The organism is Microtetraspora fusca (genome assembly GCF_001570365.1).
GTDB lineage: Bacteria > Actinomycetota > Actinomycetes > Streptosporangiales > Streptosporangiaceae > Microtetraspora > Microtetraspora fusca.
The window spans coordinates 16,051-61,253 of the sequence record NZ_BBYK01000080.1; the positions used below are offsets into that span (position 1 = coordinate 16,051).

Below are 45,203 nucleotides of genomic sequence, written 5' to 3' on the forward strand. Positions count from 1 at the left end.
CGCCCGCCGGTCACTGCCCCCTTTTCGGTTCCCGACCGAGGCCCCCGGGCACCAGCCCTTCGGCGATTCTTCCTACGGGCGCCCCAGGTAGGCGGAGAGCTTCCGCTCCAGGGCGTGCTTGGGCGCGGCGCCGACCCACGACCCCTTGGGCTCGCCGTCGGCGTAGACGACGAAGGCGGGGACGGCGTTGATCCCGTGCCGAGCCGCCAGCTCGGGCTCCTCTTCGATGTCGACCTTGACCACGTCCAGTGCGTCCGCGTGCTCGGCGGCCAGCTCCTCCACGATCGGGGTGACCATGCGGCACGGCTGGCACCACAGGGCCCAGAACTGGATCAGGACGGGCCGCTTCGCCTGGAGCACGCGGGCGGGGAACGTCTGCTCGGTGACGCTGTCTACGGGGGTTGCGGACATGCTGTAGACCTCCTTGTTGAGTGTGCGGGGCTGCGTTCTCGCCGTCATGGCGTGGTGGGGGGGCGGGGCTCAGGCCCGGTGTCCGTCGAGGGAGACGGCGTGGGCGATCGGTCGCAAGGAGGCCGGGGACTCGGCCTCCGCTGTGCGGTAGTCCTCGACGTCCCGCGTGACCTCCTCGTCGACGAGATCGTGATCGATGGCGATCGCGGCCACCGATCCCATGCCCGCCGCGGTGATCACCTGGGCCCGCGGATCGGCGACGTTGCCCACCGCCCACAGCCCGGGGACGCTGGTCCGGCCCGAGGGGTCGGTGGTCACCCAGCCGTTCTCGTCCCGCGCGCAGCCCAGGTCGGTCAGCAGGGCGTCTTGGGGCCGCATGTGGGGGAAGACGAACACCGCGCTGCGGGGTACGACGCTGCCCTGGGCCAGCTCGACTCCGCGCAGCCGGTCCTCGTCCACCACCAGCTGCTTGATCACACCGTCGATGACGCGGACTCCGCGGGCGGCCAGTTGCTCGCGCTCGCCGTCGGTCAGTTCCATGGTGTGCGGGAAGAAGACGATGTCGGCCGACCACTTCTGCAGCAGCAGCGCCTGGGACACCGCGCGCGGGTGGGTGCCCAGAACTCCGATCGGCTCGCCGCGGACCTCGTAGCCGTGGCAGTACGGGCAGTGCAGCAGGTCCCTGCCCCACCGCTCGCGCACCCCGGGGATCTCGGGGAGTTCGTCGCGCAGCCCGGTGGCCACCACGACCCGCCGTGCCGGGAGCGCCGGGCCGCCGGCCAGGTGCACGAGGAAGCCTGGCTCGATGTGGTCGACCCGGCCCTCGATCACGTCTACGCCGTACCCGGCCACTTCGGCCCGGCCCACCTCCAGCAGGGCCGCCGGAGGCATGCCGTCCCGGGACAGGAAACCGTGCATGTGCGCGGCCGGGGCGTTGCGTGGGGTGCCTGCGTCCACCACCGCCACCCGGCGGCGGGCCCGGCCCAGCACCAGGGCGGCGCTCAAGCCGGCCGCGCCGGCACCGACCACCACCACGTCGTACACCGAATCGTTCATTGCCGCGTTCTTCGCATCGCTCATCGCGACCACCTCCGCCCGCAGCCTGCAATCACCACCCCACGAAGGGCAACTTTTGTTGCTGTTTCCGGGAAGCATGCGGTGGAATGAGGGGATGGAGCGCCCATCCGCGATCGCCGCCGCCCTCGCCGAGGTCGGCCCCCGCCTCAAACGCCTGCGCAACGAGCGCGGCGTCACCCTGGCCGCGCTGTCCGAGGCCACGGGCATCTCCAAGAGCACCCTGTCCCGGCTGGAGACCGGCGAGCGCCGCCCCAGTCTGGAACTCCTGCTCCCGATCTCCCAGGCTCACCAGGTGCCGCTGGACGAACTGGTCGGTGCGCCCGAAGTCGGCGATCCCCGGGTCCGCCTCACGCCCAAGCACGTGAACGGCAACGTGATTCTGCCTCTGACCCGGCAGCCCGGCCCGCTGCAGGCCTTCAAAATGGTCCTTCCAGCGACCAGGGCCACGCCGGAGCCGTGTACACACGAGGGCTACGAGTGGATGTACGTCCTGTCCGGACGCCTGCGGCTGGTTCTGGCCGATCACGACCTGGTTCTGGATCCGGGCGAGGTCGCCGAGTTCGACACCCGGCTGCCGCACTGGTTCGGCAGCACCGGTCAGGGGCCTGTCGAGATCCTCAGCCTCTTGGGGCGCCAGGGCGAGCGCATGCACGTACGCGCCCGGCCCGGTCCTCGTGACAAGCCCGCCCACTGACGGTACGACCGCGTCAAGGTCATGTCTGTGACGCCGCCGGGGGCGTCACAGACTCGATCTGGAAGCGCTTATATCGAGACCATGCTCACCGGTATCCGGATGCCGCGGATGAACGTGATCATGGAGGCGTGGGTGCAGTCGTGCCGCCGCGAGCTTCTCGACCGCTGCCTGCTCTGGAGCGAACGGGTGCCTGACCGGCCACTCAACCTGAGGATCCCGGCCGCGTGTCCCACTCGAGCGCTTCACGCCTGAGCCGATGAGCCAGGTTCTCCGTCCCTGAGGCGGAGCCGTAGCCAGGTGATGAGGCGGGTGCCGGGGTCGGTGAGGTCGAGCCCGTTGCCGGCGAGCCTGCGGATCCGGTAGCGGAGCGTGTTGGGGTGCACGCGGAGCCGCTGGGCGGCGGCGCGGACGTCTCCATGACATTCGATCCACGCCAGCGCGGACTCCTCAGCGTCCCGCAGCGCCGGATCCACCTCGTGCAGGAGCAGGTCGGGATGATCGTCGAGCAGCGAGCGCAGCTCGATGAGTGCCGCCGCCGCGCGGACCTCGTCGATCGTGGCGACGGCCGTACCCGAAGCCCTGAGCACGGCCAGGGCCAGATCGGCCTGACGGCGGGAACGCGGTAGATCGTCCGCGCCCACCCGGCCGCCGACGCTCGCCACCAGGCGGCGCCGCAGGCCGAGCCGCCGGGTGAGGTCGGATGCGACCTCCCGCAGCGCCGCGAGGTCCTGCGCGGGCATCAGGCAGTAGACGGTGTCGCCGCGCAGCACGCACGCGGTCGACCGCCGGTAGGCGTCGAGGTAGGTGGCGACGGCGTCGAGGAGGTGCTCACCGAGCGGGACGTCTCCGGCGACCAGCTCGGCCACGGCCAGGACCGCGATCCCCGCGCCCGGATCGAGACCGAGGCGATGGCAGGCCGTACGCGGATCCCTGCCGTCCAGCGCCTGTCCGACCAGCTCGCCGCGGCGCTCGCGATCGACGGTCCGAGCCCTCCGCGCCCGCAGCAGATGCGCGGCCGCCAGCCGGGCGAACTCCTCCACGAGCACCAGCTTGTCCTCGGAAAGCCGCTCGTCCCCCTCCAGGACCCACAGCATGCCGAGGGGCTCGGGTCCGCCGCGGATGCCCGCGCCGATCCGCCAGATCCGGTGCCCGTCATCGTCGTACGGCGGGCCGGTGTGGAAGCGCAGCGCGCGGTGGCTGGTCAGCAGCAGTCGCCGTGTCTCCTGGGGCGCGTTCCTCGCGGGCACGGTCCTGCTCAGGATGACGTCCCGCTGCAGATCGTCGTTGGTCTGGCCGGGTATGGCGGAGTAGGCGAGCAGCCGCCACTGCGTGTCCACTATCCCCGCCGGCCGGTCGAGCGTCTCGGCGATCGCGTTCACCAGTGCGTTCAGGTCACCGGCCGGGACGCTGCCGAGGTCGCGGCTCGCCGCCGCGACCAGGCTGTCGCCCGGCAGGACCGCGTCCTCCAGCAGCGTGTGCAGATGGCTCCAGGACATCGCGACCCGCAGCGCGATCAGGGCCACACCCGCCTCGGCCGCCGCCTCCACCAGCGACGCGGCACCCACCGCGTCGGATCTCAGGACGGCCGCCGCCGCGCCGGCCAGCCGGCGGATCGTCTGAGCCGCGCCGGGTGTCTCGGGAGTCAGGCCGACGAGCAGCACCATGGCGCCCGGCTTGGGCGGCGCGGCGCTCAGCGGATCGTGGATCGCGGGCCCGGAGATCGGAACATCTACTCCGTGTGGTGCGGCGACGACCGTCACATAGTCGGCTCCGATCCGCTCGATCACCTGCGCGAGCGACGGCTCGAGGTATTCGACCTGGTTCATCCGTGCAGTATCGGCCAAGGGCACCGGTGATTCTTCGTCCGATCAGCCAAGGAATCGCGTCCGCTCTTCACCCAGGGTTGGCGCATGAAGAATTCCTGGGGCTCGGTCCGACTCCACCGCGACGCGTACGGCGTGCCGCTGGTCGACGGGACCTCCGAGCCCGCCGCCTATTTCGGGCTCGGATACGCACAGGCGCAGGACGACCTGCACGGTCTGCTCAGGCAGTACCTGCTGGTGCGCGGCGAGTTCGGCGACGCGGCGCGGGACGCCAACCAGCGGCGCTGGCAGGTGCTGGAGGAAGCCCGCCGCGGCTTCGACTCCCTCCCGGAGGACCTGCGCGCCTGCTATGAGGCGTTCGTCGCCGGGATCGGCGCGTGGATGGACGAGCATCCCGAGGATGTCCCCGCGTGGGCGCCGCCCCTGGAGCCCGCCCTGCCGATCGGCGTCAACCGCACGGTCATGCTGTACTGGATCATCACCGACGCGGTCGAGGCGCTGCGCGCGTCCGGTGTCACCCCAACCGGTGTGACCTCCGAGCTGGAAGGCGGCCTGGTCCCTCCAGGCTCGAACGCCTGGGTGATCCGGCCGTGGCGCACGGCGACCGGCGAGACGTTCCTGGTCAGCGACCCGCACCTCCCGTTCGGCGGGACCTTCGGCATGTATGAGGCGGTCATCAGGGCAGGGGACCTGCACTACTCCGGGTTCGGCTTCATCGGCGCCATGCTGCCCCCGCTGGCCCACAACCGCACCTGCGCGTGGGGTCTGACCACCGGCGGACCGCGCGTCTCCGACGCCTACCGGATCGCCGTGGACGGAGACGTCTATCTGTACGACGGCGAGACCAGGAAGGTCCTTGAGCACGACGGCCACGAATACGTCGTCCACAACGGCGTGATCGCGCCCGTGCTGGCGAGGGACGACGACGTGATCTATGTGGTGTGCACGCCGTACATGGGCCTGGCGGGGGAGACCGAGCGGCAGATCATGGCCATGGTGCGCGCCCGCGACGTCACCGAGCTGCGCGCGGCCTTCGAGGCCCGCGCGTTCCCACCGCAGAACGTGCTGGCCGCCGACTCCTCCGGCGACTGCTTCTACCTACGCACCGGGCGGGTCCCGATCAGGCCGGCCTGCGACGGGGGAGTGCTCGACGGGAACACCTCCGCCACCGCGTGGCTCGGCATCCGCCCGGCCGGCGACCTGGTGGGGACCACCAATCCGGCGTCCGGATATCTCCAGAACTGCAACACCGCCCCCGACACCGTCGCCCCCGATCCGGCGCTCGCGGCCGACCGCTGGCATCCGGACGCGTTCAACGACGAGCCGGGCCGCACCACCAGCCGGGGACGGCGCAGCGTGGAGCTGCTGTCCCGGGCCTTCTCCGTCGATGTCACGGAGGTGACCGCGTGGGCGGTCGAGGACCTCTGGCCGGACACCCCCATGTGGCAGGCGAAGCTCCTGAGCGCCTCATCCAGGGAGCCGGACCGGATCCACGGCTGGCCTGAGGGGCATCGGCGGCTCCTGCACCGGTTGCTCGCCTTCGACGGCCATGCCTCACCTGAGTCGGCGGACGCGACGGCCTGGCTCTCCTGGCGCGCGCAGATCTCCTCGGACGACCTCCTGGACGCCGTGGAACGGGCCGCGGAGGCCGCCCCCCGTGGGACGTATGGGGAGGAGCATCAACTCCTTCCCGGTGTGCCGGGCCGCGCCGGCGCGCTGGAGCTCGAGGTGCCCCTGCGGGCGACGTACTACGCGCAGGGCATGGCCTTCGCCGGAGGTCCCTGCCTGCGGATCGTCGCGCTGGGCGGGAACGGCATGCGGTCGTGGAGCGTGTCGATGCCCGGCCAGGCCGCGCTGTACAGCCGGGGCGAGGTCAAGCCGATCACCTTCGACCCGTCATGAGGCTGTATCCCGTCATCGCGATCGGCATGCTGGCGATCACCGACGCGTTCGTGAACCAGGCCCTCGGCGTGCTCGCGCCGGACATCACCGGGTCGCTCGGCGTCTCCACCGGCGCGCTCACCTCCTTGCTCGCGATCCAGCTCATCGCCGTCGGCGTCGCTCCTTTCGCCATGTCGGCGCTGGTCAGAGGGCGTCCGATCCGGGCCGCGGTCTCCATCGGCACCGGGTTCGTGTGGAGCATCGCGACCTTCGCGATCGCGTTCGTCCACGACATCTGGACACTGGGCGCCCTGCTCCTGGTCAGCGGCCTGGCGAACGGCAGCCAGATCGCGCTGCACTCGCCGTTGCTCGCCGACATCTATCCGCCCGCCGTGCGCGGCCGGGTTCTTGCCCTGTACGGCACGGCGATGCCCGCCGGCGCGATCCTGAGCCCGCTTACGGTGTCGGCGCTGGCCGGGTGGCTCGACCTGGACTGGCGGGCGGTCTACGCCGTGCTCGGGGTCCTGTCCCTGCTCGGCTGCCTGTCGGCCTCGCGGCTGAGAGACCCCGGGATCGGGCGATACGACGACGTGGCTAGCGCTCGGGGCCTGTTGCGTTCGAGGACGCTGCGCCGCGTCTTCGCCGCCTTCGTCGCGTACGGCATGCTTCTCGTCCCGGCCGCGACGTTCCTGTCGGTGCACCTCAAGGAACGCTGGGGTCTGGACACCGACGCGCGCGGCCTGTTCTCGGCGTGCTGCTCCGCGATGGCCATCGTCGTGCTGACCACGCTCGGGCGACGGCTGGACTCGGTCTTCCAGTCCGATCCGAGGAGGGTGCCAGCCGTCGTCGCCTGGGTCTTGGCCGGCTCGGCCGTGGCCTTCGCCGCGGGCGCGACGGCGCCGGCCCTGCCGCTGTCGCTGACCGCGTTCCTTGTCGGCCTGACGCTGACCCCCTTGATCGTTCCGATGATCACGCTGATCATGATCTCGGTGACCGCCCCGAGCGGGCGGAGCTACACGGCCAGCCTGTTCGGCATCGGCCTGGCGGTCGGCGGGCTGCTCGGAGCCGGGCTCCTCAGCACCGTGGAGAAGGCGTACGGCACGGCGGGAGCGGTCGCCGCGGTCGCCCTGCCCGGTCTGGTCGCCGGGCTCATCATCGCGTCGACCGCCCGTACCATCCAAACCGACCTGATTCCCGTCCGGGAGGAGATCCTCAATGTCTAGCGTCTTCGGCGATCCGGGATACGCGCGCCTGCCGGACGGGCGACGTCTGCACTACGTCAGCCAGGGGGAGGGGCGGCCCGCCGTCGTCCTGGAGTCGGGGCTTGGGGCGACCCGCACCGAGTGGGGTCTCGTCATGCCCGCGATCGCCGAGCGCACCCGGGTCGTCGCCTACGACCGGGCCGGGCTCGGCCGCAGCGACCACGATCCGCACCGGCGCCACCTGGACCGCATGGTGGAGGACCTGGGACACCTTCTCGATCACCTGGGCGAGGACCGGTACATCCTGGCCGGGCACAGCCTGGGCGGGCCGATCATCCGTGCGTACGCGTCCGCGCATCCGGAACGGGTGGCCGGGCTCGTCCTGATCGACCAGGCCGCGGAGGACCTGGACTTCTATTACAAGCGGAGCATGCGCGCCGTGGCGATGGGCACCCAGTCCGTCATGGCCGGGCTCGCCACGCTCGGCGTCAAGGTCGTCCCGGCCGAGGTCCGCCGCATCCTCGCGCTGTTTCCGCCGGACATGCGCGCCGAGGCACTGGCCGAGATGACCCGCCCGTCCGAGATCCGCGCCACCCGGGCCGAGTACGCCGCTCTCGCCGAGGGCTTCGCCCGCCTGCGATCCTCGACGGTCGCGCTGCCGCCGGTGCCCATCACGGCCATCAGCGGCGCGCTCACCCCCAGCAAGGTGGAGAAGCAGGTTCGCCCCCAGCTCATCGCCAGCCACCGGCGGCTCGTCGAAGCGCAGCCCCATGGCCGTCACGTCCTGGCCGAGCGGTCCGGGCACATGGTCCCCCAGGACGAGCCCGACCTGGTCATCGCCGAGATCCTCCGGCTCATCACCCGACCTGCCAGCTGATGTCCGGGCCGGTGTTGGCGGTGTCGGCTCTGCCCCTGCCGAAAATTCCATCCATACAGTTCAAGCGGCATGTAAGTACTCGTGGAGGACTCCGCGGAGCCGGTCTCGTCGGCGTATGTGGCGTATGTTCAGATCGGCGATTCGCTCTGGATCGATGATCGGATCAGGGACGGTACGCAGCGGGGCGGCTTGGGCCAGTGCTTGACGGGCGCGGTGCCGGTTGTGGAACCGTTCGCACTCGCGCAGGGCGTGCCGCAGGTGGCGTCAGCGCAAGCGAATCCCTTTGATCTCAACTCCGTACAGGCCCTCTAGCGGTGTCCAAGAAGCGGGCGCCTGGTCCGGGAGCGCGGTAGACGGCTTCCGGTGGTAGATGGGTGTGCCCCGCGGCGCATTCGAGAACGACTTTCACCGGCTCCTCGCAGGTGGTGTCATCGTCGGCGGGTCGGTGCCGGACGATGACCGACGGCCCCTGCGGGTCCGCGAGGTACTTGTCGCCCCATTCCAGCAGGGCAACCAGCGTGGGCCGCAGGTCCTGGCCCTGCTCGGTGAGGTGGTATTCGAAGCGCTGCCGGTCGCCGGGTTCCTGGTAGGGGACACGTCGCATCACTCCGGCTGCCACGAGGGTGTCGAGCCGGGTGGCCAGAAGGTTGCTCGCCATGCCGAGGCGGGCCCGGAACTCCCCGAATCGGCGTGCGCCGTCCAGCGCCTCGCGCACGATCAGCAGCGACCAGCGTTCACCTACCACCGCGAGGGCGCGGGCCACCGAACAGTTCACCGGGTCGATCCGCTGTGTCTCCACGGGCCGATCGTACCCGCCTGGATTGACAATCTCCACTCAGCCTCCGTAGGCTCCCAGATACTGAGTTGAGAAAATAAACCCAGGAGGCGCCATGCCCATGCTCGACGTGTACATCCCCGACGGTGCGCTCCAGCCCGACGCTGAGGCAGCGCTGCTGAACCGAATCACCGAGATCCTGATCCGCTACGAGGGATTCGACCCCGCCGACCCGGTGACCCGCTCCGTCTCCTGGGTCTTCCTACACCGGCCGGCCGCCGTCTACGTCGGTGGATCGCCCGCGGACGCGCCGCGCTACAAGGTCGTCCCGTCTGTCCCAGAGGGGCAGCTCGACGAGAAGACGCGGGCGGGCGTCATCGCCGACGTCACCGAGGCGATCCTGGACGCCGAGAACGGTGCCTGGCCGCGCGATGCTGGCCGGATCTGGGTGTTCCCCACCGAGATCCCTGAGGGCCACTGGGGCGGGTACGGGCAGGTCAGGCCGCTCGCGACGATCCTCGGCCGACTCACCGACCACGACACCGAGCGGGCCCGCGCGCTCGCCGCCCAGCGCATCGCTGCCAGCCGAGCCGAACACACCCGCCTGCCGTAGTCAGTGTCCTCATGGGCACTCAGAGATGGCACGGCTCCCGACACTGCCGGCTTGTATGGACGTGCGAGCCGGCGCAGGAAGCGGAGGCCGGTGCGTCATTCCTTGGTCGTGCTGCCGGCCGTCACGATGCTGTCCGGCGCGGCTGCGCGAGAGCATCTCGGGGATCCGCTCTTCGCGGGCATGTCCCGGCCTGCCTGCCCGCAGGGGGGTGGGCGGCTCGCGCTAGCGCTTCAGCTTATCGATTTCCGCCATTACAGGTATTGGAGTTCTTGATGCGTGCGCTCCACACTGGAACCATGCCTCCCTTGATCAGCGCATAACCCCGCATCGAGTCTCTGGCATCCGAAGCCGATGCCGAGGCGTTCCGGCGGATCAACGAGGAGTGGATCAGCCGGCTCTTCACTCTCACGGACGACGATCGCAAGGTGCTGAAGGATCCCTTCGGGCAGATCGTCGCCCCGGGCGGCGATGTCCTCGTGGCCCGCATCGGGGGCGGAGTGGTTGTGGGATGCGTCGCGCTCGTCCCCTACCCGAACGAGGTCGTCGAACTGGCCAAGATGGGTGTGACCCCGCAGGCACAAGGGCAGGGCGTCGGGCGGAAGCTCGTTGCGGCAGCGGTGGCCCGGGCAACTGAGCTGGGCGCCCGGCGCGTCTTCCTCGGCACCAACTCACGACTCGCTCCGGCGATCCACCTGTACGAGGGGGCCGGATTCACCCGCATCACCCGCGAGCAACTGCCCGTGGCGGACTACTACGCGCGTGCCGACATCCTGATGGAGCTGCCCCTCCAGTGATTCTGCTGACAACTCTCTCGGGTGGATGGGATTCGTCGCCTCCCCACTTGGGCTTTGTGGCCAGCCGCACCTGTTGACCGTCTTCGCCCGCCCGTGGCGGATGCGGTGCGCGCGGTACTCCTCGCGGCCTGAGCGTTCAGACGGCCTGGCCGTAGCCGTCGGCTCCGGGCGGGTCTGGGTTGAGTGGAGGCAAGAAGTCGAACATCGGCTCGCCCCAGTTCTTGCCGTCTTCACACAGGGCGTGGTCTTCGACGAGCGGGACGGTGTCCGGCCCGAGGCCCTCCATGGGGTTGTAGGCGATCGCACGGTGCCCCGGCTGAGCCTGTTCCCTCCCCAGTGCCATGGCGGACCAAGGTACTGAGGGAGCGGCAGCCGGAGAGCTGACCCGTCTCATCGGCGGGGGCTGTCAGATCGAGGACGGTTCTTCCGTCGCCATTGGACGAGGCTCTCCCAGGCGGGTCTCGCTGTGGTGCAGCGGGGTGCCGTCAGGGCGCATGTAAGTCACCCGAGGCAGCGGTGCGCCGGTGCGAATGTCGAGCAGGGGGCGATAGACAGTGCCGTCGTCGATCAGGTGACGCTCGCCCCACTGGCGCAGGGCGACGATCAGATCGAAGAGTTCGATGCCCTTGTGGGTGAGCGCGTAGGCGCTGTAGCTCGTGCCGTCGGCGCCGGGTTCGGTGTGCAGGATGCCTGCCGCTACGAGGGAGGAAAGCCGGGCGCTGAGGATGTTCCTGGCGATACCCAGGCTGCGCTGGAACTGGCTGAATCGTCGGATCCCGTTGAAGGCGTCGCGGAGGATCAGTAGTGTCCAGCGGTCGCCGACCAGGTCGGCCGCACTCATCACCGGGCAGGTCGGCGGCACCGGCGCGCCCGCGTGCTGCTCCCGCCTGTCGTCCGGGTCGGGCATCGGTGCCTCCGCTCACATGCTGCCGGGTCTGGTTTCGGCAAGACTACATCGGTCGCACAACGAAACCTGTTCGGTAGCAAAACAAGACCACTTTGGTTGCTTATTGAAACTGATGCTGTCTATTCTCTCCACAACGGTCCGCCGTGACCGTCCAGCCACAGCTGGGCCGCACCATGCAGGGGCGTGCCCTGTCTGGGCTGACCAGACCTGCGGCATGCCCTGCCGCCCCTCGCCACCTCTCGACCCTCCGAGGAGACCCGCATCCGATGATCGCGGCGCACGAGACATTCGACGGCACCTTCCCCTACGCCCCGCACTTCAGCTCCGCCCCCGGCTTCCGCATGCACTACGCCGACGAGGGCGCTGGGCCGGTTCTGCTGTGCCTGCACGGTGAGCCCACCTGGGGTTACCTCTTCCGGCGACTCGTCGCCGGGCTTTCCGGCTCCTACCGGCTGGTGGTCCCGGACCACATGGGCTTCGGGAAGAGCGAAACCCCGCGCGACCGGACGTACTGGCTCCAGGACCACATCGACAACCTGGAGGCATTCGTCCTGGACCTGGGGCTACGCGAGATCACCCTGGTCATGCACGACTTCGGAGGGCCGGTCGGCATGGGCCTGCTGGCCCGGCGCCCCGAACTGGTCAGCCGCGTCGTCGCCCTCAACGCCCCCACCCCCTTCGGGCAGTCCGCACTGCCGCAGGTGCTGGCCGCGAACGCCGCGGCTTCCCCCTGGTTCACCTGGATTGCCCGCGCGCAGGCCGACGGCACCCTGGACGACGTACTCGGCGCGCTCGGCTACAACGTACTGAGCACCCTGAAGCTCAACGGCTTCCAGGACAACACCGTGATCACCCCGGCCTGGATCCGGGCATACGCGACCGCCTTCCCAACCCGGGAAGAATCCCTCGGTGCGCTCGGCTGGGCCAAGGGCTTCGCGCTCGGCGCGCACCGCTTCGAATCGCCGTCACCCCACGCCAAGGAGGCGGCGACACGGCTTCCCGCCCTGGCTGTCTGGGGCATGCAGGACCGGACCCTGCGCGCCGAACACTTCCTGCCGCTCTTCCACGCCGCGTTCCCCAACGGCCTGGTCAGCGAACTCCCGGCCGCCGGCCACTACAGCCCGGAAGACGCTCCCGAGGCCGTGCTCGCGCTGGTGCGGCTGTTCTTGGACGCGACGGCGTCAGAGAGCCGGCGCACGGGAACGAGTGACATCACGGCCTGAGAAGCCATTGCTTTTTCGATCTTGAGCGGTGTCCGCCGAACGGGAGTCCCGATCGGGTGATCGCGGCCAGTGCCCGGCATGAGAACAGGGCCTCCTGGTAGCTCGAGGGTGGCTATGCCGACTCGCGCCAGGAGGCCCTGTTGTCGCAGTTGTAGGCCACCCCGGAGGTGGAGTCCGCTTCGGCCGCTCTCGCGTGTGACTGTCTGTCTCACCGGTTCGGAAACGCCGCCGACGATGGGGTGCGTGAGCGCCGGTATCCGTCGGGCATGATGGACCGGGAATGGGCCGCGGCCCGGCCACTGCTGCCGGTGCCGGGCTGACTGCGCGGCCGGGGCGGGCAGCCACAGGCGTACTGCCACCGGCAGATGCTTGGTCGACACGCTCGGCCTGCTGCTGGGCGTGACGATCATGAGCGCGGATGTCGGCGACCGCACCGCCGCCCAGGTCTTGCTGACGCGAGTGGCTGGCGCGCCCACCGCCTCGCCCTCATCTAGGCTGACGGCGGCTACACGGGCAATCTCGTCGAGTACTTCCTGGTCGCTCTCGCGCTGGTCCTGGCGATCGTCAAGCGCAGCGACGACACGCGGCTTCGTGGTGCTGCCCAAACGGTGGATCGTCGAGCGCTTCTTCGCCCACCTGATGAGCACCCGCCGCCTGGCACGCGACTGCGAGCGGCGCACCACCAGCGCCGAGGCGATGGCCTACTGGTCGATGACGCTGCTCATGACCCGCCGCCTGGCCGGACACGCCCTTCGCGAGCGTGAACCGGCCCGGCGCCACCTCGGCCATCCAGCCGCGGGCCACCAGGCATTTGGCCTTCGACCGCAGTGCCTCCACCTGCGCCGGCACCACCTCCATGCCGAACGCTGCGGCCATCTCCTGGCAGGTCAGCGGCTCCTGGCCCGGCCGGGACCGGTCCGCCAGGACCTGCAGGCTGGTAGTCCACCGACAGCGCCGACCAGGCCGGCCCTTCACGCTACACCGGCACCTGCGACTTCGGCTTCGCCGCATCCCCAGGCGCCGAGCGCGTTCGCATCTCACGGCTCCGGGTGACCTCTATGTCGTCGGTGGTGCCTCCGTCCGGAGCCGGCACCGTATCGACCCGCCTGCGGGCGATCGCCCACTCCTGCCATTTCTGCTCGGCCTCGGCCAGCTCGGCCTGGATGCGGTCGGCCTCCTCTCGCAGCCCGCCGACTCCGCGACGAGCGGCGAGCTCGTGCTGTTCCAGCAGGTCGGCAACCGATGGCATTCGCGACCTGCCGGGGAGCGACGACACGGCAGGCCACCATTCCCGCGGAACCACCGCTCCTATCCCCGACCAGCGGAAGCGCGTCGATCACATCCGGAAAGACGACGGCTTCCTTTGGGCGCCGTCGATGCCTGAATTGAAGCGGTACCGGCCCCCAGATGGCCCCCTCGATCTCCTGCGGAGAGGGCGCCGCCAAGTCCGGGGCGGTGGGTGTAGCCGTCATCGCGTGCCGGCGAGCAGGCCGAGTTCCCTGAACCGGCGATAGCGGTCGACCCATTGGCCGGTGCAGGCGCGGGAGATGCCCATCTCGGCGGCAGCATGGGAGATCGGGCGGTTCCGGCAGCGCTCAGGGAGTCGGCGCCTCCCTCGACCGACAACGGGGCATTGGGGGAGCGGCACTGTCTTGCGGGAATCGGTGCGGGCGGCAGAGTGAGTCATGGTCGTTGGTGTGGGCGTTCATGCGGTCGGGTGCGCTCGCCTTGAGGTGAAGCCGTGCCTGCGGGCAATGATCACTACGAGCAACACCGGTGCGAGGAGCACGAGGACGGACCAGGGAAAGGATGCGGGGCCATGGGTGTCGAGGAGGATCGCGCCAACAACGCCGCCTGCGGCAATCGCTATGTTCCACAGGGTGACGAGCATGGCTTGGGCGGTGTCCGCGGCGGTGCCGGCCGCGTCGGCCAGAGCTGTTTGCAGGAGTGTGGGGGCACCGCCGAATCCCAGTCCCCATAGTGTCGCCGCGGCGTAGACCGCGGCAGCGTTGTAGGCCAGCACCGCCAGGACGGTGGCTGACACGGCGAACAAGAGGGTGCTGGCGATGGTGAGGGTGCGCAGCCGCCGGTCGATGTGGGCGCCCACCACCCAGATGCCCACCACCGATGCCAGGCCGAAGACGAGCAGCAGCAGGTCGACGGAATTGGCCATGCCGAGCCGGTCGAGGAATGTGGCGATGTAGGTGTAGAGGATGTTGTGGGCCAGGACGAAGACCAGGGTGACGAACAGGACCGGTGCCACCCCGGGAAGGCGGAGGGTCTGCATGATCGGGGCCCGGCCGCCGCGAGGCTGCCCGGGATAGTCCGGGACCGTCAGACTGATCCACGCGATCAGGACAAGGGCCAGCACAGTCATCGACCAGAATGTGACTCGCCAGCCAAGTGCTTGACCAAGGAGAGTACCTGCGGGCACTCCGAGCGAGAGTGCGATCGGCGAGCCCGCCATCGCGATCGCCGTCGCCTTGCCTTGGAGTGGGTCGGCCACCATGCGCCGGGCGTAGCCGGTCAGCATCGCCCAGACCAGACCGGCGGCCACCCCGGCGACGAATCGAGCGGCCATCGTCAGCGGATAGTGCACCGAGACAGCTGTGACGGTGTTGGCGAGGGCGAACCCCGCCATGGCGGTCAGCAGGAGCCGCTTACGCCGCCATCCGGAGGTGGCCGCGGACAAGGGGACCGCCGCGACTGCGGAACCGATCGCGTAGATCGTCACCGACTGTCCCATCGCGGATTCGCTGACCCGCAGGTCGGTGCTCATCGCAGGCAGTACTCCAGCAGGCAGCGCCTCGGTCAAGATGGTGATGAATGCGGCGGCGGCCAGTGCACCCAGGGGCAGCAGCGGAATCCCCTGGTCCTTGGTTCTGGCCGGGGAGTCGGGCAGCCGCATGGTGTTGATTCGCATGGTGGGTATGCTCAGACCTTCACATTAATGTGAAGGTCAAGCGGGCGCGAGGTGCTGTCCGGGCAGTGGGACCAGACGCTGGGGGAACGGCTGCTGGCTCCACTCGGGCTGGAGCACACGATGCGACTGCGGTCCTTTCCGTCGGCGCCGAGACAGCACGAACTCGCCCACTCCAAATGAAGGCGGAAATGCCCACCGGTCCATTCCGGTCCGGGGTGGCCGCCCCTCTGCCGACGGCCCCGTTCAGTGCCTCATTAGCTGACTGCGCTCATGTTCAATGGACCGAGAGTTCGTGCCAAGATCGAGCCCTGAGCATCGAAGCGAACACACACGGTCACCGACACCGCTTCGAAAACTCGCGACAGGGGCCTTAAGGACACCAGGGGGGGATCGTAAGGGACGCCCGGCAGTGTGGGTCTCGTCGTAAGCGATCCACGAACCCCTGTGAGAGAAGCCATGACGAAGACCGCCGAGTTCGAGATCTTCCGTGAATTCGCCGCCGGCGCGAGCAGGTGTACGCCGTCTGGACCCGGCCGGAGCGCTTCGCCCGCTGGTTCGGCCCCGCTTCTTCACCACCGCGGCCCCTCTGCGGAAGGACCAGGGCACACCCGCTACCCGACCCAGGTGATGTCCGCCACCCTCACCACGTACGCGGAGTCCACCGGCACGTAGGTGATGAAGCCTCGCCTCTGCCCGAAGTCCGCCCGCCGTACCGGCGGGTCGTCGGCAGCCAGTCATGGATCAGCTCCTCCACGCGCAGGCAGGCCACCTGAGCATAGAGGAGGGTGGTATGAGGAAGACATGCCAGGGCCGCAGCGGGCACGGCCTCGCGAGAGGGGGCGTGGCCGCGATCCTGCTGCTCGGCTCTTGGGCAATGAGCGGCCTGGGCGCCACGGCCACCGCCGACAGCGCCCAGGCCCTGGCTCCGGAGACCGGACGGAATGATGCTTCCGACCTGCGGAAACGTTTGGTGCGTGCCGGTGTCTGTACGTCTCTCGTACGTGATCAAGCCGCGGAGTCAGGCCGTCCGGCGCGGTAACCCCTACAGGTGCCGCCCCCACCAGTCGAGGATGGCGTCGAAGCGGGCCACCCGATGGCTGGGAAGCCCTGAGCGGGACAACTCATGCCCCTCCCCCGGGAACAGCAGCAGCTCCGTCTCCACCCCCCGCAACCGAAGCTTGACGAACAACCGCTGCGCCTGCTCCACCGGGCACCGCCAGTCGTGCTCCGAGTGGATGATCATAAAGGGATTGTCGATCTTGTCAGCGTGCGTGAGAGGGCTCTGCTCCACCCAGCGCGCCGGGTCTTCGCCGTACAGGTCGCGCGCGAACGACCACCCGATGTCACTACTCCCGTGGAAACTGTCGATCGCGTTGACCGCGCGCTCGCTGATCGCCGCCTTGAACCGGTCGCCGTGGTGAGCAGCCATCCACGTGGTCATGAAGCCGCCGTGCGAGCCGCCGAGCACTCCGGCGCGGGAGGCGTCCAGGCCGCCGGTGGCCAGGGCGGCGTCGAACAGCGCCAGCAGGTCGAGGGCCGACAGGCGGCCGACGTCGCCGAAGATGTGCCGGCCGTGCGCCTGGCCGTAGCCGGAGGAGCCGCGAGGGTTGCCCATGACGACCGCGTAACCGGCCGAGGCGTAGATCTGGGCCTCGTCGAAGACGTGCCAGCCGTACTGCGCGAAGGGGCCACCGTGGATCATGAGGAGCACGGGGTGCGGCCCCTCGCCGGCAGGACGGACGATCCAGCCGTGCACGGGGTAGCCGTCCGGGGCCGTGCCGGTGACCTCCTCGACGGGGAGTACGTCGAGGCCGGGGCCGAAGGAGGTGAGGGTGATCTCCTTGTCCTGGCGGAGGGCAACCAGCTCGCCGGGAGTACGGGCGTCGGCGACGGCCACGACGGTGACGTCGGCGGCGTGGGCGACGGCGTCGACCTCGCGGGGACCGTTGATCAGGACGGTGGGTTCCGCGCCCGCGTACGGCACGTGCAGCAGGTCCTTGGCGCCCCGGTTCTCCACGGTGACGAGCACGCCGTCGGCGGTGAGGACGTACGGGGCGACGGGGAGGTGGAAGCGTTCCTCGTCGGTGAGGCGGCGGGCCGCGCCGCCGGCGAGCGGCACCAGCCAGAGCCCGAAGTTCTTGGCGACCAGGTGGCGGCCTTCGGGGCCGGCGCCGGCCCCGAGGAAGCACAGGGCGTCGCCGTCCGGGGTGAAGCGCGGTGCGGCCACCGCCAGGTCGGTGGCGGTCACGCGGCGCAGGTCCGAACCGTCGGGGGCGCTCACCCACACGTCGTTGGTGAGCGTGCTGCCGCGCTCGTCATGGCGGGCGGCCACGAACGCCAGCAGCGCGCCGTCCGGGCTCCAGGTGACGCCGTCGTGGTCGAAGTCGCCCTCGGTGATCTGCGTGGCTGAGGGCTCCTCGGCGAAGGGGTCGACGACGAAGACGTGAGCGCGCCGGTCGAGGAAGAAGCCCAGGTTGTCCCGCCGGTACTTGAAGCCGGTGATGCGGCGCGGCCGTTCCTTCTCCGGCTTGTTCTCGCCGTACCGGCCCTCCTCGGGCACGCGCGCGACGAAGGCCAGCCGCCGCGAGTCGGGGCTCCACACCGGCTCGCTGACGCCGAGCGGCTCGTCGGTCACCTTCCGCGGCTCGCCGCCGCCGGTGGGCATAACGTAGAGCTGCGGCTTGGCGCCGTCGCCGCCGCGGACGAAGGCCAGCCAGGCGCCGTCGGGGGAGTATGCGGGCTCTCCGTCGCGCGGACCTCTCGTCAGCCGGCGCGGCTCAGCGGAGCCGTCCGTCGGGACCAGCCAGAGGCCGCCGCGGTACTCGTCGGCCTCGAGATCGGGCCGGGTCACGGCGACGATCGCATACTTCCCGTCGGGCGAGATCGTCGGCGCGCCGAGAGCATGCAAAAGGGAGATATCCGCAGGTTTCATGCTTGAGACCCTAGCCGTAGTGCTTCAGGCGGCGATCCTGGTCGCCACCCAGGTGATCGAGCAATCTCTTGATCTTGATTTCGACACTGTGGCTGAGCGCGTCATTTGGCTCGTTCTCTGTTGCCACCTCCGCCTGTTTTCGCGAGGCAGGCGGACCTCAACTCTTGACGGCCTCCGCAATCTGCAGGGCCGCCTGGGCGGGCGTGAGGTGCGTGGTGTCGACGACCTCGGCCTCGTCGTGTAGCCACGTGCGGGCCGCCTCGGCGTAGGGCTCAAGGTATTCGAGACGGAATGAGGAGGGGCCAAGAACAGTGTCCCCTTCGATGCGCCCGCGGAGGGTGTCTTGGTCAGCGTGAAGGACGAAGTGTCGTACTGGAATGGCAAGTTGGGCGAGGCCCGTGCTGATCTCGCGCCAGTACTGCTCGACCAGGACAGTCATGGGGATCACCAGAGTGCCGCCGATGTAGTCGAGTACGTGGCGGGCGGTCTCGACGACGAGCGGCCGCCACGGCGGCCAGTGCTGGAAGTTGCCCGTCCAGGGCAGCCCCGGCGTGATGTCCATGAGTGTCTCGCCGACCTTCTCGGCATCGAACACCCGTGAATTGGGGATCAGCGGCTGCACGAGTGCACTGGTCGTCGTCTTGCCTGCGCCGTGAGTGCCGTTGAGCCATACGATCACGGGACCCAACACTAGCGCTGCGCGGGTCGGCGGAACGCATGGTGGCCGACGCCGCCGTCGACCGTCGACCGTCGACGACGAGCAGAGGGCTAGAACCATCACGACCGGACATCAGGTCCCCACTGGTAATCAAGTTTGCGTTGCAGCGCGTTGAGCTCCTCGGTTGCGACCTCCGTTGGCACGTACAGCGCCGCCAGATCTAACGGCCTCTCGGATTCGATCTCCTCGCACAGCCGCCGTCCGAACTGGTCACAGCCGGGCTGTCGTCGTCAGGGTGACGGCGGTCAGCGCGGTGAGCAGGGCCCAGGCGGGGGCGAAACTTCCGGTCAGGTCCGTGAGCAGGCCGAGCACGGGGGGCGCCAGGATGACCGCCACCTGGTTGACGGCCATGGCCAGGCCGAGGGCGAATCCGGTATGGTCCGGCGGCGCCGATTCGGCGGCGTAGGCGACCCAGGGGCCGTACCAGCCGATTCCGAAGAAGCCGAGCCAGATGAAGACCAGGCAGGCCGCGACGGGGGAGCGGCCGATGGGGGTCGTCAACACGGTCGTCCCGATGATCACGGCGGCCAGGCATGTCAAGACGCAGGCGTAGCGGCCGGATCTGTGGCGGTCGCTCCAGGCCGCTAGGCAGATACGGCCCAGCGCGCCCGCGCACTGGACCGCGACGTAGACCAAAGCCGCCGAGGCGGAGGCCATGGACGTCACCTCGTGCAGGTATAGCACGGTGAGGACGCCCACGCCGCTGTGCACCGACACCATACTCGTACCGGACAAGATGATCTTCTTCATGTACGGTCCGCGGAGCAGTTCCAGCCGCACGCGGGACGTGGTCGGCATTGGGCGTTGGTCCGGTGGGCGGTGGTAGAAGGCCATGAAGACGACGGCGCCTGACAGTGCGACGAGCGCGCCGGCCACGAGCGTCGACCGCCAGCCGAAGGCCGTTGCCAGTGAGGGCAGTGCGAAGGCAGCGAGGACGCCCCCGAGCGGGAGCCCCGCCTGGCGGATACCCATGGCCAAGCCACGCTGCCGGGTGTCGAACCAGGACGCCACCGATTTACTGCCGCCCGGCTGAATGGTGCTGTACCCCGCACCGACAATCAGCAGGACGACGAGTAAGGAGACATACCCCGGGGCCGCGCTTCCAGCGGCCAGCGCGACGGCGACCACAAGAGCACCGATCCCGACGACCCAGCGTTCGTCGTGGCGGTCCAGCACTCGTCCCGCCACGAGTAGTCCGGCCAGAGGAAGGAGCTGAGCCGCCGACAGCAGCAAGCCCAGTTGGGTCGTGTTCAGCCCCAGGTCTCGTTGCAGATGGACACCCATCGCGCCGATGCCCTGCACGAAAAACGCGGCCGCGGCCTGAGTGAAAGTCGCGACCCCCAGAATGACCCAGCGGTATTGCGATGTCTTCACGGCTTCCAGCACAACAACGGATCGGGGTGGTCGGAGAAGCCGAGCTGCCGGTAGAGCGGTTCCGCCTCGCGGGAGGCGGTGAGGTCGACCCGTACGGCGTTGCGGTCGCGGAACCAATCGAGCAGGCCGAGCATGATCGCCCGGCCGTGCCCGCGCCGCCGGTACGACGGGTCGGTGACCATGCCGATGACGTGGCCGATCCTCCCGTTGCGGGAGTGGGGGCCGGGGAACCACTGTTCGATCGTGCCGATGCCGCAGGCGGCCAGGCCAGTGTCGCCGTCCACGACCAGGATCCGGCAGTCGGGTTCGGTCAGCTTCTGCTGGAAAATCCGTGCGAGTGTGTCGTGCCAGTCGTCACCGGCGTTCGCGGGGTTGAAGAAGTCGCCGCCGAGGTCGTCGAAGAGCAGTGCCCGGAGGCGGACGAGTTCCGGAATGTCGTTTTCTGTTGCTGTTCGCGTCATGACGTACAGGCTGATGTAATGAGCTTGTGCGCCTCAACCCTTACGGCGCGGACGTGGTGAACTTCGCCGCGGAACTGGCGAACCGCCCGCCGGTGAGCGCCGATGAACTCGCGGACCGCTGCCGCACGGCCGGCCTGGTGCTGGAACGCCCCGTCGAACCGTCGGATCTCGACCAGACCCTCGCTGTCATCGACGCCTGGACGAAGGTTGTCGATGCCACGGACGAGCATGCGAAGGCCGAGTTGATCAACGAGATGCTGGCCCGGTCGGCCGCCTACCCCCGGCTGACCGACCACGCCCATGGTTGGCACCTCCACTATCGCGACGACCTGCAGCCGCTCGGCGCGGTGCTGTTCGCGCTGATCTCCGTGGGCACGGCGATGCACCTCGTCAGCCGGGGCATGGACCGGCTCGGACGGTGTGCTGCCGCCGGTTGCGAGGCGATCTTCGCGGACACCTCACGCACCGCAAGGCAGCGTTACTGCTCCCAGCCGTGCGCCAACCGGGACGCGGTACGCCGCCACCGCGCCCGTCAGTCCACGTCCCCCATCTGACTTGCCGGCAGGCGACGGTAGCTGGAGATCCGCGCTGCAGCAGGTGGATAGCTCGGAAGGCGGCTGGCTGAAGCCGAACGTTCTCCGAGATCAGGGACAATCTCCACGGTCCAACCAGAGTTCCTTTGTGACCGGTGCCGCGTCGTCGCAAGGCGGCTGGCTGAAGCCGAACGTTCTCCGAGGTCAGGGACAATCTCCACGGTCCAACCAGAGTTCCTTTGTGACCGGTGCCGCGTCGTCGCAAGGCGGCTGGGCGCCTGCCGGAGCACAGTTCTGCCCGGCGAGCCTGTCAGCAGTCGGGCGACATGCCGTAGATGGCTCTGACCCAGATGTCGCCCAGAGTCTTTTTCGCCGTCTCGGGCGGCACCGAGGCGGGTCCGCGCCCGAAGCACTCCGACAGGTAGCGTTCTGTCATCCAGACGAGCGCCCGCGCGGTTTCCGTCCCATCGGCCACGGTGCTCGCTCCGCTCGCGATATCGGCTTTGATGCGCTCGCCGGTGATCGCGATAAACCGGTTCGCAAGCGCGTGGTACATGGCGTCGACCTCGGGATCCTGCGCGGCGGCCGCCGCCAGCGCGCGCATGAGGGACCCATTCCGCACCCAGATGTCGACTAGGCCGCCGAGGTCCTCACGCAGTCGCGGAATCACTTGGCCGGCGCTTTCCTGCGCCCAGTCCTGCCCGAGGGCGGTCATCTCGGCGCCGAGTTCCTCCAGCAGCGCCAGCAGAAGCTGCTGCCTGTCGTCGAAATGGCGGTAAAAGATGGTCCGGGATCGGCCCGCCGCCGCCATCACCATGTCGATCGACAGGTCCGCGAACGGGACCTCGGCGAGCAGCGACCTCGCGGAGTTGAGGATGTCCGCCCGGACGTCCCACCGGCGGGCCCGTGCCCGTGCCTGGACGGTCGGCCTGGAAACCACGGCGGTCAGTCTATTCGGCGTCGGCGGGTCACGGTCCGGGGCGGTCGGAGGAACGCTGGTCGTGCTCAGGGATCTGGTTGCCGCAGCGGGCGGGCAGCCGCGGGTACCGTCCGGACCTCATCTCCCGCATCGCCGCCTGGACCTCGCGGGGCCGATTGACACCGAGGACCGCCCGGACCAGGCCCCCGGTGTGCCAGGTGACCAGCAGGCGGCCGTCATCGGTGTCCTCCACCATGGTCTCCAGCTCGCCCCCGGGCAGCCCGGCGAGCTGCAGCGTCACGCCATGCTGGTCCGACCAGAACCACGGCACCGAGGCCGGCGCGGGTGGGTGACCCAGCAGCGCGCCGGCCACCGCTACGCCGTGCTGTTCGGCGGTGCGCTCATGCTCCAGTCGGATCCGCTGACCGCCAGGCCCGGCGGAGGCGACCGCGACATCACCTACCGCGTATACGCCCGGGTGAGCCGTGCGGAAGGCGCCGTCCACCTCGATGCCTGCCGGCCCGCCCACCCCAAGCCGCGCAGCGAGTCGGGTCCGCGGCACGGCGCCGAGGCCGACGAGCACTGTGTCGGCTCGCAGTTCGGTGCCGTCGGCGAGCATCACCGCTTCGACCCGGTTCCGTCCGCGCAGCCCGGTGACGGTCCGGCCGGTGAGCACCCGCACGCCGTGGGCGGCGTGCAGCCGCCCGATCCAGCCGCCGGCCGCCGGCCCGATGGCGCGGCCGAGCAGAGCCGGTCCGGCTTCCACGATGGTGACCCCGATGCCGAGCCGGCTTGCGACCGAGGCCACCTCGGTGCCGACGAAGCCGCCGCCGATCACGACGAGCTCAGCTGCGCGCGTCAGCTCTACCCTGAGGGCTTCGGCGTCGACGAGTGTGCGAAGGACATGCACCCCGTCGAGCTCCATCCCGGTCCAGTCCGGCCGGTACGGAGAGGAGCCGGTGGCGATCACGACCGCATCAGGGGCGAAGGTGCCGGCCGCGCTGGTGATGCGCAGCGTCGCAGGCTCGATGGCACTGACACGCGCTTCGGGATGAAGGCAGATGTCCTGATCGCGGTAGTGGTCGGCAGGCCGGAGCGGCTCCGGACCGGACGTGCCGGCAAGCACCGTCTTGGACAGTGGCGGCAGCCGATAGGGCAGCCCTTTCTCGGCGGAAAGCAGGTTGATCGTCCCCTCGAAGCCGCCCTCTCGCAGGGCCATCGCCGCTGCGACACCTGCCGTCCCGGCACCGATGATTGCTACCTCGCGAATGCCCATGGTCGCGGGACGCTAGTCAGGCGGATCCGGCCAGGACAGGGCCACGTTCAACTCCGCGGAACCGCTATGACGCTTCGAGATCGGTTCTCACGAGTTCTTGAGGCGTGGTCTCCACGCGCGCCTCGGCTCCCCTTGGCAGGCGAGTCCGGCACCTGTCCCCGTCCGGCCGCGCTGTCGCGGCTTTGGGTCGCCTTCCCCCTTGACCTCGTCGCACAAGGGTGTGACAGTCCGTGTGACACCGTGTCACAAATCACACCCGGGCAGGCATCATGATTAACGTTGGCACTGCGGTCGGGGAATCAGGGACGTCGGTCGGCAAGGCCTTGTCCCTGCTGCGCGCCTTCGCGCCCACTGGTGGGCCCATCGGCGTCGTCGAACTGGCCAGGCGGTGCGGCATGCCCAAGTCGACGGCACATCGCCTTCTGGCGGTGCTGGCCGAGCAGGGGGTCGTGGAACGCTGGGATGGACGCTGGCGGCTCGGCATCACCATGTTCGAACTCGGCGCGCTCACGGGCGTCGGACCCAACTCCAGGGTCCAGCAGATCGCCCTTCCGTATCTGCATGAACTGGCCGCAGCGACGGGCCACACGGTCCATTTGGGTGTCCTCGACCAGGGCGAAGTGCTGTATCTCAGCAAGATCTTCGGGCACCGGCGGATACCTACGCCCACCCGGGTGGGCGGACGCATGCCCGCCTACGCCACAGGGCTCGGCAAGGCGCTGCTTGCCTACGCGGATCCTGGCGCGGTCGGATCGATTCTCACTGGTCGGCTGCGCCCGCTGACCCCATCAACCGTCGCCAGTGAGAAGGCGCTGCAGGCTGCCCTGGCACAGGCGCGCGATTCGGGGATCGCATGGGATCGGCAGGAGTGCATCCCCGGGCTGGTCTGTGCCGCCGCCCCGGTAACCGACGGCGCGGGTCGAGCGGTGGCCGCGATCTCGGTCTCCGGGCCGCCTGGCACGGCTGGGCGTGCCCATCTGGCCGGCCGGGTGCGTGCTGCGGCAACGGCGATCAGCGACCGTCTCCGTCCGGCCGAGCCGACCGGCCAGAGGCGCAGTGCCGGCGGTCTGGCCTCCCCGAAGTCGCACTGAACGGCTACGGGTTCCACGGCGAATGGTTCCGCCTCCCGGAACTACCCCATTCCGGACGGTCCGGATCGGCCTGTCTAATACCGGAACCTCAGCAGTACGGACGACGGCGACCAGCGGTCGCCGGTCTGGGACGGAGAAGCCACATGATCGATCTCGATGAGCATGTTGACCTTGAACGCGGCGTGATGAGCCGCAAGGTCTTCGTGGATGACGACATCTACCGCCTGGAACTCGAGCGCATCTTCAGCCGTTCCTGGCTGTTCCTCGCGCACGAGAGCCAACTGCCGAAGTCCGGCAGCTTTGTGTCGACGTACATGGGCGAGGACCCGGTCATCGTCGTGCGCCGGTCCGACGGCAGCATCGGCGCCGTCCTGAACTCCTGTCGCCACCGCGGCATGAAGGTGTGCCGGGCGGACGTCGGCACCACCCGGGCCTTCCGTTGCAGTTACCACGGCTGGACCTACGGGCTCGACGGCGACCTCGTCTCGGTGCCGAACATGGCCGAGGGCTACCGCAACGAGCTCGACATGTCCCGCTGGGGCCTGCTGCGGGTACCGCGTGTGGAGTCGTACAAGGGCCTCATCTTCGGCACCTGGGACGCCGAGGCCCAGCCAGTGGAGGAGGCACTCGGCGACATCACCTTCCTGCTGGACACCTTCCTGGACCGCCGCCCCGGTGGCACGGAGGTGATCGGCGGGGTGCAGAAGTGGGTGATGGGCGGCAACTGGAAGCTCGCCGCGGAGCAGTTCGCCAGCGATATGTACCACTCCTTCCTGTTGCACGCCTCGGCCTGGCAGGCGCTGGCCCCGGAGGGTGCCGACCTGTCTGAGATGGTCTTCCCCAGCGTCGGCAGCCAGATGACGAGCCAGGGCTCGGGCGGCGGCTGGTTCCACGACCCGACCGGTGCCGGCTCCGCCGTCCTGGGCCCCGTGCTGGCTGCCGACTTTACGGACCCGGCTGTTTGGGAGCGGCTCGGGGAGGTCAAGGCGGGCGGCCCCATCGGCTGTCACGCCACCGTCTTCCCGAACTTCTCCTTCCTCGGCGCGTTCCGAGTGCTGAGGGTCTGGCACCCACGAGGGCCGCACGAGATGGAGGTGTGGTCCTGGACACTCGTCGACAAGGACCAGTCGCCGGAGATCAAGGACGCCTGGCGGCGGTTCGCCTCAATGACCTTCGGTCCGACCGGGACCTTCGAGCAGGACGACGGCGAGATCTGGACCGACCTGCAGCGAGTGTCGCGCGGGCACATCGCCCAAACCGTCGATCTGAACTACCAGATGGGCATCGGGCACGAGGTGACCGATCACCCCGACTACCCGGGCCGGATCAACCACGTCTACTCGGACAACGCCGCCCGCGGGTTCTACGAGCGCTGGCTGGAACTCATGAAGACACCCCTTCGGCCCGGCCAGCGGGGCAACGCCACGGCGCGCGCCGGACAGGAGGTCACCCGGTGAACACGATCCCCCACGCCGCCATGGATCCGGCCCTCCAGCTCGAGGTCGAGCAATTTCTCTACGCCGAGGCCGAACTGCTCGACGCCCGCGGGTTCCGGGAGTGGCTGGGTCTCCTCACCGAGGACGTCCGCTACTGGATGCCCACCCGGGCGAACCGCAGCATCCGGGAGTACGCGCTGGAGGTCGCCGGGCCGGGCGAGATGGCGCACTACGACGACGACCTGGGCAGTCTCACCACCCGTGTGCGCCGTATCGAGAGCAACCAGGCGTGGTCGGAGGATCCGCCATCGCGCACGCGGCGGTTCGTCACCAACGTCCGGATCAAGCCTGACGGGTCGGAGCTCGCCGTTCGCTCCAGCCTCCTCGTCTATCAGCACCGCCTGGAACGCGAGGTCAACGTGTTCGCGGCCGGGCGTCAGGACGTGCTCCGTCGCACTCACGACGGGCTGCGGATCGCCTCGCGCAAGGTCCTGCTGGATCAGACCGTCGTGCTGGCCAACAACATCAGTGTGTTCTTCTGATGGGGGCCGCTGACATGACTCCGGCCCAAGCCGCTGCCGCTGACGGCGCAGCCGCACTGATCACGACCAGCGTCGGACCGATGAACGTGCATGACATCGGAGATGGCCCGCCGGTTGTGCTGCTGCACGGCGGCGGCCCCGGGGCCTCCGGCTGGAGCAACTTCCGCGCCAATGCGCCGGCGCTCGCACAGCGGTTCCGGGTGCTGGTCATAGACCAGCCCGGATTCGGGCGGTCGCACAAGCCGGCGCACTCGTCGCCCGCCGAGCTCAATCCGTACAACGCTCGCGCCGTGCTGTCGGTGCTCGACGAGCTCGGGATCGACCAGGCGGATTTCGTCGGAAACAGCATGGGCGGCGCGACCGCGATGACGATCGCCCTGGAAGCACCCCAGCGCGCGAGACGATTGGTGCTGATGGGAACCGGCGGCGGGGTGCCGCTCTTCGCGCCCGAGCCGTCCGAGGGCTACCGGGTGATGGGACGGTTCTACGCCGATGAGGGCCCGACCAGGGAAAAGATGCGGGAACTGGTCGAGGTGATGACCTACGCCGGCGCGGGCGAGAGCGACGAGCTCATCGATGAGCGGCTGCGGGCGGCCACCGACCCGGAGGCGATGCGGTTCTACGAAGTCATGAACCAGATCTTCCGCTCCGGCAAACGAGGCGATCTGTGGCGGAGGGTGGACCAGGTGCAGCACGAAGTACTGCTGGTCTGGGGTCGCGACGACCGGACTGTGCCCATGGACGCGGCGATGTTCCTGCTGCGGCAGCTGCCGCAGGCGGAGTTGCATGTCTTCTCTCAATGCGCGCACTGGGTTCAGTCCGAGCGGGCCACGGCGTTCAACAGCCTGGTCACCGAGTTCCTCACCCGACCATGACACGTCCATTGGGCTGGCTCGATGGACAGGTGACCCTGATCACCGGCGGCGGTGCCGGGCTCGGTCGGGCCATTGCGGAGCGCTTCGTCACAGAGGGGGCGCACGTCGCCGCGTTCGACCGCTCCGTCACACGGCTGGAAAGGCTCACAGCGGAGGTGCCGGAAGTACTCGGCATCGTCGGGGACGTCCGCTCGCTCGGCGACAACGAGCGTGCGGTCCAGCAGGTGCGACAGCGGTTCGGCCGACTGGACGTGGTGGTCGCGAACGCGGGTATCTGGGACTTTCAGGCCAGCTTGGACAGCCTCCCCGCCGATTCCGTCGACGATGCCTTCGACGAGGTGTTCCATACCAACGTCAAGGGATATCTGCTGGCGGCCAAGGCTGCGGCCCCGGCGCTCCGCCGCCGCCGGGGCTCCTTGATCCTGACCCTGTCCAACGCCTCGTTCCACCCTGACGGCGGCGGGCCCCTGTACACCGCGTCCAAGCACGCGGCGCACGGCCTGTTGCGCCAGCTCGCCTATGAACTGGCGCCGGACATCCGGGTCAACGCCGTCGCACCAGGGGGTATGGCCACCGAGCTGTCAGGGCCGACTGCGCTTGGGCTGGACTCGGCATCCATCTCCACGCGGGCCGGTGAATGGCAGGACGTGATGGCGCGGGCCCTGCCGCTGAGCATGGTCCCGACCGTGGACGACATGACGTCCGCCTACGTCCTGCTCGCCTCCCGCTCAGGCGCGAAGGCGATGACCGGAGCCGTGATCGAAGCCGACGGCGGGATCGGCGTACGCGGCGTCTTCCACCGGGCGGGCAGCGGCAACAGGCCCGCCACCAGCGATCTGTAACGAAATGATCGGAGAACAATCATGGGCAGTGTCCGCGCGCTCGCACAGTTGGGCGTGGAAACCCGGGACCCGGCTGCCTGGCGCAAGTTCGGCACCACAGTCCTCGGCATGCAGGAGACCCCGGCGCCATCGGGAGAGCTGCGGCTAAGGATGGACAGGATGACCTACCGGCTGGCCGTTGCGGTCGGCGACCAGGACAGGCTCGGCTACCTGGCTTGGGAAGTGGGCGAGGAGTCGGAGCTGGCCGAGATCGTGGCGCGACTCGAGAAGGCCGGCTACCCAGTGCAGGAGGCGAGCCGCGAGGAGGCCGAGCGTCGCGACGTGCAGCAGCTACTGCACACCGTCGACCCAGGCGGCTACCAGGTCCACCTGATCCGGGGCGCCCTCGCGACGACGGAGCCCTTCGCCTCGCCCACGGGCAGCACGTTCCTCGCCGATGGGCTGGGCCTTGGGCACGCCGTCCTCGCCGTTCGCGATTACGAGGCAGCCCTCCACTTCTACCGTGACCTCCTGGGCATGCGGCTCACTGACCAGCTCGACCTGCACGGCACCAGCGTGACCTTCCTGCACTGCAACCCGCGCCATCACAGCCTGGCGCTGGTCGACGCCGGCGCGGACGAGGGCATGCACCACTTCATGGTCGAGCTGGGCACGCTGGACGACGTCGGGCACTCCTACGACCGATGTCTGGCCGGAGCCGCGCCTGTGGCCGCGTCGCTCGGCCGGCACAGCAACGACGGCGTGGTCTCCTTCTACGCTGCCACCCCGTCCGGGTTCACGGTGGAGATCGGCTGGGGTGGTCTGCTGGTGGATGACCAGACCTGGCGGCCCGCGAGACTGACCGGCCCGAGCGCCTGGGGGCACCACGCCGCCGGTGCCACGCAGTGAGCGGACCGGGAACAGGCGGCCGCACTCGCAGTGAGCACCGCGTCTGCGCCGTGGATGACCTGCCCCCCGGCGAGGTCGCCGTGTTGGCGGACGGAGATCCGGTCGCGGTGTTCAACGTGGACGGGAAACTGCTGGCCATCGCCGACACCTGCAGCCACGAAACCGCCTCCTTGGCGGAGGGCTGGGTCGACGGGGAGACAGTCGAATGCCCGTACCATCTCGCGCGCTTCTGCCTGCGCACCGGCCGGGCGCTCTGCCTTCCCGCGACACAGCCGGTGGCGACCTACCAAGTGATCGTCCGCGACGGTTTCGTGTATGTCCTCCGGTGAACCTGGGCGTGGCCGCGGCACTTCGGGGCCACGCCCAGGGCTGTTGGTGGCGGGACTTTGCGTCGTGATCGCATCGATGGCCACCGGACTGGTCTCGCCCGCGTTGCCGGACATTGCGGCCTCCCTGCACGTGTCGGCTGCCGCCGCCGGCCTATTGGTGTCCGCTACCTCCGCCCCTGCCCTGCTGGCCACCCCAGTGGCAGGCGTCATGATCGGTCGCTGGGGCCGCCGCGCCGTGCTCGTCCCGGCGCTCTTGGTGTTCGCGGGGGGCGGGCTGGCCGCCATGCTCAGCCCCGGCTACCCGGCGTTGCTGGCCGCGAGGCTGGTCCAGGGCACCGCCACCGGCGTGCTGCTCACGCTTTCACTGGTGCTCGTCGCCGACTGGGCGGCGGCGGCTTCGCTGCCCAAGGCGCTGGGGCGCAACGGTGCGGTGAACATGGCGAGCCTCGCGTTGCTGCCCCTGGCCGGCAGCGTGCTCACGGCCGCCGCGGGCTGGCGCGCGGCATTTGCTCCGTGCCTGCTCGCGATCCCACTGGCGTGCGTGGTCGCACTGTGGTTGCCCGATGTGCGATCGGCAGCCCGCGGCGGCGCCTCCCCCGTGCCACCGTTGCCGAGGCCGCTCAGGTCGCACATCCTGCGCTCTGGAACGGCAATGGCGGCCGCCCTGGCCTGCCTGTTCGGTGTCAGCTTCACGGTGCTGCCGCTCCGCCTCCAGGATCACCTTCCGTCCGCCGAGGAGTTTCGGGGGGTGCTGATCGGGCTGCCGCTCGCCGCGGCCTTCGTCGGCGCCCTGACGGCTGGCCGACTGCTACGGCGCTGGCAGCCATGGACCCTGACGGCCGTCGGATTCGCGCTGTTCACAGCAGGCTTCACCGTCACGGCGACCACCGCTTCGGTGTGGCTCGTGGCCGTCGCCGCCTTGGTTTACGGCAGCGGGTTCACGCTGATCTCGGTATCCATGCAGACATTGGCAGCACGGCTGGCGACCGAGCCATACCGGACGAGCCTGCTCGCCGACTGGGGGACGGTCGGCAGAGCCGGCCAGGCCGCGGGTCCGGCCGTTGCCGGGCTGATGGTCACGCAGACCGGCACGGGTGGCACCTTCCTGCTGGGCGCGTTGCTGGCGGCCGCGTCGGCCGTTGGCTCCACCGTGCTTGCCCGTGTCGACGGCGGCTGAAAAATGGCGTAGGCACAGAGTCCGTGAGGGCGGCTGTCAATCCTGTCCCGCTGAAAACCCAGTTTCGCGGGGCATCCAGCGTGGACGAGGCGAACACGCGACAGGCGGTGCGGTTGCTCGCTGTGCGGCTGCCGTCCTGGAGCGTCTGTACGGCCGGCACACCGGTCACTGAACTGCGCCGGGTTTCGTGGACGCAACCCGGAGATCATGTAGCCGGGCGCGGGGGAGCACACACCATCAAGCCCGAAAACCCGGTGCGCGCCGGAGAAGGTGCTGCTGCCAGACGTGGTTTTCCTCGAAGTGGTTGTCGTAGAGGTCCTGGGCTTCGAGGATGCTCTCCAAGGTGGCCTCGCCCTTGGCGACGCGCTGCAGTTGGCGGAAGTACTCGAAGCGCTCTATTCCGGGCGTGACGACGATCAGCAGATCGGCCTCGGTTCCGGGGGCGGCGGCGAAGGCGTGCACGGCGCGGGGCGGGACCACGACCAGGTCTCCCTGCTCCGCCGTGAGGACGCGTTCTCCGGTGAGGATCTCGGCCGCCCCCCGCAGGACGTAGAAGAGCTCGCTGGCCCTGGTGTGATGGTGCGGCGACGCTCCCGAGGCTCCCTGCCCGAGGGTGATCCGCTGAGCACTGAGAGCTCCTCCAACCTGACTGCTGTCGGCATACAGTCGCCCGGTCACCTGGGCGGTCGTGAGGATCTCGGTCTCCGCCTCTCGTACCACCACGACATCATGGGATGAAACAGGTAGTGACATATGACAGCGCCTCTTTCGTCGTCGGTAGAGTGCCCGTCTGTGGCGACGTTGCCGACACCTTCGGAGTGAACCTGGTGGTCGCCTGACGCCGCCCCCTCGCACAGCTGTTGCCGTGCAGTCGGACTACGTGCCGCGGCGTGAGCGAGGGATCGTGATGCAGGATCCGATCCTCCATCACGCGGATGCGAGGATCGGGGTCGAGACCGAAGGCCTCGGCCATCTGCCTGCGTCCTTCGGCGATGAGGGACAGCGCGTCCGCCTGCCGTCCCGCCTGGTAGAGCGCGTGCGCGGTGAGCACACGCAGCCGCTCCCGGTACGGGAAGGCCGCCAGCAGCCGTCCCAGTTCGGGGACCAGCACAGGGCCGAGCCCCTGAGCCAGATCCGCCTCCGCCGCGTCCTCGATGAGGCCCCTGTGCAATTCGGCCAGGTAGTGCGCCTCGTCACGGATCCATGGCCCGTCGGGAAAATCCTTCAGCGGCGCCCCGCGCCACTCGGCGAGTGCCCTGCGCAGATGGGCCGACGCCTGCGCGCTGTGGCCCGCGGCGAAGAGCCTGCGGCCCTCCTGTGCCAGGATGCGCACCCGTCCGATGTCCAGGGACTCCTGCCGGATGGTCAGGCGGTAGCCCCTGGAGTGCCTGGTGAGGATCTCGTAGTCGCCGCGTCGCTCCGTACCCGGCTCGAGGATCCGGCGCAGCTTGGACACGTACGCATGCAGGCTGTTCACGGCGACGCGACTGTTCGCGGTCTCCGGCCAGATCACGTCGATGAGCCGCTCGATGTCGATGGTCTTATCTGCCCTGAGCATCAGCGCGCCGAGCACCATGCGCTGCTTTCTGGGGCCGAGATCAAGTGACGTGCCGTCAGCCGCCAGCACCGCCGTCTCACCGAGTAGCCGGAAGTCCATGATCTCCTCCATGAATGACGGGAGGCCCCTGGCCGGGGCCTCCCTCGGCTGGCCTGAATGAGAGGGTTACTCCGCGGGACGGCCGATGAAGCTGGTCCGGTTCCGCTCAGCGATCTCGGTGATGAGCGGAGCCAGTTCCTCCATCGCGCCCCCGGGGGGAACGTTCGCGTCGAGGTCGGCGAAGAGCTTTCCGGTGCCGTCGGTCAGGCTGAAAGCCAGGAACTTCGCGGCCTTGCTGCGCACCTCGATGGTGTGCACGGCACCAGTGGGGACCGTGATCGACTCGCCGGGGCCCATCTCGTACCGCTTGGAGCCCACCTGAACTGACATCCTGCCGTGCAGCATGTAGTACGACTCGGGCCAGGGGTGCCGGTGCGGCGGGACGAAGCTACCTCGCTCGCCGTCGATCTCGAACAACTCGTACTCACCATTGGTGTGCTCCGCGCCGACCTTCACCGTCGCGGTGCTGTCGACCGTGAACAGCTCCCTGCCCTCGCCGGCAAGGCTGTGGTGAATCTGCTGGGACATCGAATCTCCTTCTGTGACACTGGGGTCGCAGTCCCCGGTGCTACTGCGTTGCGCCCTCACGTTAAGAACCAGGTGCGGTTGCGCTCCATCCCAGGCGAAGGGGTGATCTCGCCCGGCCGGCACCCCAGGAATCTGGGATGGTGGCCGGCGGAGGACTCTTCGATACTGGGTTCATGGTGAACCAGGCACGGGCCCGCGAGGCCAGGCGCGCCCTATCCGCCCTCGCGGCGGCCGGCCTGAGCCCGGCCGACGTCCAGCAGGAGGCGATCGACGTGGTCGGCAAGGTCGTGCCGTACGACGCCACCTGCTGGGCGGCCGTGGACCCGCAGACCATGCTGCCCACCGGTTCGGTGACGGTCGATCTCAACCCCTCGAAACAGCAGGAGGCGCTGTTCGCCGAGATCGAGTACGGTCCTTCTGACGGCAACAGCTTCGCCGACCTGGCGCGGAGGCAGGTCCCCATCGGCCGGCTCTCCGACCTGCCGTTCGGCCAGGTCGTGCGCAGTCGCCGCTTCAACGAGCTCTACAAGTCCATCGGGGTGGCCTTCGACCTGCGCGCGTCCTTCGTCAGCGACGGTGCCTGCTGGGGGATCGCCGGCCTGATGCGCGGCACTGGTGGACCCGACTTCTCCACGGCCGAGGCAGACTTCCTGGCCTCGGTCGCTCCGCTGATCGGCATAGCGTTGCGGACGGCGAACAGGAGCATGATGCCCGGCACCAGTGCGGGCTCCGGCGGCCCGGTCGTGATCGTGCTCGGTGCCGGCGGCGAGTTCACGGGCGCGACGCCCGCCGCCCTCGAATGGCTGGAGGCCTGGCAGGCGACACGCCCCGGCTGGCTCGACGTCGCACTGCACGCGGTGGCCGCCACGCTGTCCGGTTCCCCTATGGGCACGGCGTACGCCCGCATGCGTGACATCTCGGGGACCTGGGTCGTGCTCCGCGCCGCGCAGTTGATGGCCCTGGACTCGTCGGCCGAGCGGGTGCTCATCACCGTCGAACCGGTGCCCGCCGACGAGGTGATCGGCATTATGCTGACCTCCTACGTCCTGACCGCGCGGGAGCGAGAGGTGTGCGAGGAGGTCCTCACGGGCCGTTCCACCGCCGAGATCGCCGACCGGTTGCATCTTTCGGCATACACCATTCAGGACTACCTCAAATCGATCTTCGCGAAGGTCGGCGTGCGCAGTCGCAACCAGCTCGTCGGTCGTCTCCGCGGTTCCTGATCCAGGGACAGGAGCTATCGATGGCGTAGGTGCTTGAGGCCGTCGATGGAGCGTCGATCGCGTTCGGTGACGTCTTCGATCGTCGGGAGGGGGGCTGGAACGCCGCCACGCCCTCGGCCCAAGCCGACCGTCGATCCGTGTCCCCGAGCAAAACAGCGAGCAACCGCCTGTGGATCGCGAGGGGTTCTGACCTCGCCCGCCTGACTGGGATGCCATCGGCGAGGCCGCGTCCAGGAATTCCCCTCACAGCACTGAGGCAGCGGCTCCATGCGCGGTTGTGGCCCTGTGGGCCCCCACGTCCGGTGACGAGGGGGCCGCCGCCCGGATCGGTCAGCCCCTCGATCCCGTCACCGTTCGATCTGGGAGGCGGCGGCGAGGTAGGCCGCGAGCAGGCTCTCCGCGACGGCGGCCACGGTCTCGTCTCCGGGCAGGAATGTCGGGGTGTGCAGCCCCGTGGCGGTGTCGGTGCCGACGAAGAGCATCAGGGATGGCACGGCCGACCCGAAGTAGGCGAAGTCGTCGGCTCCGCACGAGCGCAGCACGGCAGGGACGGCACGGCCGGTGACGGAGAGCAGGCGGGAGGTGTCGTCGGCGAGACCGGGGTCGTTGAGGAGGACGGGCTCACCGCGGATGATCTCCACCGTCGTCTCGCAGTCGTGCGCGAGGGCGATGCCGTCGGCGATCCGGCGGAATCGCTCGTGCAGCGCCTCGCGCCACTCCTCCGACATGGTGCGCAGCGTTCCTCTGGCCGTGGCCTGACTCGGGGTGGCGTTGGGCGCGGTCCCGGCCGACAGCGTCCCGAAGGTGACCACGGTGGGGACCATCGGGTCGGCGCCCCGGCTGACGAGCTGCTGGGCGGCCAGGACGATCTGCGCGAGCACCGGAACGGGGTCACGGGTGAGATGGGGGTACGCCGCGTGCCCGCCCCGGCCCCGGACGGTGACGGTGAACTCGTCGGAGGACGCGTTGACCGCTCCGGGGGTGCAGGCCACCTGCCCCGCCGCGAGCACCGGCTGGACGTGTGCCCCGATCATGGCCGTGACGTGGTGGCGGGCGAGCGCACCGGACTCGACGATGTCGAGCGCGCCTGAGGGGTAGGTCTCCTCTCGCGGCTGCAGGACGGCCACCATCGGCACCGGCGGGCGCACCCGGTCGACCGCCCTGGCCAGAGCGACCAGCGCGGCGAGATGCACGTCGTGACCGCAGGCGTGCATCGCGCCGTTGTCCGAGGCCCAGGGCACGCCGGTCTCCTCGGCGATCGGCAGCGCGTCCAGCTCTCCTCGGACGCCGACGGCGGGGCCGTCCGCGCCGACGCGCACCAACGCTCCCGCGCCGGCGACCAGCTCGACGGGGCCCGCGGGCAGCGCGTCGAGCATCCGTTTGCGTGTCGGCTCCTCGGCGCCGGACACCTGCGGCTCGGCGTGCAGGACGCGGCGCAGCTCGCAGGCGGCGGGCAGCTCCTCGTGCAGGGCCGCCCTGAGCCGGTCGTGCAGGGTCGGGGACGGGGGCGCGGTCACGTTCCCTCTCCGAGGTGGTAGACACGGCGGGCGTTCTCCACGCCGATCATGGTCGCCACGCATACGGCCTGGGCCTGGCTCCACTCGCCGTCGGCGACGAAGCCGCCGAGGACGCGGGTCATGGCCCGGCGCCACAGCAGCGCCCCAAGGTGGTGCAGCTCGGCCGGTCCCCAAGCGTCGGACGAGAAGAGGATCTTGGCGAACGGGGCGAGCTCGAGGCTCTCGGCCACGACGGCGACCGAGCGGGCGCCGGTGTAGTTCACGCCGAGGCCGACGTCGAAGTACACGTTGGGGTAGACCTGCGCGAGGAATCCGGCGTTCCGGTGGAACGGGTAGCAGTGGAGCAAAAGGAGCGGCACGCCGCTGGGCTCGGAGCGCTCGATCAGGCCTCTCAGCAGCAGCGGGTCGCCGCGGCGCAGGTCGACGTCCGGGTCGCCGTAGCCGATGTGGAACTGGAGCGGAAGGCCGCGATCGATACCGGTCCAGATCAGATGGCGCAGAAGCACGGGGTCGTCGACACGGATCCGGCCGGTGCTCTCGACGGCGCGCAGCCAGCGTCCGGCCGCGTCCGCGACCTCGGTGGGCGTGGGCGGCCGTGGATCGAAGTCGAGCCCGTGGCGGTAGGCGACGATCGTCTTCAGGCCGCGTGCGGTACGGCTGCGCTCCCAGAGGGCGGCGGCGAAGCGGTCGGCGAACCCGGCCGCGTCCGTCCCGGCGGCGACCACCTGCTCGGCCACGGCCTCCAGCCGGACGACCTCGTCGGCGGGGCGGCCGCTCGCCTGCGCCATCCCGGCCGGATCGAGGATCTCGTCGCCGCGATAGCCGGTCTCGATCAGGAAGTGCCCGATGCCGCTCGCCTCCAGCAGACGCCGGTTGACCTCGGTCGCGCCGAGTTCTGCGCGGCGGGCGAGGTAGGTCTCGGGGTCGGTGTGAGGGGCGAGGTCGAGCAGCGGCGCGCAGTGGCGCAGGATCGCGAAACCCACCTGTGAGTCGAACTGCGTCATCCACGAGGGGATCGGGCGGTCCGACTCGGTGATCAGTTCTTCGAACTGCCGGCGGGTCAGGTCGTGGTCGATCGCGCCATGCACGTGGTGGTCGACCAGCGGCAGATCGTCGATCGCCCGAGCCAGGTCGTCCGTGGGGTGCGCGGCGGAAGGCCGGTGGGCCCGGTCAGTAGACATCGGCGATCCTCTCGCAGCGGGCCGTCTCGTCCAGTCCGTCGAGCGAGCGCAGCTCCGCCCGCTTCACAGAGAGGTAGGTGGAGAGCAGGTCGGGGGCGAAGAAGTCGCGGACGACCTGGTCGGACTCCAGCGCGTCCAGCGCCTCGGCCTGATCTTGGGGCAGGGGCGGCATCGCCGACAGTTCGGCCTCGGTCACCGACTCGGGCCAGACGACGGGCGCGGGATAGCCGCGGCGGACGCCTTCGAGCCCGGCCCGCAGCAGCGTGCCGAGCGCGAGCCATGGATTGGCCGTGGCGTCCGCGGCCCGGTACTCCAGGTTGAGCTGGTGGCCCGCGTCCGGTCCCGTCCCCGGGCAGATGCGTAGCAGCGCCTCACGGTTGCGTTCGGCGAGGAAGACCCCGCCCGCGCTCCATCGGTGCGGTGTGAGGCGCAGGAACGACACCGGGCTGGCCGCGGTCACGGCGGTCACGGCGGCGGCGTGGCGCAGGATGCCGGCGGAGAACCGGGCGCCCAGTTCTGACAGCCGACCTGGCCGGGACGGGTCGTACAGTGCGGGATTTCCGTCGGCGTCCAGGAACGAGAGGTGGATGTGGACGCCGTTTCCGCTGCCTTCCGGGTGAAGGATCGGTGCGAAGCAGGCGCGCAGGCCGTGCCGCTTGGCGAGGTCGCGGACGAGTTCGCGGAGCAGCACGGCGCGGTCGGCGGCGACCATGCCCTCGGCCGGGCTGAGCGTGATCTCGTGCTGGGCGTCGCCGTACTCGGGGAGCCAGGTTTCGGGGGCGAATCCGGCATGGTCGAGCAGGGCCACCAGCTCCGAGCCGAACGGCTCGGCGGCGCGGAATCGTTCGAAGGAGAACGGTGGTGCGGCGGGTACGCCGGCGAGGGTGAACTCGTGCTCGAAGGAGACGACCGCGGTGAGGCCGAGTTCGGCGCGCAGGTCGTCGAGCGCCGCGGCGAGGAAGGAACGGGGGCAGCACTCCCATGGCGTGCCGTCGGGCTGTGCCTGGTCGGCGAGGTAGATCCGGGTGCCGGGCATGCCGCCGGAGGCGGGCACGTCGAGCCGCGTGGCGGGGTCGGGCAGCAGGCGCAGGTCGCCGGTCGAGCCGAACACGTTGTCGGCGATCGGTCCGAAGCAGGTAAGCGCAAGGTCGGCGGGCACCCAGCCGGTCCCCGAGCGCAGAACCGCCTCCTCCCGGGAGGGGGGTACCGCACGGCCGCGCACTTGGGCGGCGAGGTCGCAGGTGGCGACGAAGACGGTTGCGGGCGCGGGTGTGGTGGTGGGAGTCACAGGAGAGGTCATGCCCGCACCACCGCGTCCTCGGCCGTGACGGGGGTGGCGGTCAGCTCGGCGGTGAGTCGTTCGCCGATGCGGCGGGCCAGGCCCGGCGCGGCCAGTACGGTCACCAGCCCGGCCACGCACCAGGCGGCGGCGATCCAGGGGAAGTAGTTGTACGGGCTGTCCTGGCCGACCGACTGGTTGTAGAAGACGAAGCACAGGTAGCCGATGGCCAGGACGGGGATGACGACCTCGTATTTGGGGATCCGTCCTCGTCCGGACAGGATGAAGGCGCTGACGCCGGCGCCGGCGACGGCGTAGGCGACCAGCAGGCAGAGTACGCCGAGGGTGGCGAACCAGTAGTAGGAGTCGAAGGCGGACACCCCGGTCGCGTTGAGGAGGCCGTCGCCGAGCAGGGCGGCCGCGAGCGCGGCGACCAGGGCCACGGTCGGCGCGCCGGTCCGCCGGTCGGTGCGGGCCAGGGCGGAGGGGCCGAAGCCGTCGCGGGCGAGGGCGAACATGAGGCGGCTCGCCGCGGCGATCGAGCTGATGGAGGCGGCGAACGCCGATGCCATCGCGGTGAAGGCGATGACCAGGGAGAACCAGGTGCCGATGTAGGTCTGCGCGAGCGTCGACAGGGAGGACTCGGCGCCGGAGAAGGCGGCCACGCCCTGGGCGTCGGTGCCGAAGCCGATGGTCTGGGCGAACATCACGAAGACGTACAGACCGCCGGTGAGGAGCACGCTGCCGGCGAGTGCGCGGGGGATATTGCGCCGAGGGTTGTCGGTCTCCTCGCCGAGCGAGGCGCACGCCTCGAATCCGGCCCAGGACAGGAAAGCGAACACGGTCGCGGTCACCACGGCGCTCATCGTCGTGCCGCCGAAGCCGAACACCGACAGGTCGAGGGTCTGGTGGCCGGGTGCGTTGCCGGTGCCGTTGCGCAGCACGATGATCAGGCTGAGGAACAGCATGCCGACGATGCCGACGCCCTCGACGATCAGCAGGGTGCGGGCGGTCACGCGGGACTCGCGTGAGTTCACCGCCCAGACGCCGAGTCCGGCGACCAGCGCGACCAGGGACCAGGGAACGTTCCATGACAGGCCGAGCGCCCTGGCGAACGCCTCGGTGAACACCGCCGCCGAGGCGAGCGTGCAGACCGCGAAGAAGAGGTAGGTGCCCAGCAGGGCGAATCCGCCGAAGAAGCCGGCGCGCGGGCCGAGGCTGACCCCGGCCAGGGCGTACACCGATCCGGCGTGGTTGAAATGCCTGGTCAGCCGGACGAAGCCGTATGCCACGAGGGCGACTCCGGTCAGGCCGAGCAGGAAGACGAGGGGGACGGCCTTGCCGACGGTGGCGGCGACGCCCGCACCGTTCAGGGCCATGGCGAGCGTGGGGCCCATCAACCCGACGGACAGGGCGAGGGCTTCCCAGAGGCGGAGTTTGCGTGGGGGGCGCAGGTCATCGGTCATGGCAGCTCCTGGGGTGGGTAGCCGCGACTACGGCTTGCTGAAAATTATCTTTCAACAAGAACGAAAACAAGGCTCCATGAAAGATTTGTTGCATCAGCTCCGTCGGTTCTCGCGCTCGCGCGGTCAGCCGACGGTGACATCTCCGACGATGTCGTCACATTGGCGTAGTCGTTCCTCGCCGGCCTCGCCGAGACGAGCCATGACGCCCGCGACGACCGTCTCGACCAGCGCGAGCGCGGGCACCAGGCTGTCGAACGGGCTCGGTGCCTCAACCCGGGCGGGGATCACGATGTCGGCCGCGTCCGCGGCGGGAGAGAGCCAGGGGTCGGTGAAGAGCACGATCTTCGCCCCCCGGTCGCGCGCCCGGCGCGCGAACTCGACGATGTCCCGCTGGTAGCGCCGGTAGTCGAAGACCACGACCACGTCACGCCGTCCGATGTCCATGCAGAACGCCGCCAGGCTCTCCGGCCGCGGGTCGAGCACGCGGGTGCCCGGCCGCAGCAGCCGCAGGTGCAGGTCGAGGTACTCGGCGAGTATGTGGGAGTAGCGTCCGCCGATCAGCGCCACCCGGCGCCCGGGGTCGGCCAGCATCTCCAGGGCCGCGTCGAGCTCGGAGTCGGCGAGCGCGGCGAATGTCTCGTCCAGCCGCTGCCGGAAGGTCGCGCCCGCCGACACCCGCAGTGAGTTTCCGGCGTCCCCGACCTGCTGCGACAGCGTCAGCGGGGACGCGCGCCGTGCCTCGATCTCCTCCCGCAGCGACTGCTGGAACGCCCGATATCCCTGGAATCCCAGCCGCGCGGTGAACCTCACCACGGTGGGCGCGCTCACTCCCGCGCGCTCTGCCAGCCGGGCCGCGGTCTCCAGCCCGGCCGCCGGGTAGTTCGCGAGCAGCACCCGGGCGACCATGCGCTCCGCGGCCGACGAGCCCTCCATGCTGCGCCGTACCCGTTCGGCGACCGAGAGCAGGTCGTCCGCGACGCCGTCCTGCCGGACCGTTCCGCTGTCGCCGGTCATATGGGTGCCACCTCTCCGCCGTGTCGGCCGTCTCCGCTTCATTCTGGCCTGCCGCACGGCCGGGCCGGGCGGCTCCCGGCGACGTTCGGGACCGCAGTCGAGTCGAAGCACACGGACCAGCTGGCGCTTCACGCCGTTCCCCATGCTGTTGCCGAGGTCACCAGGCCGCCCGCTGCGAGCGCCCGCTGGCGCAAGACGGACATCGCCGACTGCTTTGCGGCGAACGACGCCGCGCTCAACGCCGGGGGAGCCCTGGTCAGGCTCGCGCCGGCGACCCGCGCCAAGGTGGCTGAGCCGCAGGCAACCAGCCGCCACCGCCGCCGTCTCCAGAGGGGTTCCGCCAGCGGCCTCACGAGCGGTCCCCCGGCGCGGCGGGCTGCTGCAGGACTTGACTGGGCATCTATTGCAACTTGCTATAGTGCATGTTGCTATATAAGGGTGGGTGTAGATGGCGCGGTGGGACGTGACGGGAACGACGGTGCTGGCTCTGTTGGCACAGAGGGCGCGTCATCCCTATGAGCTGCACCGATTCCTTATCGACACGCACAAGGACTTTGTGTCCGGGCTGCCGCGCAGCCTGTACCACGCGGTCGAGCGGCTGGCGCGGGATGGGCTGATCGAGCCGGTGGAGAGCATCCGGGAAGGCCGGGCGCCCGAGCGCACGGTGTACGACATCACCACCGAGGGACGCCAGGAACTGGCGCACCGGCTGCGGCGGATGCTGGAACGGCCCGACCGCGACACCACGGTGATGTATGCCGCGCTGTCGCTGATCGGGGTGCTCGAGGTAGGCGAGGCCGAGCGCTGCCTGCGGACCCGCTCTGCGGAGCTGGAGGGAAGGGTTGCGGCCGCCGACGCGATTCTGGCCGGGCTGGATCTGCCGCGAGTGCTGCTGCTGGAGACCGAGTATGTGCGGGCCTTGCACGCCGCCGAGCTGGCATGGCTCCACGGGGTACTCGCCGACCTGCGCTCGGGCGAGCTGGACTGGTCCGGCCTGGTGAACGACACCGGGCCGGCGGGACGACCCAACCTGGAGGGACCGTGACGGGAACATCATCGGTGGACGAGCTACTCGACGCGCTCGTCACCACATGGAACGCCGGAGACGCCACCGCCTACGCGGACCTTTTTGTTGAGGACGCCGACTACATCACCTTCTTCGGCCAGAACATGGCCGGCCGTACGGCGATCGAGACGGGACACCGGGCCCTGTTCGAAGGACCACTCAAAGGGTCCCGCCTGACCTCGGGCGGGACCTCGCCGAAGATCCGGTTCCTTCGTTCCGACGTCGCCATCATCGTGACCACTGGCGGCGCCCCTGGTGACGATACGCAGCAGTCCGTCATCACCCTCACCGCCGTGCGGAACCAGGGCCGGTGGCGATTCGCCTCGTTCCAGAACACCCGTGTCACGCCCCCGAGAGCGCCGTCGTGACGAAACCGCTCGTCGAAGAGACCGGATTCGTGCCCCTGCCCCCAGCCGAGGTACGGCGCAGACTCATAGCCCTGGTGTCCAGTCCTTACGCAGAGCCGTCGGGCGACGGCGACGTCGTGGTGTTGCAGGGCAGCTGGTGGTATCGCGGTGAGTACGCCCTGGAACGCCGCGGCCAGGGAACGCAGGTGACCCATCGCGTGTACAACATCGCTTCCCGGGGACGTTGGGCCGTCCCGCTCGCCAACCGTTTCTTCATCGGTTTCGCGGCCAAGACACGCGAAGGCTTCGCCGAGCTACTGAGGACCATTGCCGACCAGCCAGAACCACGCGACCGCTGAAGAGGTTCGCGCGTCCCGCCGTATCCCGGCCACGCCCGCCCCCGGGCCGCGCTCACCAGGGTTAGCGCCCCCAGTCGCCGGCCCACTGGATTTGATCCCTCGCCCCATGATGCGGGGGATGGTGCCCTCTCTCGCTCAGGAAGGCCCGCAGGTGCGGGTAGTCGTAGCCCCTGTCGCCGGGGAGATGATCGGAGCCTTAGAGGTGGTAGGTGGCCAGGAGAGTGTCGATGTAGGCCTCGTATGCGGTGGCGAGGGCGGAGTCGGTGAGGATGAGGGTGTTTTCGGCGTTCGCTTCGGCGTGTTCCGAGAAGTTATAGGAGCCTGTCACCACGGTGTGCCCGTCGATGACCAGGACTTTGTTGTGCATGAAGTCTTGTTCCTTGCCGGGGGTGTAGGGGTGGCTGGGTGCGGCGGCGAAACGAGGGTCGTCGGTGAACCAGAACAGGGCGGGGTCTTGGTGGCTGCCGCGGCGCGCATCGGCTATTCCGCCCGGGTCGTACACGCCGGCCAGGTCTGCCCCGGCGGTGTTGAGCGCGGCCAGGGCGTGCAGGATGCCAGGGTCGGAGACCAAGAAGGCGGCCATCCGCAGGCGTTGGGCGCCGGTCATGGCGGCGATGATGCGGTCCTCGATGCCTTCGCCGGCTTCGGGCGCGAATTGGGCTTGGATCTGCACGCCGTCGATGGTGATCGGGGTGGTTGGGTCAGCGGCGAGCGCGTGAGGCATGGCGGCCTGGAGGGCTTCGAACTCGGTGGTGTAGGCGGCGGCCAGCTCGGGGCTGGTTATGGTCAGGCAGTTGTTGTCCTGCAGCTGCAGGCCGCCGGTGGTGAAGTTTGCCGACCCCGTCCACACCGTCGTCTCATCGCGGACGAGGAACTTGTTGTGCATCAACTGCCTGGCCTGTTCGGGATACGGGGTGGCGTACGGGGCGAGACCGGCTTGCTTGATCGCATCGCCGGTGGTGCCGGGCTTGGGATCGGCCACCGGCCCGCCATGCTGGGCCGGCCCGGCGTCGTACAACAGCCGCAGCGCGACGCCGCGGTCAGCGGCATTCTTCAACGCGGTCAGGACGCCGGGGTCGCGAAGGTCGTAGATCGCCACGTCCAGCCGCTGCTGGGCGGCGGCGATGAAGCCGGCCAGATGCCCGCCCAGATCGGCCTGCAGCCCGCAGCGCGCGGATTGGAAGAACACCGTCAGCCTGTCGGTGGTGTAGGTCGTGGACTGGTGTGGATCGCTCATCGTGGCCTCCCCGTATACGGCGCCCGGAGCCTTCCCGGCACCCATGCTGCTCAGTCAAGCCGGTGGTTTCCTGCACACAGCGAGGCAACGCGCATCGACCGCAACTGGACCACGTCTTTTGCATACCGGATGCATCCGGGTGGCCTAGACAATGGTGTGAAGGTTGGGGATCGACGCGCGCGTTGACCAGGACACTGTGGCCTGAGGAACCGCCGGATGCGGGATCGGATGTCTGGTGGTGTAAGAGGGTGACGGGCAACTTGAACTCGTCCGATATTTCTGATGGTGAGTGCCTTGAAGAGTTCACCAGCGACGTAGCGCTTAAGAGGTCCTAACAAAATGATCTCCGCCCGTGTCTCATGGGGCTGCTGATCGTTGATCCGCTCGTGAGGAAGGGTGAACAGCCGCCGTGGATCGTGCCGGACGACTTGTGGGAGCGGATCGAACCGCTGCTGCCGAAGGTGGAGCGGCGGCATCGTCACCCCGGTCGTAAGCGGCTGGATGACCGCAAGGCCTTGTGCGGCATCTTGTTCGTGCTCTACACCGCGATCCCGTGGGAGTTCCTGCCCCAGGAGCTGGGCTTCGGGTCGGGGATGACCTGCTGGCGGCGGCTGCGGGACTGGCATCAGGCCGGAGTGTGGGAACAGCTGCACCAGCTGCTGCTCGCCGAATTGCACGCCGCCGGCAAGCTCGACTGGTCCAAGGCGGTGATCGACAGCTCTCACATCCGGGCGCTCAAGGGCGGCCCAAAACTGGTCCGAGCCCGGTCGACCGAGGGAAGACGGGCTCCAAGCACCATGTGATCGCCGACGGCAACGGCATACCTCTCGTGGTCAGCCTGACCGGCGGCAACCGCAACGACGTCACCCAGCTCATGCCGCTGCTCAATGGCATCCCTCGTGTCCGGGGCCGGCGCGGACGCCCCCGGCAGCGGCCGAAGACGTTGTACGCCGACCGGGGCTATGACCATGACAAGTACCGCCGCATGGTCTGGGCCAAGGGAGTGAAACCCCTCATCGCCCGCCGGGGGACACCGCACGGCTCCGGCCTGGGCACACATCGGTGGGTGATCGAGCAGACGATCGCCCTGCTGCACTGGTTCCGCCGCCTGCGTATCCGCTGGGAGATCCGCGACGACATGCACGAGGCCTTCATGACCCTTGCCACCGCCATCATCTGCTGGCGACGCCTCGTCCGCTGATCATTCTGTTAGGAGTTCTAAGACAGCGGCGACTTTCGGCTCTGGACTTGCCCCCCGCCGCGTGCTGCTCGATGTTCGTGGCCAGGCCGACGCGGTCGTCGCGGTGCTGGCCCACTTTGCCAGCCAGTCCCGCCGCGAAGGCCGCGAGCTGACCCAGGCCAAGATCGCAGTGACACATGCTTAGCGACGGTCACGCAGAGCGATCATGCAACACTGGAATGCGCCGGGGCTGAATGCTTACCCCCAGTCCTGCTCACACCACCCCCGCTGGCCTGCCGATTCAGGTCAGCCAGCCACGCGAAGATCGTGAAAGATCGAGGCTAGCACCCATAGTCTGGCGACATTTGTTGCCATCCCATACTCGCCGACCTCGCATGATCGGCTTGAGTTACACCACTAAGACGGGACGGTTACGTGGACGTTCTGGGTGTCGGGTCTGGATGAGGGGGTGCTGCGGACGCTCGCGCGGTGACGGACACTAAACGGAGCCGGATTGCCGCTTGAGCCAGTCGGACGCGGACACCTTCCGGCATTC

Annotated in this window: 48 protein-coding genes and 1 pseudogene; 23 read left to right on the forward strand and 26 right to left on the reverse strand. The window is 69.3% G+C overall.

Features of this window, described 5'->3' with window-relative positions:
- Positions 1 to 72 precede the first annotated feature (72 nt).
- Complete coding sequence (gene trxA, locus AWQ68_RS36710) at positions 73 to 411, reverse strand: thioredoxin (RefSeq protein ID WP_066950244.1); 339 nt, start codon at positions 409 to 411, stop codon at positions 73 to 75.
- A gap of 69 nt (positions 412 to 480) precedes the next feature.
- Positions 481 to 1,491, reverse strand: a complete 1,011-nt coding sequence (locus AWQ68_RS36715; RefSeq protein ID WP_084464820.1) for an NAD(P)/FAD-dependent oxidoreductase — start codon at positions 1,489 to 1,491, stop codon at positions 481 to 483.
- 91 nt (positions 1,492 to 1,582) lie between these two features.
- Here AWQ68_RS36715 and AWQ68_RS36720 point away from each other — a divergent pair, with 91 nt between their 5' ends.
- Positions 1,583 to 2,182: a helix-turn-helix domain-containing protein gene (locus tag AWQ68_RS36720; protein WP_066950247.1), complete on the forward strand. Its 600-nt coding sequence runs from the start codon at positions 1,583 to 1,585 to the stop codon at positions 2,180 to 2,182.
- A 242-nt stretch (positions 2,183 to 2,424) separates the two neighbouring features.
- Here the strand turns inward: AWQ68_RS36720 and AWQ68_RS36725 are convergent, their stop codons facing one another.
- Positions 2,425 to 4,008, reverse strand: a complete 1,584-nt coding sequence (locus tag AWQ68_RS36725; protein WP_066950250.1) for a PucR family transcriptional regulator — start codon at positions 4,006 to 4,008, stop codon at positions 2,425 to 2,427.
- Between the two features lie 84 nt (positions 4,009 to 4,092).
- Between AWQ68_RS36725 and AWQ68_RS36730 the strand changes: the two genes are divergently transcribed.
- The 3 genes from AWQ68_RS36730 to AWQ68_RS36740 are packed head-to-tail and all read left to right on the forward strand — an operon-like array spanning position 4,093 to position 7,965.
- On the forward strand, positions 4,093 to 5,907 hold the full coding sequence (locus tag AWQ68_RS36730; RefSeq protein WP_066950253.1) for a penicillin acylase family protein: 1,815 nt from the start codon (positions 4,093 to 4,095) through the stop codon (positions 5,905 to 5,907).
- Positions 5,904 to 7,109, forward strand: a complete 1,206-nt coding sequence (locus AWQ68_RS36735) for an MFS transporter (RefSeq protein ID WP_066950256.1) — start codon at positions 5,904 to 5,906, stop codon at positions 7,107 to 7,109. The genes AWQ68_RS36730 and AWQ68_RS36735 overlap by 4 nt, the downstream gene beginning before the upstream one ends.
- Complete coding sequence (locus tag AWQ68_RS36740) at positions 7,102 to 7,965, forward strand: alpha/beta fold hydrolase (RefSeq protein ID WP_066950259.1); 864 nt, start codon at positions 7,102 to 7,104, stop codon at positions 7,963 to 7,965. Before AWQ68_RS36735 ends, AWQ68_RS36740 begins: the two co-directional genes overlap by 8 nt.
- Before the next feature lie 289 nt (positions 7,966 to 8,254).
- Here the strand turns inward: AWQ68_RS36740 and AWQ68_RS36750 are convergent, their stop codons facing one another.
- On the reverse strand, positions 8,255 to 8,764 hold the full coding sequence (locus AWQ68_RS36750) for a winged helix-turn-helix transcriptional regulator (RefSeq protein ID WP_066950267.1): 510 nt from the start codon (positions 8,762 to 8,764) through the stop codon (positions 8,255 to 8,257).
- A gap of 91 nt (positions 8,765 to 8,855) precedes the next feature.
- Here AWQ68_RS36750 and AWQ68_RS36755 point away from each other — a divergent pair, with 91 nt between their 5' ends.
- Together AWQ68_RS36755 and AWQ68_RS36760 are read left to right on the forward strand one after the other, a co-directional pair.
- The gene (locus tag AWQ68_RS36755; RefSeq protein ID WP_066950270.1) at positions 8,856 to 9,353 is read left to right on the forward strand and encodes a hypothetical protein; all 498 of its coding nucleotides are present in this window, start codon (positions 8,856 to 8,858) and stop codon (positions 9,351 to 9,353) included.
- 425 nt (positions 9,354 to 9,778) lie between these two features.
- Positions 9,779 to 10,147, forward strand: a complete 369-nt coding sequence (locus AWQ68_RS36760; protein WP_245656465.1) for a GNAT family N-acetyltransferase — start codon at positions 9,779 to 9,781, stop codon at positions 10,145 to 10,147.
- Positions 10,148 to 10,283: 136 nt separating this feature from the next.
- Here AWQ68_RS36760 and AWQ68_RS43175 read toward each other — a convergent pair whose 3' ends face one another.
- Together AWQ68_RS43175 and AWQ68_RS36765 are read right to left on the reverse strand one after the other, a co-directional pair.
- Positions 10,284 to 10,490: a hypothetical protein gene (locus AWQ68_RS43175; protein ID WP_157546333.1), complete on the reverse strand. Its 207-nt coding sequence runs from the start codon at positions 10,488 to 10,490 to the stop codon at positions 10,284 to 10,286.
- A gap of 63 nt (positions 10,491 to 10,553) precedes the next feature.
- A complete protein-coding gene (locus AWQ68_RS36765) occupies positions 10,554 to 11,054 on the reverse strand; it encodes a winged helix-turn-helix transcriptional regulator (protein WP_066950276.1) in 501 nt (166 codons plus the stop codon).
- A gap of 266 nt (positions 11,055 to 11,320) precedes the next feature.
- Here AWQ68_RS36765 and AWQ68_RS36770 point away from each other — a divergent pair, with 266 nt between their 5' ends.
- Positions 11,321 to 12,277, forward strand: coding sequence for an alpha/beta fold hydrolase (locus AWQ68_RS36770; protein WP_066950279.1), 957 nt, complete (start codon positions 11,321 to 11,323; stop codon positions 12,275 to 12,277).
- 564 nt (positions 12,278 to 12,841) lie between these two features.
- On the opposite strand, the gene AWQ68_RS45455 is transcribed toward AWQ68_RS36770, so the two are convergent.
- The 5 genes and pseudogenes from AWQ68_RS45455 to AWQ68_RS36785 form a co-directional block, all read right to left on the reverse strand.
- Entirely contained in the window at positions 12,842 to 13,153 is a 312-nt protein-coding gene (locus tag AWQ68_RS45455) for a hypothetical protein (protein ID WP_245656468.1), read from the reverse strand.
- 100 nt (positions 13,154 to 13,253) lie between these two features.
- Entirely contained in the window at positions 13,254 to 13,526 is a 273-nt protein-coding gene (locus AWQ68_RS44510; protein WP_218007210.1) for a hypothetical protein, read from the reverse strand.
- A gap of 234 nt (positions 13,527 to 13,760) precedes the next feature.
- Positions 13,761 to 13,939, reverse strand: a pseudogene (locus AWQ68_RS43180) (helix-turn-helix domain-containing protein); the annotation flags it as partial.
- A gap of 43 nt (positions 13,940 to 13,982) precedes the next feature.
- Positions 13,983 to 15,200 (reverse strand): MFS transporter, encoded by a 1,218-nt coding sequence (locus AWQ68_RS36780; protein WP_066950281.1) that lies wholly within the window; start codon positions 15,198 to 15,200, stop codon positions 13,983 to 13,985.
- Positions 15,201 to 16,242: 1,042 nt separating this feature from the next.
- On the reverse strand, positions 16,243 to 18,132 hold the full coding sequence (locus AWQ68_RS36785; RefSeq protein WP_066950284.1) for a S9 family peptidase: 1,890 nt from the start codon (positions 18,130 to 18,132) through the stop codon (positions 16,243 to 16,245).
- Here AWQ68_RS36785 and AWQ68_RS46315 point away from each other — a divergent pair.
- Positions 18,131 to 18,376 carry a hypothetical protein gene (locus AWQ68_RS46315; protein WP_373281573.1) on the forward strand — a complete coding sequence of 82 codons (246 nt, stop codon included), beginning with the start codon at positions 18,131 to 18,133 and terminating at the stop codon, positions 18,374 to 18,376. The genes AWQ68_RS36785 and AWQ68_RS46315 overlap by 2 nt on opposite strands.
- Here AWQ68_RS46315 and AWQ68_RS36790 read toward each other — a convergent pair.
- The 4 genes from AWQ68_RS36790 to AWQ68_RS36800 all read right to left on the reverse strand — a co-directional run bounded on the left by AWQ68_RS36790 (position 18,290) and on the right by AWQ68_RS36800 (position 20,685).
- The gene (locus tag AWQ68_RS36790) at positions 18,290 to 18,811 is read right to left on the reverse strand and encodes a P-loop NTPase family protein (protein ID WP_066950287.1); all 522 of its coding nucleotides are present in this window, start codon (positions 18,809 to 18,811) and stop codon (positions 18,290 to 18,292) included. The genes AWQ68_RS46315 and AWQ68_RS36790 overlap by 87 nt on opposite strands.
- Positions 18,812 to 18,909: 98 nt before the next feature.
- Positions 18,910 to 19,044 (reverse strand): DUF5713 family protein, encoded by a 135-nt coding sequence (locus tag AWQ68_RS45860; RefSeq protein ID WP_281217834.1) that lies wholly within the window; start codon positions 19,042 to 19,044, stop codon positions 18,910 to 18,912.
- 16 nt (positions 19,045 to 19,060) lie between these two features.
- Positions 19,061 to 20,236: an MFS transporter gene (locus AWQ68_RS36795; RefSeq protein WP_066950290.1), complete on the reverse strand. Its 1,176-nt coding sequence runs from the start codon at positions 20,234 to 20,236 to the stop codon at positions 19,061 to 19,063.
- Positions 20,221 to 20,685 (reverse strand): GNAT family N-acetyltransferase, encoded by a 465-nt coding sequence (locus AWQ68_RS36800; protein ID WP_066950293.1) that lies wholly within the window; start codon positions 20,683 to 20,685, stop codon positions 20,221 to 20,223. Before AWQ68_RS36800 ends, AWQ68_RS36795 begins: the two co-directional genes overlap by 16 nt.
- Before the next feature lie 26 nt (positions 20,686 to 20,711).
- Here AWQ68_RS36800 and AWQ68_RS36805 point away from each other — a divergent pair, with 26 nt between their 5' ends.
- Positions 20,712 to 21,239, forward strand: coding sequence for a CGNR zinc finger domain-containing protein (locus AWQ68_RS36805; protein WP_066950296.1), 528 nt, complete (start codon positions 20,712 to 20,714; stop codon positions 21,237 to 21,239).
- Between the two features lie 289 nt (positions 21,240 to 21,528).
- On the opposite strand, the gene AWQ68_RS36810 is transcribed toward AWQ68_RS36805, so the two are convergent.
- Both AWQ68_RS36810 and AWQ68_RS36815 read right to left on the reverse strand, forming a co-directional pair.
- Complete coding sequence (locus AWQ68_RS36810; RefSeq protein ID WP_066950299.1) at positions 21,529 to 22,158, reverse strand: TetR/AcrR family transcriptional regulator; 630 nt, start codon at positions 22,156 to 22,158, stop codon at positions 21,529 to 21,531.
- A gap of 28 nt (positions 22,159 to 22,186) precedes the next feature.
- The gene (locus tag AWQ68_RS36815; RefSeq protein WP_066950301.1) at positions 22,187 to 23,413 is read right to left on the reverse strand and encodes an NAD(P)/FAD-dependent oxidoreductase; all 1,227 of its coding nucleotides are present in this window, start codon (positions 23,411 to 23,413) and stop codon (positions 22,187 to 22,189) included.
- A gap of 269 nt (positions 23,414 to 23,682) precedes the next feature.
- On the opposite strand from AWQ68_RS36815, the gene AWQ68_RS36820 reads away from it, so the two are divergent.
- The 8 genes from AWQ68_RS36820 (at position 23,683) to AWQ68_RS36855 (ending at position 30,593) form a co-directional block, all read left to right on the forward strand.
- Entirely contained in the window at positions 23,683 to 24,504 is an 822-nt protein-coding gene (locus AWQ68_RS36820; protein WP_084464814.1) for an IclR family transcriptional regulator, read from the forward strand.
- Positions 24,505 to 24,647: 143 nt separating this feature from the next.
- Positions 24,648 to 25,961: an aromatic ring-hydroxylating dioxygenase subunit alpha gene (locus AWQ68_RS36825; protein ID WP_066950307.1), complete on the forward strand. Its 1,314-nt coding sequence runs from the start codon at positions 24,648 to 24,650 to the stop codon at positions 25,959 to 25,961.
- Positions 25,958 to 26,482, forward strand: a complete 525-nt coding sequence (locus AWQ68_RS36830; RefSeq protein WP_218007203.1) for an aromatic-ring-hydroxylating dioxygenase subunit beta — start codon at positions 25,958 to 25,960, stop codon at positions 26,480 to 26,482. Before AWQ68_RS36825 ends, AWQ68_RS36830 begins: the two co-directional genes overlap by 4 nt.
- An 80-nt stretch (positions 26,483 to 26,562) precedes the next feature.
- Positions 26,563 to 27,357 (forward strand): alpha/beta fold hydrolase, encoded by a 795-nt coding sequence (locus AWQ68_RS36835; RefSeq protein ID WP_066950309.1) that lies wholly within the window; start codon positions 26,563 to 26,565, stop codon positions 27,355 to 27,357.
- A complete protein-coding gene (gene hcaB, locus AWQ68_RS36840) occupies positions 27,354 to 28,199 on the forward strand; it encodes a 3-(cis-5,6-dihydroxycyclohexa-1,3-dien-1-yl)propanoate dehydrogenase (protein ID WP_066950312.1) in 846 nt (281 codons plus the stop codon). The genes AWQ68_RS36835 and hcaB overlap by 4 nt, the downstream gene beginning before the upstream one ends.
- Positions 28,200 to 28,220: 21 nt before the next feature.
- Complete coding sequence (locus AWQ68_RS36845; protein WP_066950315.1) at positions 28,221 to 29,087, forward strand: VOC family protein; 867 nt, start codon at positions 28,221 to 28,223, stop codon at positions 29,085 to 29,087.
- A complete protein-coding gene (locus tag AWQ68_RS36850) occupies positions 29,084 to 29,416 on the forward strand; it encodes a bifunctional 3-phenylpropionate/cinnamic acid dioxygenase ferredoxin subunit (RefSeq protein ID WP_066950318.1) in 333 nt (110 codons plus the stop codon). Before AWQ68_RS36845 ends, AWQ68_RS36850 begins: the two co-directional genes overlap by 4 nt.
- Before the next feature lie 64 nt (positions 29,417 to 29,480).
- Positions 29,481 to 30,593, forward strand: coding sequence for an MFS transporter (locus AWQ68_RS36855; protein WP_169809058.1), 1,113 nt, complete (start codon positions 29,481 to 29,483; stop codon positions 30,591 to 30,593).
- 237 nt (positions 30,594 to 30,830) lie between these two features.
- Here the strand turns inward: AWQ68_RS36855 and AWQ68_RS36860 are convergent, their stop codons facing one another.
- The 3 genes from AWQ68_RS36860 to AWQ68_RS36870 all read right to left on the reverse strand — a co-directional run bounded on the left by AWQ68_RS36860 (position 30,831) and on the right by AWQ68_RS36870 (position 32,778).
- Complete coding sequence (locus AWQ68_RS36860) at positions 30,831 to 31,316, reverse strand: cupin domain-containing protein (protein ID WP_218007205.1); 486 nt, start codon at positions 31,314 to 31,316, stop codon at positions 30,831 to 30,833.
- Positions 31,317 to 31,320: 4 nt separating this feature from the next.
- A complete protein-coding gene (locus AWQ68_RS36865; protein WP_169809059.1) occupies positions 31,321 to 32,250 on the reverse strand; it encodes an AfsR/SARP family transcriptional regulator in 930 nt (309 codons plus the stop codon).
- 66 nt (positions 32,251 to 32,316) lie between these two features.
- Positions 32,317 to 32,778 (reverse strand): cupin domain-containing protein, encoded by a 462-nt coding sequence (locus tag AWQ68_RS36870; RefSeq protein WP_066950330.1) that lies wholly within the window; start codon positions 32,776 to 32,778, stop codon positions 32,317 to 32,319.
- A 173-nt stretch (positions 32,779 to 32,951) separates the two neighbouring features.
- Between AWQ68_RS36870 and AWQ68_RS36875 the strand changes: the two genes are divergently transcribed.
- A complete protein-coding gene (locus AWQ68_RS36875) occupies positions 32,952 to 34,001 on the forward strand; it encodes a helix-turn-helix transcriptional regulator (RefSeq protein WP_066950358.1) in 1,050 nt (349 codons plus the stop codon).
- A gap of 347 nt (positions 34,002 to 34,348) precedes the next feature.
- Here the strand turns inward: AWQ68_RS36875 and AWQ68_RS36880 are convergent, their stop codons facing one another.
- The 5 genes from AWQ68_RS36880 to AWQ68_RS36900 form a co-directional block, all read right to left on the reverse strand.
- Positions 34,349 to 35,518, reverse strand: coding sequence for a M20 metallopeptidase family protein (locus AWQ68_RS36880; RefSeq protein ID WP_245656472.1), 1,170 nt, complete (start codon positions 35,516 to 35,518; stop codon positions 34,349 to 34,351).
- Positions 35,515 to 36,699, reverse strand: coding sequence for an amidohydrolase family protein (locus tag AWQ68_RS36885; RefSeq protein ID WP_084464819.1), 1,185 nt, complete (start codon positions 36,697 to 36,699; stop codon positions 35,515 to 35,517). Before AWQ68_RS36885 ends, AWQ68_RS36880 begins: the two co-directional genes overlap by 4 nt.
- A complete protein-coding gene (locus AWQ68_RS36890; RefSeq protein ID WP_066950331.1) occupies positions 36,689 to 37,999 on the reverse strand; it encodes a type I glutamate--ammonia ligase in 1,311 nt (436 codons plus the stop codon). The genes AWQ68_RS36885 and AWQ68_RS36890 overlap by 11 nt, the downstream gene beginning before the upstream one ends.
- Entirely contained in the window at positions 37,996 to 39,444 is a 1,449-nt protein-coding gene (locus tag AWQ68_RS36895; RefSeq protein WP_066950334.1) for an APC family permease, read from the reverse strand. The genes AWQ68_RS36890 and AWQ68_RS36895 overlap by 4 nt, the downstream gene beginning before the upstream one ends.
- Before the next feature lie 123 nt (positions 39,445 to 39,567).
- Complete coding sequence (locus AWQ68_RS36900; RefSeq protein WP_066950337.1) at positions 39,568 to 40,458, reverse strand: MurR/RpiR family transcriptional regulator; 891 nt, start codon at positions 40,456 to 40,458, stop codon at positions 39,568 to 39,570.
- Between the two features lie 448 nt (positions 40,459 to 40,906).
- On the opposite strand from AWQ68_RS36900, the gene AWQ68_RS36905 reads away from it, so the two are divergent.
- From AWQ68_RS36905 to AWQ68_RS36915, 3 genes are read left to right on the forward strand one after another with little or no spacing between them, the layout of a single operon-like run.
- On the forward strand, positions 40,907 to 41,503 hold the full coding sequence (locus AWQ68_RS36905; protein ID WP_066950341.1) for a PadR family transcriptional regulator: 597 nt from the start codon (positions 40,907 to 40,909) through the stop codon (positions 41,501 to 41,503).
- Positions 41,500 to 41,892 carry an SgcJ/EcaC family oxidoreductase gene (locus tag AWQ68_RS36910; RefSeq protein ID WP_066950345.1) on the forward strand — a complete coding sequence of 131 codons (393 nt, stop codon included), beginning with the start codon at positions 41,500 to 41,502 and terminating at the stop codon, positions 41,890 to 41,892. Before AWQ68_RS36905 ends, AWQ68_RS36910 begins: the two co-directional genes overlap by 4 nt.
- The gene (locus AWQ68_RS36915; protein ID WP_157546339.1) at positions 41,889 to 42,230 is read left to right on the forward strand and encodes a hypothetical protein; all 342 of its coding nucleotides are present in this window, start codon (positions 41,889 to 41,891) and stop codon (positions 42,228 to 42,230) included. The genes AWQ68_RS36910 and AWQ68_RS36915 overlap by 4 nt, the downstream gene beginning before the upstream one ends.
- Positions 42,231 to 42,426: 196 nt before the next feature.
- Here AWQ68_RS36915 and AWQ68_RS36920 read toward each other — a convergent pair whose 3' ends face one another.
- The gene (locus AWQ68_RS36920; RefSeq protein WP_169809060.1) at positions 42,427 to 43,467 is read right to left on the reverse strand and encodes a phospholipase D-like domain-containing protein; all 1,041 of its coding nucleotides are present in this window, start codon (positions 43,465 to 43,467) and stop codon (positions 42,427 to 42,429) included.
- Between the two features lie 359 nt (positions 43,468 to 43,826).
- On the opposite strand from AWQ68_RS36920, the gene AWQ68_RS41710 reads away from it, so the two are divergent.
- Both AWQ68_RS41710 and AWQ68_RS45865 read left to right on the forward strand, forming a co-directional pair.
- Positions 43,827 to 44,668, forward strand: a protein-coding gene (locus AWQ68_RS41710; RefSeq protein WP_218007206.1) for an IS5 family transposase whose coding sequence is annotated in 2 segments (ribosomal slippage) — positions 43,827 to 44,214 and positions 44,214 to 44,668 — 843 coding nt in all. Because the reading frame shifts where the segments join, the coding sequence is not laid out codon by codon here.
- Positions 44,669 to 44,729: 61 nt separating this feature from the next.
- Complete coding sequence (locus AWQ68_RS45865) at positions 44,730 to 44,852, forward strand: hypothetical protein (protein WP_281217833.1); 123 nt, start codon at positions 44,730 to 44,732, stop codon at positions 44,850 to 44,852.
- Positions 44,853 to 45,203: the final 351 nt, after the last annotated feature.

What these genes read in the sequence shown, in the direction of transcription:
- AWQ68_RS36720 (WP_066950247.1), top strand. Translation starts at nt 1,583, where the DNA reads ATGGAGCGCCCATCCGCGATCGCCGCCGCCCTCGCCGAGGTCGGCCCC.
- AWQ68_RS36825 (WP_066950307.1), top strand. Translation starts at nt 24,648, where the DNA reads ATGATCGATCTCGATGAGCATGTTGACCTTGAACGCGGCGTGATGAGC.
- AWQ68_RS36740 (WP_066950259.1), top strand. Translation starts at nt 7,102, where the DNA reads ATGTCTAGCGTCTTCGGCGATCCGGGATACGCGCGCCTGCCGGACGGG.
- trxA (WP_066950244.1), bottom strand. Translation starts at nt 411, where the DNA reads ATGTCCGCAACCCCCGTAGACAGCGTCACCGAGCAGACGTTCCCCGCC.
- AWQ68_RS36875 (WP_066950358.1), top strand. Translation starts at nt 32,952, where the DNA reads ATGGTGAACCAGGCACGGGCCCGCGAGGCCAGGCGCGCCCTATCCGCC.
- AWQ68_RS36725 (WP_066950250.1), bottom strand. Translation starts at nt 4,008, where the DNA reads ATGAACCAGGTCGAATACCTCGAGCCGTCGCTCGCGCAGGTGATCGAG.
- AWQ68_RS36755 (WP_066950270.1), top strand. Translation starts at nt 8,856, where the DNA reads ATGCCCATGCTCGACGTGTACATCCCCGACGGTGCGCTCCAGCCCGAC.
- AWQ68_RS36835 (WP_066950309.1), top strand. Translation starts at nt 26,563, where the DNA reads ATGAACGTGCATGACATCGGAGATGGCCCGCCGGTTGTGCTGCTGCAC.
- AWQ68_RS36715 (WP_084464820.1), bottom strand. Translation starts at nt 1,491, where the DNA reads ATGAGCGATGCGAAGAACGCGGCAATGAACGATTCGGTGTACGACGTG.
- AWQ68_RS36920 (WP_169809060.1), bottom strand. Translation starts at nt 43,467, where the DNA reads ATGAGCGATCCACACCAGTCCACGACCTACACCACCGACAGGCTGACG.
- AWQ68_RS45455 (WP_245656468.1), bottom strand. Translation starts at nt 13,153, where the DNA reads ATGGCCGCAGCGTTCGGCATGGAGGTGGTGCCGGCGCAGGTGGAGGCA.
- AWQ68_RS44510 (WP_218007210.1), bottom strand. Translation starts at nt 13,526, where the DNA reads ATGCCATCGGTTGCCGACCTGCTGGAACAGCACGAGCTCGCCGCTCGT.
- AWQ68_RS36870 (WP_066950330.1), bottom strand. Translation starts at nt 32,778, where the DNA reads ATGTCCCAGCAGATTCACCACAGCCTTGCCGGCGAGGGCAGGGAGCTG.
- AWQ68_RS36865 (WP_169809059.1), bottom strand. Translation starts at nt 32,250, where the DNA reads ATGGACTTCCGGCTACTCGGTGAGACGGCGGTGCTGGCGGCTGACGGC.
- hcaB (WP_066950312.1), top strand. Translation starts at nt 27,354, where the DNA reads ATGACACGTCCATTGGGCTGGCTCGATGGACAGGTGACCCTGATCACC.
- AWQ68_RS36845 (WP_066950315.1), top strand. Translation starts at nt 28,221, where the DNA reads ATGGGCAGTGTCCGCGCGCTCGCACAGTTGGGCGTGGAAACCCGGGAC.
- AWQ68_RS36885 (WP_084464819.1), bottom strand. Translation starts at nt 36,699, where the DNA reads ATGTCTACTGACCGGGCCCACCGGCCTTCCGCCGCGCACCCCACGGAC.
- AWQ68_RS36785 (WP_066950284.1), bottom strand. Translation starts at nt 18,132, where the DNA reads ATGAAACCTGCGGATATCTCCCTTTTGCATGCTCTCGGCGCGCCGACG.
- AWQ68_RS46315 (WP_373281573.1), top strand. Translation starts at nt 18,131, where the DNA reads ATGCTTGAGACCCTAGCCGTAGTGCTTCAGGCGGCGATCCTGGTCGCC.
- AWQ68_RS43175 (WP_157546333.1), bottom strand. Translation starts at nt 10,490, where the DNA reads ATGGCACTGGGGAGGGAACAGGCTCAGCCGGGGCACCGTGCGATCGCC.
- AWQ68_RS36900 (WP_066950337.1), bottom strand. Translation starts at nt 40,458, where the DNA reads ATGACCGGCGACAGCGGAACGGTCCGGCAGGACGGCGTCGCGGACGAC.
- AWQ68_RS36730 (WP_066950253.1), top strand. Translation starts at nt 4,093, where the DNA reads ATGAAGAATTCCTGGGGCTCGGTCCGACTCCACCGCGACGCGTACGGC.
- AWQ68_RS36895 (WP_066950334.1), bottom strand. Translation starts at nt 39,444, where the DNA reads ATGACCGATGACCTGCGCCCCCCACGCAAACTCCGCCTCTGGGAAGCC.
- AWQ68_RS36800 (WP_066950293.1), bottom strand. Translation starts at nt 20,685, where the DNA reads ATGACGCGAACAGCAACAGAAAACGACATTCCGGAACTCGTCCGCCTC.
- AWQ68_RS36735 (WP_066950256.1), top strand. Translation starts at nt 5,904, where the DNA reads ATGAGGCTGTATCCCGTCATCGCGATCGGCATGCTGGCGATCACCGAC.
- AWQ68_RS36770 (WP_066950279.1), top strand. Translation starts at nt 11,321, where the DNA reads ATGATCGCGGCGCACGAGACATTCGACGGCACCTTCCCCTACGCCCCG.
- AWQ68_RS36905 (WP_066950341.1), top strand. Translation starts at nt 40,907, where the DNA reads ATGGCGCGGTGGGACGTGACGGGAACGACGGTGCTGGCTCTGTTGGCA.
- AWQ68_RS36815 (WP_066950301.1), bottom strand. Translation starts at nt 23,413, where the DNA reads ATGGGCATTCGCGAGGTAGCAATCATCGGTGCCGGGACGGCAGGTGTC.
- AWQ68_RS36890 (WP_066950331.1), bottom strand. Translation starts at nt 37,999, where the DNA reads ATGACCTCTCCTGTGACTCCCACCACCACACCCGCGCCCGCAACCGTC.
- AWQ68_RS36765 (WP_066950276.1), bottom strand. Translation starts at nt 11,054, where the DNA reads ATGCCCGACCCGGACGACAGGCGGGAGCAGCACGCGGGCGCGCCGGTG.
- AWQ68_RS36820 (WP_084464814.1), top strand. Translation starts at nt 23,683, where the DNA reads ATGATTAACGTTGGCACTGCGGTCGGGGAATCAGGGACGTCGGTCGGC.
- AWQ68_RS36780 (WP_066950281.1), bottom strand. Translation starts at nt 15,200, where the DNA reads ATGCGAATCAACACCATGCGGCTGCCCGACTCCCCGGCCAGAACCAAG.